Raw genomic sequence first — 51,370 nt, 5'->3', positions numbered from 1 at the left:
AGATAAATCTAAATACCAGTTAGGAACTTTTGTTTTTCTTGAACTTAGTTTATCTTCAGCTCTCTTATTCATTGTAAAAGGACTTAGTCCAGGCGGACAACTTAATCCTTTCTGGCTACAACTATACGCTAAATCTATTTTCCATTCATCTATCAATAGTTCTAGAGCCCCAAGGGAAGTAACGGCATCAACTAAAAACAAGCAGTTATTTTTTCTACATACATCACCAATTCCATTAAGAGGTTGTAAAACACCACTAGACGTTTCAGCGTGAACAATTGCAAATATAGCTGGTTTTTTAGTCTCTATTTCATACTTAATTTCTTCATAAGAAAAGGATTCACCCCAAGGTTTTTCCATAACAGATACATCTGCTTTATATCTAGTTGCCATATCAACAAGTCTGTCTCCAAAATATCCTTTTTTAGCGATAAGAATTTTTTCTCCTTCCTCTATAAAATTAGCTATTGAAGCTTCCATAGCTGCACTACCAGTACCACTCATTGGAAGAGTCATACGATTATTACACTGCCAGGTATATCTTAGAAGTTGTTGAACATCAGACATCAATGAAATGTATGCTTCATCTAAGTGACCAATTGGATTTAAGGAAAGAGCATTTAGAACTTCTGGATGTGCGTTTGAAGGACCTGGACCTAATAAAAGCCTAGAGGGAACATAAGTCTTTGAGAAATGAGATAAATTCTCTTTATTTAAAGCTGTAATAAGTTTTGCTTCTGTCAAAGCATTACATTCAATTACCTTTAAATTAAACTAATATGGTCGCTTAAGCGATATTTATTTAAAGAAATTAATTCAATTTAAATAATTAAGTAAATAATTATTAAAGTTATGACTTGAAACACTGAAAGAAGACGTCTAGTGTTGAAAAAAGTGACGGTTGATACATAATAAGAATCATCAAGTTATTAATTTCATAGAAGGTATCTCAATAGTTATGTCTAAGTCTCCACAAGATGTTTTAAGTCAAATTAAAGATGAAGGAATTGAACTCATCGATTTAAAATTCACAGACATCCATGGTAAATGGCAACATTTAACTCTTACATCAGACATGATAGAAGAGGATTCATTTACAGAAGGTCTAGCATTTGATGGTTCATCAATAAGAGGTTGGAAAGCAATTAATGCCTCTGATATGTCAATGGTGCCCGATGCAAGTACAGCTTGGATAGATCCTTTTTATAAACATAAAACCCTAAGTATGATTTGCTCTATTCAAGAGCCTAGAAGCGGAGAGCCTTATGATAGGTGTCCAAGAGCTTTAGCCCAAAAGGCATTAAAATATTTAGATTCAACTGGTATAGCAGATACTGCATTTTTTGGACCAGAACCAGAATTCTTTTTATTTGATGATGTTAGATATGACTCTAAAGAAGGAGGTTGTTTTTATAGTGTAGATACTATTGAAGCACCATGGAATACAGGGAGAATTGAAGAAGGGGGAAACTTAGGATACAAAATACAATATAAAGAAGGATATTTTCCAGTAGCTCCTAATGATACTGCGCAAGATATCAGATCTGAAATGCTTCTTCTTATGGGTGAATTAGGTATTCCCACAGAGAAGCATCACCATGAAGTTGCTGGTGCCGGCCAACACGAGCTAGGAATGAAATTTGATTCGCTAATAAATGCTGCTGATAACGTTATGACTTATAAATACGTTGTCAGAAATGTTGCAAAAAAATATGGAAAAACTGCAACATTTATGCCCAAGCCTGTTTTTAACGATAACGGTACCGGAATGCATGTTCACCAAAGTTTATGGAAAAGTGGACAGCCACTATTTTTTGGTGAAGGAGCATATGCAAATCTATCTCAAACAGCAAGATGGTACATCGGAGGCATACTTAAACATGCCCCTTCATTCCTAGCTTTTACTAACCCAACTACAAATAGTTATAAACGATTGGTTCCAGGATTCGAAGCACCTGTAAATCTAGTTTATTCTGAGGGTAATAGATCAGCTGCAGTAAGAATACCTTTAACAGGTCCAAGCCCTAAAGCTAAAAGATTAGAATTCAGATCAGGTGATGCATTAGCAAATCCTTACTTAGCCTTCTCTGTAATGATGCTTGCTGGTATTGATGGAATTCAAAATCAAATTGATCCCGGTGATGGAGTAGATGTAGATTTATTTGAGCTTCCAGCTGATGAACTTGCAAAAATAGACACAGTACCTTCATCGCTAAATGACTCACTTAATGCGCTAAAAGCAGATAAGGATTATCTATTAGCTGGTGGAGTATTTACTGAAGATTTTATTGATAACTTTATCGATATAAAATACGAAGAGGTACAACAACTAAGACAAAGGCCTCATCCACATGAATTCTTTATGTATTACGATGCATAATTAAAAGAATACATTAGTTTAAATTAATCAATTTGAGAAATATCACAAAATATTCTCAAATTGATTTTTTTTTTGTTGGAATATAGATATATAAATCGAAAAATGGCTAGGGAATCTATTTCAAAAATTGCATATAAAACGCTACAACAAAGTAAAAGCATTGCAGGTTTCGCTCACAAGCAGATAAGTTCAAGATTAATGAATTTTATTCTTCCCGATTCAAAGCTTGAAAGTTTTGATATAGATAAGGATCTTCTAATACAAATCCAAAATTCAATGGATATTTTAAGAGAAGAAGATTGGAATGATGCCGAAAAAAATATATATCCAAAAAAATTATTGTTTGACGAACCATGGCTTAGATACCTAACTCAATATCCTAAAATTTGGCTCGATATGCCAAATACATGGGATCGACGCAGAAAACAAAACTTTGATGATCTTCCAAAATCAATTGATAAAGATAATTATCCTCAATATTACTTGAGAAATTTTCATCATCAAACAGATGGGTATTTATCAGATTTTTCAGCTAGCATTTATGACCTCCAAGTAGAGATACTTTTCAATGGAAGTGCTGACTCAATGAGGAGAAGAATAATTAAGCCAATAAAAAAAGGACTCGAGACTTTTAGTGATAGAAAAAAAAGTTCTATAAAAATACTTGATGTCGCTACAGGATCAGGAAGGACATTAAAACAATTAAGAGCCGCATTTCCTAAAGAAAAAATTACAGGAATTGATTTATCTGATTCATACTTAAAAGAGGCAAGTAGATATATTTCAGATTTAGATGGGGATTTAATTCAATTAATAAAAGGTAATGCTGAGGAATTACCTTTTGAAAATGACAGTTTTCAATGCATTTCTTGTGTTTACTTATTTCATGAATTACCTAGAACAATCAGAGCTAAAGTATTAAATGAATTTTTTAGAGTTCTTGAACCTGGGGGGGTATTAGTTTTAGCTGATTCAATTCAAATAAGTGATTCACCTGACTTTACATCCGTGATGGAAAACTTCTATAAATCTTTTCATGAGCCTTTTTATTGTGATTACATAAAAGAGGATGTAGATTCTAAAATACAGGAAGTAGGGTTTAAAGATGTAAAATCAAATTCCTTTTTTATGACCAAAGTATGGTCTGCTGTAAAGTAAATAAAAACTTCTATGACCTATTGGGATAAAGATACTATTCAGCTTGTTCAAAGTCTTAATGACAAATTAAAAATTGATCATTCTAAATGGCACAAAGATAAGGGAAACAAATATAAACGATCTGCTGAACTAATTTCGGCAGGATTATGTCATTTAATTATTTCTTGCAATGAAAAGGAAACTATTGAGTATATAGAAGAAAGTATTAAATGGTTAAAAGAAATTAACGTAGATCAACCTTGCCCTAGTAAAAATCACCTTTTTAAAGCCAACTGAAGCCTATTACCTTTACTACTCCATCTAATGTCATCAAAACATTCATTAATAATATATAGGCCACGGCCATTTACACTACTTATTTTTTTTGGTAATTTGTAGTCTCTTTTTTTTATTTCTAAACCATTGCCTTGATCTTGAATTTGCCAAACACACCAATGAGGAGTAATTATTCTCCTTACTCTAATATTTTTTTTGGGATCTAATTTATTTCCATGTTTTACTGCGTTGACAAGAGCTTCATGTAAACCAAGTTTGATAACATAGCTTGATGGAGAATTTTTAACAGGTTCTAATAATTGATCGACAAATTCATTTAACTGTAATGATGATTCGAATTCGTAGTTTGACCAGTTAATCTTTGGTCTTTTAAAAAATCTTTTTAAAATATTTTTGCCCCGGAATAAGGACATAATAATATTTTGATACTTTCTTAATATTAACTTATTAAATACCTCAATTTAAAGAATATTATTATGTCTTTCTGCAATAGCTGGATGCCGTAGGATGGAGTCCATAAGTCTTACTCCTCTTAGTTGATTTATTAAAGGCATATGTCCATCAGGAGCATCCAATGACCAACGAAAAGATCCCGGATATCTAGTCCATAATCCCTCTTTTTTCCAACCTATTTTTGGCCACATTAGTTCATATTTTTTTCCTACTGATTTTAATATCTTTGCTTGAATTGAGAATCCAAATCTACCAGTAGAATAAATAGTCCATAATCTATCTATTGTTTCTAAATCCTTACCTGACATATTCTTAACTTCACTATAGAAAACATATCCACGTTTTTCAGCTAATTTTCCAGCTAATTTTCGTAAGTAGGAACTTGTTAATCTATCTGCCTCCTCAAATTTTTGCTCAACCAACATTAATTGCAAATCTTCATAATTAATATCAATATCTGAATATGTATTAAACCAATTATTGAATTTAGAGTTTTCAAAGAATTCAGGCTTAAATTTTTTTAATACTTGCAATATCCAACCAGCAGCCCAGTCATCTCCATCTCTATCAAAGATATCAAACAGTGAAGGTCCAATATTAAAAATATTTTCGACTTCAGATTCTATTTGACTTAATGAATTTATCCTTTTTCTTTGATTGGAATCTACAAATTTTTTTATCAGATCTAAGGTAGCATTACTATAGTTATCGTGTTCTTTGTTATTCATTTTAAAAAATCAATCTAAAAAATAAAAACTATCCATGTATTTCAAAAGAAAAGAACTAGAGAAATTTAGAAGTTTTAAAGGACCACTTATAGATGTTAGGAGCCCGAGTGAATATTATAAAGGACACCTGCCTAATTCTATTAACATTCCACTATTTGATAATGATGAGAGATCTATAATTGGTACGTTTTATAAAAAAGAAGGAAGAAAAAAAGCAGTAATAGAGGGATTAAAATTTTTTGAAAAAAAAATGGAATTACTTCTTGATAATTTGTTCATGAGTATTGAATCTTATAAAACTATTCCTAATAAAAATAATGAATTTATTATCAAAATATATTGCTCTAGAGGAGGAATGCGTTCACAAAGTATTGCATGGTTATTAGAAAAATTCAAATTAAATCCTATAACACTCGACGGAGGATACAAAATATATAGAAGATGGGTATTAGATACTTTCTCAAAAAAATTTAATATAGTGGTTATTGGCGGAAAAACAGGAACAGGAAAGACAAGATTATTATCATTACTAGAGAAAAATAAATATCAAACTATTGATCTTGAAGGATTTGCTTGTCATAGAGGTAGTACATTTGGAGGTTTAGGAATGAAAGAACAACCTTCAAATGAACAATTTGAAAATATAATTGCAGAAAAATTAAATTCTTTTACATGTTCTAATAATATTTTTGTAGAAGCTGAAAGTGCAAATATAGGTAAATGCAAAATTCCTCATGAATTCTTCAATCAGATGAAACATTCTAGGAGAATTGAAATTATAAGAAGTGAATCTAACAGGTTAGATGAGTTGATAGATACTTATAGTGTTTTTAAGAAAGAGGAACTCCAAGAATCTGTATTAAGGATAAAAAAAAGACTAGGACCGCAAAGAACAAAAATAGCTCTTGAATCAATTAATCATGAGAAATGGGACTTAGTTTGCAGAGCAGTTCTAGATTATTACGATAAGTGTTATGAATTTGAAAAGGTTGGCAAAACAAATATAAAGTTTTTAGATTTAACCGATAAGAAATATGATGAAAGGATTCTAGAGTTAATAAATAATGTTTTATAAAATAATTACAAACGAATGTAAAAAATATTTCCTAAGATAAAAAATTATTAACCGAATATTATGACAGCAAATAACACTGCAAAAATACAATTTTATGAGGGAACAGATGAACCAGTAGTGCCTGAAATAAGACTGACTAGAAGTAAAGATGGTACCACCGGCCAAGCATTATTTTTGTTCGAAAAACCTCAAGCATTATCTTCAATTACAGACGGAGAAATCACAGGTATGCGTATGATTGATTCCGAAGGTGAAATATTAACTAGGGAAGTTAAAGTAAAGTTTGTTGATGGAGAACCCATTTTCTTAGAAGCAGTTTATATTTGGAAGAACACATCAGACTTCGATAGATTTATGAGATTTGCAAATAGTTATGCCAAATCAAATGGATTAGGATATTCTGAAAAGAATTAGAATATTTTTAAAAATTGAGTAGTTCATCATATTTCAAGTTAGTAGTAATATTAATCACTTTGTTAATAATATGGACTTTAAGGGATTTTCTCCTACTAATAATTTGTTCTTTAGTAATTTCAAATATTGTATGTAATTTATGTAATCAAATGCAAAAGGGATTGAAAATTCCTCGATCACTTTCTTTGTTTCTTGTATTAACTGTTATATCAGTAATCGTATTTACTATTTTTATTCTTGTATTGCCTCCGTTCATAAAAGAATTCAATGAAATACTACTCGATATTCCAAATGGTTTATCAAAAATAAATATTTTGATTAATACAAATCTGAACAAACTTAATAATCTGTTTTATGGCGAAAAATCAGAAAACGTTATAGACATATTCAATCTTATAAATAATGTAGTTACCATTCCAGATGTCTCAACTATTGCAAAAGCTATACAAGAAAGCTTTAAGAATTTAATAAATATAGCGGGTAATCTGGGTTCAGGTCTCTTGAAATTAATATTCGTATTAGCTGTAAGTTTGATGATTTCTATTGAACCAAAACAATATAAAGAAAATATACTTCTATTAATACCAAAAAATTACCGTAACAAATTTAGAAATATTCTGGAAAAATGCAATATTGCATTAGCAAATTGGACCTTTTCTATGGTAATAAGCTCATTATCAGTAGGTTTATTATCATTAATAATTTTATCTATATTAGATGTCAAATATGTTGTCTCAAATGCTTTAATAGCAATGGTTCTTAATGTGATTCCAAATATAGGTCCAGTTATTAGTGGTATATTTCCTATCTCAATTGCACTACTAGATAATTTTTGGAAGCCATTGGCCGTATTAGGAGCATATGTAATCATTCAAAATATTGAAAGCTATATAATAATGCCATCTATAATGAAAAGAAAAGCGAACTTACTTCCTGGCCTAACATTAATTTCGCAATTTGGATTCACCTTCATTTTTGGTCCATTAGGCTTAATTCTATCTCTTCCATTAGCTGTAGTAATACAGGTTATAATCAAAGAATCAATTAAAGATATTTAAAAACTACTTATTTAATTTTTTATATAAATATGGATATGAAAAAAGTATAAAGAAAGCTAAGGGATGTTTACCAATAGCAAAATATAGTGAACTAAAAGTAAAATGATCAAATAATATTCTTAACTCAGTAGAAAGATCTATTAAAACCAAAGAAAATAAAATTATCAAATAGTAATTTAATTTCATAAAATATGAAGGTTAAGATCAGTCTTGCAGCAACAAAGATGGAGCCAATAAAATACTTGAATAACTTCCAACTATAATTCCTAAAGATAAGGACAAAGAGAACCAAAATAGTGAGTATGATCCAAACAAAATTATGCTTAATAAAGGGAAAAGAGTTGTAACACTGGTAAACGTTGTTCTCCTAAATGATTCGTTAACTGATAATTGAATAGTTTCGTTATAGCCTTCTTTATTTGATTTTAAATTCTCACGAATCCTATCAAATATAACAACAGTATCATTTACAGAATAACCGGCAATAGTTAACAATGACACAGCAAATAAACTATTTACCTCGACAGATAATATAATTCCCAACCAAGAGAATATACCAAAAACAATTACTAAATCATGGAATAAAGCTAATAGTGCAAATAATGCATACTTTTTGTCAAATCTAATTGTTATATATAAAGATATTGAAAATAAAGAAACTAACAAAGAAGTAACGCAATTAGTAAGTAATCTTTTCCCAAGCTTTGGACCTATTAATCTTGAATCCTTACTCTCATAATTTAGAGGCCCAACGATATTATCAAGATTATTAATAAGATTATTTGATTCTTCGATACTCAAATAAGGAGTTCTTATTGAAATTAATTTATTATTATTTTGGAATTGTAATTTAATATTATTTAAAACGTTTTTATTTGTAGAAATCTTTCTTAATTTTTCTAAAACTGAATCAGGGGAAAAATTAGAACAATCTTCTTCACAAACTCTCTCTATTCTTAGTTCATTTCCCCCAACAAAATCCATACCTAAATTTATAGGTTTCTTATAAGAAGTATTAAAAGTAGAATATAAAATACCTAAAAGACTCAACAATATAAGAACAGTTGATAAACCAATTATCTTTCTTTTATTTTTTATTAGTTCAAGATTATATTTCATGAGAAAATTAGAAAAAATTTAATTTGAAAAATTATTCCTGGGAAGATAGAGATTTTTTTGTCTTAAAGATTGATATGTTGTAAAAAATCGCAAAATAGTTTTTGAACAATTTAATGAGGTAAACAAGCTTATTAAGACTCCAATGCCTAATGTTGCCGCAAAACCTTTAACAAAATTTGTACCTAATAAAAACAATACAAAACAACTTAGAAGAGTTGTAATATGGCCATCAACTATGGATGAATTAGCTCTTTGAAAACCGCTATCAATAGATCTTGTAAGAGTATTACCATCATATAATTCTTCTCTAATTCTCTCAAATATTAGAATATTCGCATCAACAGCCATACCAACACTAAGTATAAGCCCAGATATTCCTGGTAAAGTCAAAGTTACAGGAATTAAAGAATATAGGGCTAAGTTAAAGAAACCATAAAGTACTAGAGAAAGAACTGAAACAAAGCCTAAAATTCTATAATTAAAAATCATAAATATACCAACAAAAATCAATCCAGTAATAGCTGCATAAAGACTTTTTAAAATATTATTGGATCCCAACAAAGCTCCTATGGTGTTAGTTTCTACTATTTCAATTGGCAATGGCAATGAACCTCCTTTAAGTTGAACTTCTAACTCTCTAGCATTTTCAGCAGTAAAATTACCACTTATTGTTGCTGATCCACCTGTAATCCCAGTATTAGCAAATTGATTACCAACACTGGCTTCACTTATTGATTCGCCATCTAGAATGATAGCCAATAGTTGATTAGTGCCAGCAATTGACTTTGTAATTTCTGCAAACTTTTCACCTCCTGAATTACTAAAAGTCAATAAAACTTCCCAATTACTATTTGTTTGTTCTTGTCTCCTTCCTGCGTTAATAAGATCCTTTCCAGATAAATCTGTTTTAACAAATAAATTTGTAATTTCTTTATCAATATACTTTTTAATTTCAATTAACTTTCCATATAAATCATTACTAGTAGATAAGTAATTTGATTCTTGCTCTATCTCTTTAAGCTCATCTTGAATGCTTTTTAAAAGATTATTATCATATTGACTTTTTTCTAAAGAGGAATATTGTTCAATTAATTCTTTAATACTCAATCTCTGTAGTTGCAGGTTTTTTAAATCTGTAAATGTTCCTTCTTTTTGAGTTCTAAATTCTAATAATGCAGTCTTACCTAAAACCCTTGAAGCAACTAATGGATTTTGTTCGCCAGGTAATTCTAAAATTAATTGATCACCACCCAAAGTTTGCAAGTTAGACTCAGAAACCCCTAAATTGTTTACACGTTTATCTATAACCGAATTAACTGCTTCAAGTTCATCCCTTGTTACCTTACCTTCGTCTTTAATAATTTGTAGTGTAAGTTGAGATCCACCTTTTAAATCCAATCCCAACTGTAAGGGATAATTTATTAATAGATAAACAGATAAAGTAAGTAGAAATATAATAAAGAAAAGCCAACCTTGCCTTCTTTTCATTGCCTATATACTCCCACTAATTAAATCTTCAACTTTTTCAACTATTTGATGTGGTTGGATTATTGTCAAATTCTCAAGATTTCCATTATACGGAGTTGGAATATCCTGACTTGATAATCTAATTGGTCGGGCATCAAGATCATCGAAACACTCTTCTGTTATCAAGGCAATTAATTCTGCACCAATACCTCCAGTCTTCATACATTCCTCAACAATAATTACTTTATTTGTTTTTCTTATTGATTTTGAGATAGTTTGCATATCAAATGGTTTTAAACTTATTAAATCGATTAACTCAACATCAATTCCGTTTTTTTCTAATTCTTCGACAGCTTTAAGGCAGTGATGTCTCATTCTTGAATAAGTCAATAAAGTAATATCTTTACCTTCTTTTACTACGTCAGCCTGATCTAAAGCGCAAGTATAATCTCCCTCAGGTAATTCTTCAGACAAATTGTATAGGAGAACATGTTCGAAAAATAGAACCGGATTATCATCTCTTATAGCTGCTTTCATTAAACCTTTAGCATTTGTAGGTGTACTGCATGCAACAATCTTTATACCGGGAACTGCATGAAAATATGCTTCAAGTCTTTGACTATGTTCAGCACCAAGTTGACGACCAACCCCTCCAGGTCCTCGAACTACTGATGGAATTTTATAATTTCCTCCGCTTGTATATCTAAGCATCCCCATATTATTAGATATCTGATTAAACGCTAAAAGCAAAAAACCCATATTCATTCCTTCTACTATTGGTCTTAGCCCAGTCATTGCTGCACCTACGGCCATTCCTGTAAAACTATTTTCCGCAATTGGAGTATCTAAGACTCTTAACTCTCCATATTTCTCATATAAATCCTTAGTAACCTTGTAAGATCCTCCATATTGACCAACATCTTCCCCCATAACGCAAACATTTACATCATTTGCCATTTCTTCATCAATTGCCTCTTTCAAAGCATTAAATAATAATGTTCCAGCCACAATTAATTACCTAATTAATCACATATATAATCCTACCACTTTGATTAATTTAACCTCCTTCAGCAAATGTTATAAGAAGTAATATTGACAAAATCATTCCTGGTGAAAGCAAAAGTATTAAAAGTCCCAAGTCATGTAAAGACATTCAAAGAAAGAGTTTTCTTAATGATATGCCCAATTCAACTTTTCTTCAGAAAAAAACTTCGAATAAATACAATAAAAAGTCCTATACCTATAAAAGCAAAAGAAAAAGTTAGCAAAAAAGATAATCCAATTATTAAGGTATTAATACTAGAAGAAATATTTTGGACTATTTCAGAAGAATTAGATGGTTTATGTATTGAAAAATAAATTGCAATTTTATTACTTAAAAAATAAAAAAAAATAAATAATAAAAGACTGGTTAATGATCCTACAATAAAATTTAATGGTCCTTTTTCGGGAATATTTTTTTCAATATTTTCATTACTATTATCTGCCACAATAAAATTTTGTGAAAAAAAATTTAAATAAATGTTATTCCCTTTTCAAGGAAAGTGCAAACCCATGAATCGTAACCATTATCCTTAAATAATTTATAATTTGCAGTTAATTCTTTTTTAGCAGTCTCTACATCTTTAAAAAGTGCAAAGCATGTGGGGCCTGACCCACTCATTGAAAATGACAGACTATTCTCTAACTTAGAAAGTAAATATAATGCCTGCTTTACAGAGTCATTTTCATTTTCAACAACTAACTGCAAATCATTTTTTATAGTTAAATGTTGATTATCAAAATTTAAGTTATTTAAACCATTATCTCTTAAATTTTTTCTTATGTTCTCAATCATTTCTCTACTAGTAAGATATTGATCACAAAATCTATTGCTATATTTTTTATAAGTTTCAGCAGTAGATACTGATACACTGGGATTTTTTAAAAGAATTACTCCATATTCAAATTTTGAATCTAATTTCTCCAGAATTTCGCCTCTTCCAAAACATAATTGGATACCTCCATTTATAAAAAAGGGAATATCAGATCCTAAAGTTGATGCTAATGAACATAATGTTTCTTGATCTAAGTTCAAATCCCATAATTTATTAAGACCAATTAATGTTGCTGCTGCATTACTGGAGCCACCAGCTAATCCTGCACCAATTGGAATATTTTTTCTTAAAAATATATTCGCACCTAAATCTATTTTTGAATTTTTCCTTAAAAGATTTGCAGATTTAACAATTAAGTTATCACTAGATAAGCTTAAATCATTACAATCAGAATCAAGCTTAACTAAACCTTCATTGTTTATTTGAAATTCTAAATAATCAGAAAGATCAATATTTTGCATAATCATTGCTAACTCATGGAATCCATCCTCTCTTTTACCAATAACCTCAAGGTGTAAATTTATTTTGGCAGGAGATTTTATAATAATTTTCGTGTTAGTTATATCTTGCATATACTTAAATTTTTAATTTTTTAATTTTAATACAATTTTCTGCAAGCTTTATCCATTGGTCAATTGAAATATCTTGTGGTCTTAAATTAAAACAAATTTTTGAATCTTCAGATAATTCATTTAACTCTTCATTTGAAAGTATTGAGTTAAGAGTATTTCTAAGCATTTTTCTTCTTGAATTAAATGAAATTCGAAGAAGTTTATCTATATATTTTTCTATACTAATATCTAATCTTAAATCATTTTTAATTGGTTCGAAAACTACTAAAGAAGAAAAAACTTTTGGAGGCGGACTAAAAGATGAAGGCGGTACATCACAAATTTTTTTTATTTTTGATAAGAGTTGCATCCTTACACTAAGCGCACCAGCGTTGGGGCTTCCTTCTTTTGACAAAATCCTATCTACAACGTCTTTCTGCATTAAAAAAATTATTTTATCGTAATTATAGTTTCTTATAATGCCCAATCTCCCTATAAAAATATCTAATATTGGGCCTGTTATATTATATGGAATATTTGCAATCACTTTTGTAATCTTTTTATTAATTGAATCTAAATTTACGGTAAGAATATCTCCCTGCTGAAGTGAAAACTTATCATTATTATTGAATTTATCATTCAATAAATTTATTAAATCTTTATCTAATTCAATCGCATGTAATTTTTTAATTTCTGAATCTAATAACTTAGATGTTAAAGCTCCTTTACCTGGACCAATTTCTAAAATAAAGTCATTTTCATTAAGAAAAGCAATTTCTTTGATTTTTTCTAATATTTTTTTATTTACCAACCAGTGCTGTCCAAACCTTTTTTTTTGATGATGGTTTTTAAAATTCATCTAAAAGATAAATAATATGTTTAAATTAAATATGAATTTATTTAATACTTTATATCATGAGCTTATCAAAAAAAAATTTAGATAAACTCAATAAATTAAAAAAAAATAAAAATTTAAATAACGAAAATAAAAATATAAGTAATTACGCAAATATATCTAACAATGATAATTTAATCTCTAATCCACTTAATTCAGAAGATCCCAATAAAATTTTTTATTCGTTAATTGATAATTCAGAATCTTTAGAAGAGACTTCTAGCGTTAATAATTCACTAAGAAAAAGTGAGCTTAATCAAATTAATAAGAATCCTAGAAAACCTAATTTTTCTAAAAAATTAACAAATGAAGAGGAACTATATGATGAATTTAATTATCTTCTTGATGAATAATTAGTTTTAATATTTACTTATGCTTCAGAGTAATAGATTAACAATTTATGCTATCGGCAAAATAAAAAAACTTTGGATTAGAGATGGAATTAATCAATACAAAAAAAGAATGCCTGAACTTATCATTAATGAGTTAAAGACTTTTAATTTAAATAATCTTAGATCTAATAACAATATTATTATCTGCCTAAGTGAAGAAGGGAAGCAGTTCAATTCAGTTGAACTATGTTCTTTTCTCTTAAGTTTTAAAAATAAAAAAATTAATTTCTTAATCGGTGACACCGATGGAATAAGTTCAGATATAAAAAATAATTCAGATCTTATACTAAGTTTGTCTCCTTTAACTTTTCCTCATGAATTAGCTAGATTAATTCTAATCGAGCAAATCTATAGAGCTGTTTCTATATCTAACAACTCCCCTTACCATCGCTCCTAAAAAGATTAAATTTAACCTAAAATTAATCTATAAAACTTTAATAACTAACTATTTTTTGAATTTTTATTATATAGTACATATATACTATTAATTTAAATCTTGGATTCCTTTGGTTCAGCTACTAGAAAATTTAGAATCCCCTTATTAAATGATTCGGTATCTGCAGGGTTTCCTTCTCCCGCAGATGACTATACGGAAGAAAATATTGATTTAAATGAACATTTAATATCTAATCCGTTTAGCACTTTTTTTCTTAGAGTTAAAGGTGACTCAATGATAAACGCAGGAATTAAAGATAAAGATTTAATAATAGTAGACAAGAGTTTAATCGCCAAGCCAGGGGATATTGTTATCGCAATGATAGACGGAGAATTTACAATAAAAAGATTATCTATAAAAAATGATGAATTATATTTAAAGGCAGAAAATCATAATTATCCTGATTTTAGCTTTAAAAACCATATTGATGTACAGATATGGGGGGTTGTTATTTACTCAATACATAGCTATTTATGAAAATCTCAAGTAATGTTGCTATAGCTCTTATAGATGCTAATAATTTTTATGCGTCATGTGAACAAAATATTAATCCGAATTTGAGAAATAAACCAGTAGTAATTTTATCTAATAATGATGGATGTATCATTGCGAGAAGTCCTGAAGCACGAGCTTTAAAAATTAAAATGGGAACTCCTTATTTTAAGATCAAAGAACAATTAAATAAATTAGATGTAGCAGTCTTAAGCTCAAACTACTCTCTTTACGGCGATATGAGCAGAAGACTAATGAATTTACTAAAAAACTACTGTGAAGAAATAGAAATTTATTCCATTGACGAAGCATTTGTCTCAATTTCTAGACCTAATGATAAAAATCTATATCCTTGGGCAAGAAATATAAGATCATTAATATATCAGAATCTAGGGATTACCATAACAGTAGGAATAGGAGAAAATAAAGTAAGAGCAAAAATTGCTAATAAATTAGCTAAAAATATTGATTATTCAGCTGGAATATTTGATTTAGCTAGAACTAGAAATGAGAATAATTATTTAAAAAGAATTAGTGTAGATAAGATATGGGGAGTCGGGAAACAAACCTCTAATTGGTTGCAAAGTAAAGGTATTAAGAATGCGAAAGAATTAAGAGATATGGAAGAAAATGAAATCATCAAGAAACTTGGCATAGTAGGAAAAAGATTGCAATTAGAACTGAAAGGTTATAAATGTCTGCCTATAGAAAAAAACAAGAAATCAAAAAAAGAAATTCAGGTAAGCAGAAGTTTCGGTACTCCTGTCACAAAATTGGAAGACTTAACTCAAGCACTAGCGGCTCACGCAATAAAAGCATCTGAAAAAATGAGAAGTCAGAATTTGCAATCATCTAATATTAGAGTATTTGCAAGAACCAGTAAATATTCAAGTCAAAATTATCAAAGAAGTGCTCATAGAAAACTTACAAATGCAACAGACGACACAAACAGCATTTTAAAAATAGTAGTTGAATTATCTAAAGAAATTTATAATCCCGAGCATAAATTTTCAAAGGCTGGTGTTTTAATGCAGGATTTAACTAATAGCGAATATTTACAGCAATCAGTTATCAATTACAAATCTCAGAAAGACCTAAAAAAATCAGCAATTCTCATGAGAACTATCGATTTATTAAATAAAAGATTTAATAACAATGCAATTACATGGGCTATTACGAAAACACCAAAAAGTTGGACGATGAATAAGAATTTCTTAAGTCGCTCATCTACAACTGATATAGAACGGATCCCAACTATAGTAAAGTAAAAAAATAAAATGGAATTTATTATATTTTTAAGCAAATTAGATAAAGAGATTCTTGACTTATTAATAAAAGCAAACTATGAAGTTGAAGAAAATAAAATTGAATGTCTCTTAAATAAAGAAATAAAAGGCCTACATAATTTTGTAGAAAATAAAATAATAATATGTACTGAAAATGCAAAAAAGAAAACAAATTACAGAAATGAAACACAGCGAGTAAATAAAGACAACTTCAAAACAAAATTGGCAATAAGAAAAGCATTAAGACATGAAGCTACTCATGCTATACAAAAATGTAACAACAATAAAACAGTAGGGGATATAAAAAATTTAGAAGCTAAATTACATCAAAGTAAGAGGAGATCATTAGAGTTTTCTACTTCCAATTTTTCTGGAACTTATGCAAAAGAAGTGGAAGCTTATATTCTTGAAGACAAGCCCAAAAAGGTAAAAAATATGATTAAAAAATACTGCCTATAAATTTAAATAAAATATACTAGCTAGCAATAAAATTACCACAGCGTTGTTTATCTAAAAAACTTATATGTTGTCTTTCTAAGTAATATAATTCCTGAAATTTAATCGCATCTGAGTTTAAATCCTTAAAGAGATCATCTATCTCTTTATTAGTCTCTGAGGAACCTGAAGAAGGATTATCAATTAAAATAGAAATGCAATTTTCTAAAGTTTTTAATCTTTGTGATCCCCAAGATTCGATCAAGTGTCTACATCTTTTTAAAGAATTATATTTTTCAAGAAGTGATAAAGTTCCAAGTAAATTATCTTTAGGATTAGTCAGCAATGTTAAAAACAACTCATTTGGATTAACAAAATTATTAATTTTATTTGATGAATCAGGATTATAAAGAGCTAAGTGATCAGGAAGAAGTGAAATTAAGTCAATAGCAAAAAACTCTTTTTGAAGATTTTGACTATTAGATTCTTTTAATTCATTTAAATAATTTAAACCTAAATTATTTTGTTCAATTTTTGAAATAGCTTCCCATAAATTTTGAATATGATTGGTATTAAAACTATTAATTTCTCTTTTGAGAAATTCATCGCGAATAAATAAGCGAAGATCAGGGCAATGCAAATAATAAAAAATTATTTCTGATTCATTTTTCTCACGCCGAGAAATTTCATTTGGTTGTTCAAATTTTTTCGATCTGCCATGCCAACGAAATCCCTTAACTTGGTTTCTTAAATCTTGTTCAAACTGTATTGCTAACCTTGCTTGTCCCTTACTCAATCGTTCGGAAACTTTTTGTAAGTAATGAGTTCTTGTTGATGATTGAGGTAATTTGCTCAACAATTTTACCAATGAAGAAATAACACTCTGGAAATTTTCAGACTTAGTTAAATCTTTATCTTTAAAGATCTGATCAATCTCCCAATCAATCCAAAAGGATGAATTATCAATTTGGTTAATATAGTCTTCAGGAGTATGACTATTCAAAAATTCGTCAGCATCCTTAAAATCATTAACTTGAAGTATCTTAAGATTAATTTGATCATGGAGAGATAGGCTTTCGACTTCTTTTATTACCCTTTTTGTAGCTAATATCCCTGCATTATCAGAATCAAAATTCAAGATTATATTTTTATTATCTGTACATCTACATAGTTGAGAAATTTGATACTTATTTAATGCTGTGCCGAGGGAAGCTACAGAATTAGCAATACCTTTTGAATGAAGAGAAATAACATCAAAATATCCCTCAACAATAATAGCTTTGTCACTTTTTCTTATATTGCTAGATGCTTTTTCAAATGCAAACAACATTTTCCCTTTTTCAAATATCTCTGATTCTGGAGAATTAAGATATTTGGGTTCTTTTCCATCAAGAGATCTTCCACCAAAGGCAACTACACGTCCCTGCATATCATGTATTGGAACGATTAATCTATTTCTAAAACGATCATAAATCTTGTCAGAATTATCTTTAGAAATTGCAAGACCTGAAGCCAATATTAGATTTATAGGAAATTTTTCAACCTTTGAAAGATAGTTAAATAAATCATTCCATGAATTTGGAGCAAAACCTAATTCAAAGTCATCAATAATTTTATTACTCAAGTTTCTCTTGGATGTTAAATATTTCATAGCTTCAAAACCTAGAGAATTATTTAATTGAGACTTAAACCAATTTTTGGTGACTCTTAATATTTTATAAAGCTCTTCCTTTCGAGATAATTGTTTTTTATAAGCTTCTACTTGGGGACCCTCAAGATTTTCAACATTAACATTATTCTTTTTAGCAAGAGAAAGTACAACATCTGAAAAATTTGCACGAGTAAATTCCATTAAAAATTTAATAGAGTTACCACCAGCCCCACAAGAAAAACAATAATAGAATTGTTTACTTGGTGATACTGTCATAGATGGCTTAGTATCATCATGAAAAGGACAAATGCCAACGAATTCTTTGCCTTTCTTCTTAAGAACAATATGTTCAGATATAACGTCAACAATATCTGCTTTTTCCTTAACCTCTTGAATAGTTCTTGGGTGTATAGAATGAACCATTGAGATTTTTATCAACAAATAAATAATGATTTATTTGTTATAGGTCAAAATGAAATAAGAATCTACTTAATTTCACAAAAAAACTATTTTTTAAATGATAAATATCGAAAAATTAGAAAACCGATTTAATTCATTGAATAAGTTTAATTTAGTATTTGCCTCATTCTTCTTCAGTTTGATGACTTTGTGTGTAAAAAATATTGATAAAAGGATACCTATTTATGAATTAGTATTATTCAGATCATTGTTAAGTTTAATAATTACATTTTTTATAATTAATCTAAAAAAAATAAATCCATGGGGAAAAAACAGACCTTTACTCATTTTAAGAGGTGTTTTAGGAACTTTAGCTTTAGTTTGTATTTTTTATGCAATAAGAAATATGCCTCTTAGTATATCTACCGTCATTCAGTACACATATCCTATTTTTATATCTATATTTGCTGGCATTTTTATAAATGAAAAAATAACTCGAAACATAATTTTTGCTTTAATTATTGGCTGGATTGGAATATTAGTAATATTAAATCCAAGTCAATTATCAAATATAAACGTTGAAATTGAAAATGTTTCAATTTTAATAGCATTTCTTGGAGCAATCTGTACCGCATTGGCTTACGTTACAGTTAAAAAACTTTCATTTACTGAAGATGTTTATGTAATTATTGAATATTTTCCACTTGTTTCTTTTATAACTTTATTACCAATTGTATTATTGAACTGGGTTACCCCAAATTGGAATGAATTAGTTTGGATAATAGGTATTGGCTTATTTACTCAATTAGGACAGACTTTCTTAACTGTAGGATTAAAAAATTTACCTGCTTCTGAAGCATCAACAATTAACTATTTACAAGTTTTATTCGGTTCAATTTGGGGGATTTTGTTTTTTAGTGAAATAATAAACATAAATTTTTTATTTGGTGCATCACTAGTTTTATTAGGAACTATTATAACTACTACCAAAATAATCAAAAGGACATAGAATATCAGTAGAGTAAAAAAAAACGGTGAAATTTTACTATTTAGCTTTATTATTTTGTTTTTCTCCTATTGTTCAAGTTAAAGCAACAACACCAAAGTCAGTAACTTGTACAAGAACTGAATATAGAGAAGAGTATATTCCTGGAACGAAATCAAACCCAGGCTACGTAAAAAGTTATGAAGTTGACGTTGTAATACCTTGTGGAGGTCAAAGTAAAGCCGAAAAAATAGATGACAATGACTGTAGTGAAGGCTCTGTTATTGGAGGTATTCTTGGTGCTGGAATAGCACTATCCTCCTCCAGGGGTAAAGACAGATTTTGGGCCGTACCTGCTGGTGGGACTGCAGGAGCGCTAATTGGATGTCAGGTGGATGGTGGTTAATTGATTAGTTGGATAAATGGGGATTTGGTTGATTTATGGCAAACTAATCAAAAGTTTTTTGTTTTAATAAATTGTCAAGGATTAGGATATGAAATACAAATACTAGAATCTTTTTTTCTCAAATTAAAAACAAATCAGATATCTAATAAAAAAATCACTCTTTGGTTAAAACATATAAAGAAAGAAGATTCAGATTTATTATTTGGCTTTACATCAAAGAATCAAAAGAATTTCTTTATTGAAATTTTAAGTATCAGAGGTGTTGGATCTCAAATCGGTATGGGGATATTAAATAAATTTTCCATTACTGAAGTTATCAATGCAATAAAGTCACAAAACAAAAAGTTAATTTGTACGGTACCTGGCGTAGGACAAAAAATGTGTGATCGGTTAATTTTAGAATTAAATAATAAATTTAAAAATGAAATAAAATTTGAAGATAAAAAAGGGAAAGATGAATTTGAGATTAAGGATCCTGAAACTAATCAAATGATCGAGGACCTTCAGTTAACCCTTCAATCATTAAATTACAAAAGTAAAGAAATCAAGAATATTTTGCCAATTATTTTTAAAGAAATAGATCTCCTTGCTAAAAAAGAAAATAATTTATCATTTGAAAATTTATTGAAATTAGCTATGAATCATCTAGATAAGGATAGTAGTAATTTAGCTAGATGACGTAGTATCATAGTATATAAAGAATTAAATTTTTATGTCATTAGATACAGCTGAAAAACAGAAGCTAATTGAGACTCATCAAGTACATCCAACTGATACAGGTTCAGCTGAAGTTCAAGTAGCACTGCTTTCAAAAAAAATATCGAAATTAAGTGACCACCTCCAAGGAAATATTCATGATTTTGCTTCAAGGCAAGGATTATTAAAAATGATTGGTAAAAGGAAAAGATTACTATCTTTCATTAAAGACAAAAACGTTCAGAAATATCAAGAACTAGTAAAGAAAATTGGAATCAGAGGATGATTTCAATTAATGAAAAAAAAGCAATCTAAAAAAAAGACTCAATCTAAAAAGAAAAAAAATTACTCTGAGAAAACTGCGTTTGCTAATCTAGAAAAAGCTTCTAATACTGAAACTAGACCAAAGATATCATCAAGTGGGATACCTAAGTACGTTGCCGATAGAATGGCAAGAAGAATATTTTTTACAGCAGGAATTCCCACAATACTAGGGATGTCGGTTTTTGTTGTTAGCTACATTATAGTTACAAGAAATATTGCTGAAATACCTCCTTCATCAACAATTGCAATTTCAGCATTGTTTTTTTTGTTAGGACTAGCAGGATTGAGTTTTGGAATATTATCAGCTAGTTGGGATAAAGAGCCTGGATCTTTTTTTGGTATTGAAAATATTCCAATGAACATACAACGTGCTAAAGCAGCCTTCAAACCTGCAACTCAAAATTTCGAGGATAAAAGTTAATCTAGGAAACTAAAGATTTCAAATTAACTTGAAATGATTTTTCTTCTAATAATTTGCATACTCCTTGAATATCTCCAATACAGAATTGATCACCAAATTTAACGTAGGTAACACTGTTTTTATTTCTTACTGCAGCTAAAACAGGAATCTTGATTCCACATCTATCTTTATCAGGTTTAAATTTAGTTAAACAGTTTCTTAATGTATTTTGTACTCTTACATCTGATGCTTGAGAACTTTCAAGATTAATAATAAGCAATTTAAGATTATCTATTTCTCTACAGTCATCAATTATTAATTGAGTCTTATCACTTTTTTTGTCTATTGTTCCCCACAACAATAATCTAGTATCAGTCAAAAGAAATTCTGATAATCTGACATAGGTTTTTGGAAAAACTATTGCTTCGCAACTTCCAGAAAGATCTTCAAGCTGAACTATAGCCATCCTATCTCCTTTTCTCGTTGTAATTTGCTTCAAATCAGGGATCATTCCAACTAATGAGACTTTGGTTCTATCTTTTGTTTCTTCTAACTGTGAAATGCTTATAGGTGATATAAGTTTTGCTGGCTTAGTTAAGTGCTTTAGAGGATGGTCAGATAAGTAAAAGCCTAATAGCTGCTTTTCTAACTTTAATTTCTCAATGAGTGAATAATCATCAACCTTAGCTAATTGTGAATCTGAAAAAGCAACATTAGAAAATTCTTCTTTAGAGTCAAATAGATTTCCTTGCCCTGATAATCTATCACGATTTCTTGAAGAGGCCCACTCAACAACATGTTCAAGATCTGACAATAACTGAGCTCTATTATTATCATTTGAAAACTCATCTAATGCCCCACAATGAATTAGAGATTCAAGACTTCTTTTGTTAAGAACATTAGAAGGTAAACGGTCACACAAATCTGATAAAGACTTAAAGGTTCCAAAACTATTTCGGTTTTCAATTATATTTCTTATTGCAGAATCTCCTAAATTCTTAATTGCAGATAACCCGAATAAAATCTGATTATCCTTAATAGTGAAATCAACACCAGAAAAATTAATGCTCGGTGAAATAACTTCTATTCCCATGGAATAACAATTAGAAATATATCTTTGCATCTTGTCGCTAGAGCCAGAATTAACGCTTAAAAGGGCTGCCATATATGCAACAGGAAAATGGGCTTTCAAAAATGCAGTTTGATAAGTTACGGCACCATAAGCAGTTGAATGGCTTTTGTTAAAACAATATTCAGCGAATAAAACCATTTGATCAAAAAGATCATTTGCTAATTTTTCATTAACACCTTTCTTCATGGAGCCGTCTACAAAAATATTCCTATGCTTTACCATTTCAGAAACTTTCTTTTTCCCCATTGCTCTTCTAAGTAAATCGGCATCACCTAGAGAATAACCGGCTAGGTCTTGAGCAATTTTCATGATTTGTTCTTGGTAAACCATAATTCCATAGGTTTCTGTAAGAATTGACTTAATAAAAGGATGAGGAAAATCAATCTTTTCGTTTCCATTTTTCCGATTGATGAATTTAGGTATAAGGCCTGCATCAAGAGGACCGGGTCTATAAAGAGCCAGTATTGAAGAAATATCCTCTAGAGAGTTAGGTTTGAAATCCTTAACGACCTGCTTCATGCCGGATGATTCAAGTTGAAAAATACCTTCAAGATCACCTCTCCCAATAAGCTCAAAGGTTTTACCATCATTTTGTGGTAATTCATCAATATTTATTTTTTTTCCAGTAGATTGATTAATAAGAGAAACTGTCTTTTCAATCATCGTAAGATTCTTAAGACCCAAGAAATCCATTTTCAATAATCCAAGTGATTCGATATCGTCCATAGAATATTGGGTTATTATCTGTCCTTCATTATTTCTTTGAAGAGGTACAAGTTCGTCAAGAGGATCTGATGCAATAACAACTCCAGCAGCATGAACTCCATATGTTTTATTAGTTCCTTCAATTCTTAAAGCCAAATCAACCCATTTTTTCACCCTATTATCATTAATATATTTGTCTCTAAACTCTTGGCTAGGAGAATTCTTATCAATCATTTCATTTAATTTATGAGGTTTCCCTCTTACAACCGGTATTAACTTAGCCAATTTATCCGCCTCTCCATATGGTATGTCTAGAACCCTTGCAACATCTTTTAAAACTGCCTTAGAGGTCATCTTATTGAAAGTAATTATTTGAGCAACTTTATCCTCTCCATAACGATTAGTAACATAATCAATAACTTCATTTCTCCGATCAATGCAAAAGTCGGTATCAATATCTGGCATTGACTTTCTTGCTGGATTTAAAAATCTCTCAAACAACAATCCATGCTCAACAGGATCTATATTTGTAATTTGAAGAGCATAAGCTACTAGTGAGCCTGCTGCAGAACCTCTACCAGGTCCAACAGGGATAGAGTTATCTCTAGCAAATTTGATATAGTCCCAAACAACTAAAAAATAATCTGGGAAGCCCATATCTTTAATAATTTTTAATTCGGAAGATAGTCTTTTTTTATAGTTCTCATCAACTTCTGTAAGATCATTTTTTTTAAGTCTTTTTAAAAGGCCTTTATTAGATAATTGTGTAAGGAAAGAAAATGAATCTGTATCTTCGTTAAGAGGGAATTTTGGCATTCTATAATTACCAAACAAATCAAATACTTCAACTTTTTGAGAAATTTCTACTGTATTGTTCACTGCCTCAATAATTGATTCTTCATCAATATGATCTTTAAAAAGTTCAAGCATTTCATTTTCACTTTTAATATATTCTGTACCGGTATATCTCAATCTTTTTTCATCACTTATTAGTTTTCCTGTTAATACACAAAGCAAAGCGTCATGTGCTTCAACATCCATACTTGATAAGTAGTGGGCGTCGTTGGTAGCGATGACTTTTATTTGGTGTTTCTTCCCAATTTTTATTAATTCAACGTTAACAATTCTATCCTCAATAGAGCCATGATCTTGTATTTCTAGATAAAAGTCATCTGCAAATAAATTTTTATACCAAAGAGCTATATCCTCTGCTACGTCTAATCTACCTTTTAAGATAGCCTGAGGTATCTCTCCACCAAGACAAGCTGTAGAAACAATTAGACCATTACTGTATTTGCTTAAAAGTGATTTATCAATACATGGTCTAGAAAAAATGCCTCGGCCTCTCATCCCATTTAGGTGACTAATTGTTGTCAACTTCACTAAATTCTTATAACCAGTAAAATTTTTTGCTAGAACCACCAAATGATATCTTTTTTCTTTTTTAGGTTGAGGATCATCAATAGAACCATTAATCACGTACATTTCATTACCAATAATTGGTTTTATACCTTTCTCTTTACACTTCTTGACCAAATCAAGAACACCATACATAACTCCATGATCAGTAAGAGCTATCGATTCCATTCCAAGATCACAAGCTCTATCTACAATTTTTGAAATTTGACTGGCACCATCAAGTAAGCTGTAGTCACTGTGATTATGAAGCGGAACGAAAGCCATATTCAAATAATTTATATATATAAGATAGAGAAAATTTCTAAAAGATCTATACTTTGTGATTACAAATTAATTATTAATACAAATTTAAAATAAAGGTCTGTTCTTAATTACCTGAGCATCAATTTCAAAGATATTTGCGGAATTCAATATTCTATCTTCTTGTAATACATTGCCTATTAATTGCATTCCAATAGGTAATCCTTTAGTATCAAAACCACAAGGGATACTGATTGCTGGGAGGCCTGCTAAATTAGCAGGAACAGTTAATAAATCAGACAAATACATTGAAAGTGGATCATTGACAAAATCTCCCTTCAAAAAAGCAGTGGTTGGGCAAGTTGGAGTTAATAAAACATCTACTTTCTTAAAAGCATTATCAAAATCTTTTCTTATGAGTGTCCTAACTTTTTGTGCCTTCTTGTAATAGGCATCACTGTATCCAGCTGACAAAGCATAAGTACCTATTAAAATTCTTCTTTGTACCTCATCTCCAAAACCTTCAGCTCTACTTTTGGAAGTCATATCTATAAGATTTGAACCTTCATTCGATCTGTAACCATATTTAACACCATCATATCTAGCTAAATTTGCGGAGGCTTCAGATGGTGCAATTACATAATATGTCGCAATTCCATCGTTAAATCTAGGACATTCAACTTCTATAATTTCAGCCCCTAAAGCTTGAAATCTATCAACTCCAGAAAGAACAGATTCCTTTACTTCTGGATTAAGCCCTGGGTGTTCAAAACATTCTTTAATGATTCCAATTTTTAAACCCTTTATAGATTTATTTAAGTCAGTCAAATAATTTGGTACTGGCTTATCAAGACATGTTGAGTCATAGGGGTCTTTACCAGATATGGAATAAAGAATTTCAGCCGCATCTGAGACAGTATTTGTAATTGGGCCAATTTGATCAAGAGAGCTAGCAAATGCTACAAGTCCCCATCTGCTAACTCTGCCATAAGTGGGTTTAAGACCTACGACACCACAAAAAGAAGCTGGTTGCCTTATTGATCCTCCTGTATCAGAACCTATAGCCGCTGCACAAAATCCAGCGGCAACTGAAGCAGCACTACCGCCTGAACTGCCTCCTGGCACTCTATTAATATCCCAAGGATTTGAAGTGACACCAAATACAGAAGTTTCCGTTGAACTACCCATTGCAAATTCGTCTAAATTTGTTTTCCCTAAACAAATTGCCCCTGAAGTCCATAATTTACTCGAAGCGGTGGATTCGTAAGGCGCAACAAAGCTTTTAAGCATTTTACTTGCACAAGTTGTTGCAACTCCTTTGGTGCAAATATTATCCTTTATCGCTATTGGCATCCCCGCGAGAGGAGGAAGTTTTTCTTTATTTTGAATTAATTTATCAATCTTTTCTGCTTGCGAGATAGCATTATCTTTTGTAGTACAAATATACGAATTAATTTCAGGATCTTTATGATCGATTTTGGCAAAGATATCATTAACTAATTCCTTAACAGAAGCATTATTGCTAGTAATTTCTTTTCTTAAAGAATTAAAATTCATTTCTTAATTTATTTCTTAAAATCAAAGTCATCAAATAGTTAATGGTTCTTCTTTTTTGCAACGTACTATATTGTGCTTAATATTTTTGGACCCTTCATCAGAAAGTTCTTTAATAAAAGAAGACATATTTTCTTTTAAACTACGTTTAGTAATAAATGGGCCAAACCAGTAGGTAATACTTGGTTGATCTGTCTCGATTTTAGCCCACCAAGCTAAACCAAGTTTGTTTCCAAAGTTTCTAATCAATTTTTTTGGGCTGTTAAACCCTAAATTCTTGTTAAATTCTATACAATTTTGTAGCGAAAATTCAATATATTTTTATTAATCATATAAATGTATTGAAACAACCACATTTTAGTGGTGCTTAAAACAGTGATTAATCACAATAAAATTATTTACTTGTCAAGTGAAATAAGGATATGGCGGCCGCTACAGAGGCATTCAAACTTGAAGTCTTACCTTTAAGAGAAATTCTTAATATAAAATCGCATTTTTTTTGAGTAAGCAAAGAAATACCTTTATCTTCAGAGCCTACTACAACTACCAAAGGTGCTCTTTCTTGAAAATTTGAGATAGCTATTTGACCATCTCCTGATAAGCCAGCGACAAGAAAACCATTTTTCTTAAGTTCTTCAAGTGATCTATTTAGGTTAACAACTCTACTTACATGAAGGTGTTCTAAGGCTCCTGCAGCTACCTTGGCGACTGTTCCAGTCAATCCTGCAGACCTTCTCTGAGGAATAATTACACCTTTGCAATCAAATGCTTCCGCTGATCTTATAATCGCACCCACATTATGAGGATCAGTTATACCGTCTAATGCGACTATTATAGGATTTGGACAATTTTTTTTAGAAAAATCGATTAATTGTTCTAGGGATATTGTTTTAGAGCATGCTAACTGCAAAGCGACACCTTGATGTGAAGCACCATATGTCAATTGCGAAAGCCTGTTCCAAGAAACTTCTTCAATAAGAACTCCTTTTGATTTAAGATCCTTAAGCAAGATATAGAATTTGTCCGAAGAAAAAATTTCCGAAGTACACCAAATCCTATTAATCGCACTATCACTTCTTAGAGCCTCATATACCGAATGTTTACCCCATATCCAATCATCAAAATTTCTCTTATTAGTAAACTCCTGATGCATATCAGAATTTTTATTAGGAAACTCTGTATTAGTTTTATATCTTGGATTTCTCCTTTTCAAAGAAGAAAAAGTATTATTTTCATCATTTTTTTTTAATTTTTCAACTTTCTTATTTTTAACTGAATTGTTCAAAAATCTATCATTTTTTTCTGAACGATGTGTATTTTTAGAGTAATAAGCAAAATCTGAATTTTTTTTGTACTCTTTATTATTTTTTCCGTGAAATTTATTTGAGGAGTTTTTCATAGATTCAATCCATTTTTAATTCTAAATATTCAAAAAGTGTTGATAATCTTTGAGGATCTTTTAAAAATAGCCAGCCAATAAGAGTTTCAAAACCAGTTGCTCTAGAGTATATGGTGGGGTCTGAAGATTTTGGATATCTCTTTGTTTTATTTCTAGCACGCCTAATTAGATCCATTTCATTTGAATTTAATAAATGTTCAATATGACTTAATGAATTTGACTGGGATTTTGCTTTTACTTCGTTTACTACAGATAAATGGAGGTCTTTAGATTTTAAAGGGAAATGAACATACCTTAGTCTTTGGTGGAGCTCCCATACCGAATCTCCAAGCCAAGCAAGTTGGATAACACCTATATCCTCGGGAGATCCATATGGAACCATGTTTTGAATCCAATAGTTCAATTCTTTAAATAATTTAATGCATCTTCAAGGCTTGACTTCAAGTTAAGAAAATCCCCTAAACGAACAAGTTTAATTGTTTGGGCCACTCTCGAATTGCCAACGACAGTGAACCCAAGTTTCGACTTTTTGCATTCTTTTGCAGTTTGAACAAGTGCTCCAAGACCCGAGGAATCTAAAAAATCAATTTTTGTAAGATCAATAACGAATGGAAGGTCATTTTTTAAATTATTAGTAACGAAAGTCTTAAATTGTTTTTCTGAGAAAGCATCAAGTTGGCCTTTAAAAGTAAAAACAATAATGTTTGTATTAACCTCAATGTTTCCTCTTAAAGAAACGGTTAACTTCTGGAAATCTTCTATGATCTAATACCTCCAAAAATTAATATATCAAATGTAATTATCAAATCAAAAGAAAACAATATGTCAACATCTTTCTAACATTAGAGAAACAAATTTTTTAAATAAATAATCTGAATCATGTGGGCCAGGTCCTGCTTCTGGATGATATTGCACACTAAATATAGGCTTATTATAAACCTCTAAGCCAGCTACAGTATTATCGTTAAGGTTATAGTGGGTAATTCTAACTATGTCCTTTGATAGTGAATTTGGATCAATAGCAAAACCATGATTCTGACTAGTTATCTCAATTTTATTATTTTCACCACAAGGATGATTTAAACCACGATGTCCAAAAGGTAATTTATAAGTTGAACCTCCTAATGCTAATCCAAATATTTGGTGGCCAAGGCAAATACCAAACATAGGTATTTCACCATATTCTATAAGTGATTTTGCTAAGTCTATACCTTCAGAAACAGAAGAAGGGTCGCCTGGACCATTTGAGAAAAATATACCATCTGGCTTATTAGAAAGAACATCATTTAGAGAAGACCTTGAAGGTAAAACCAAAACTTCACAACCATGGGATACAAGTCTATTTAGAATTGAATTTTTAATTCCAAAATCAATTGCTACTATTTTTAACTTTTTAGAAGATTCATCATATCTTTTTCTTAAATCAAAAATTGTTTGCGTATGACTTTTCCATAAATATTCTTGCTTTGTTGAAACAACTTTTGATAAATTTAATCCCTCCATCTTGGGCGTATCACAAATTATCTTTAAACAACTTTCATCAGTTTTATCAAGAGAGGTAATAACTCCATTCATCGCGCCACTAGATCTTAAAATTTTAACAAGAGCCCTTGTATCAATTCCATATAGACCTATAATATTTTTTTCAACTAACCATTGATTAAAATTCTTTTTAGATCTCCAATTGCTGTTATTAGATGAAAAATTTCTAACAATTATACCTTTAACATTAATCTTAGATTCTGAATCTTCAAAATTAATACCAGTATTTCCAATCTCTGGATAAGTAAATGTTAATATTTGCCCATAATAACTTGGATCAGTAATAACTTCCTGATATCCGGTCATTCCTGTATTAAAAACTATTTCACCAATGGCTGTACCAGAGGCGCCAAAAAAGAATCCTGGGAATACAACTCCATTACTTAAAACCAATTTCGCGTTTTTCTTATACGGATTGATCATCAATTTGAAATTAATTAATTTGAATGTAAATAATTTTTTAAAAGTAAAAACTTTTTCCAAGGTTCTCCTTGATTTATCGAAAATAAAGCTTTATTAAATCCTTCATTTAAATCATCCTCAATGCCTGCGGCCCAAAGCACTAAAGCAGAGTTCAAGGCAACTACATCAATGTGAGATTTTTGTCCTGAACCATTTAAGACAGACTGTAATATTTCCTCGTTAGAATCAGGATGAGAAACCACAAGCTTTTCGTTAGATATATTCTCATGGTTAAAGTCAGAAATATTTATTTCTGAAAACCGTAAATCACCATTCTCAACAAATACTAATTTATTTTCTCCTTGAAGCGAAGCTTCATCAAGTCCACCAGACCCATGAACGACTATTGCTCTATTCATACCCATTTTCAAAAGAGCTGTCCCCATAGGTTTTAAAAGATCCTCAGAGGCAACACCCAAAACTTGTGCATTGGGTCTTAAAGGATTTACCAATGGTCCAAGTTGATTAAATACTGTCCTTATGCCAAGAGTCTTTCTTAATGGAGCAAGTTTTATTAAAGATTTATGCCAAACAGGTGCGAACAAAAAAGTTATCCCAATTTCACTTACTGCTTTGATTACTTTTTCTAATGAACAATTTAAATTCAAACCAAGATTCAACAAAACATCAGCAGAGCCAACTTTGCCACTAGCACTTTTATTTCCGTGTTTTGCAATTTTTACCCCACAAGATGCAGCTACAAATGCAACTGCAGTTGAAATATTGAATGTATTAGCTCCATCACCCCCTGTTCCACAAGTATCTACCATATACAAATTTGGTCTTGCTACTGGCAATTCGCAAACATTTAAGAGTTCCTGAGCCATAGAACTTAGTTCGACACCTGTAGAACTCTTTGCTCTCAAAGCACTCAAAAAAGCTCCAGTTTCAACATCTGAAATTTCATCATTAAGCCATCTTTGCATTAAAGATCGAGAAGTTAATTCATCAAGGTCCCTTCCCTCCAACAAATTATTTAGGATTTCAGCGTTTGATAGATTATAAGACATTTTTTATGGAAGAAAAATTATGCGGATAAAATTCAATTTGAGGTATCAAAACCTGAGCCAACTAAACCCTTATTCGTATTAGAAGGCCTAAAGCTTTTTGACCAAATAGTTTTTGTTTTTGAAAAAAGTTCATTTTTAGAGATCCTCCAAAAATTTAAAATTTTTTCAATATCGGCTTTAATTTCAATTTCTCCGGGGAAATTGGTATAACGATTTATTAATCTAGCTAAATTTATATAATCAAGATCTTCAGGTGTTTTTTTAGTGATAAGGGAATCTATAATGTTCTTGTCTGTTTCATGTAATGGATGAGTTTGCTCGTTACCCATAAATTAAATACTGAATCATTTATAAAATTAGCTCACATATTCAAAAATGAAACATTATCTTAATCATATCGGCAAAATAAAATGAAAAATTTCAAGATAAAAGTTATATCAAAATACCTAAGACCTTACAAAAAAGAATTCTTATATGGAGCTTTAGCTCTCTTATTAGTAAATATACTAAGTGTTGTAATACCCTTAGAAGTAAAAAATATAATTGACCAATTACAAAATGGGTTTTCTTCTGATTTTGTTATTTCTAAATCTTTATGGTTAATATTTTTAGCAACTTGTATGGGTTTAATAAGATTATTTTCAAGACAGATTGTCTTCGGCATAGGTAGAAAAGTAGAGGTAAATCTTCGACAAAAACTTTTTGACCATTTACTTATTCAAGATCCAGAATGGATTCAAAAAAAAGGTAGCGGAGACATTATTAGTAGAGCTACAAGCGATGTTGAAAACATAAGAAGACTTTTAGGTTTTACAGTTTTAAGCTTGTGCAACATTGTCTTAGCTTATTCATTCACTATTCCTTCAATGTTTTCGATTAATAAAACATTAACAATATCAGCGTTAATGATATTTCCCTTAATCCTTGGAATTGTAAGTCTATTTGGCGGCAGAATGGTTAAACAAAGAAAAGCTCAACAAGAATCATTATCAAAACTTAGTGATCTAATACAAGAAGATCTATCAGGTATAAGCGCAATTAAAATTTATGCCCAAGAGAATGCTGAGAAAAAAGAATTTAACATACATAATAATGACTATCGAAATTCAGCGATAAAACTTGCAAGAACAGCAAGTACCCTATTCCCTTTGTTACAAGGAATTTCCTCAATTTCATTATTAATTTTATTATCATTAGGAACTTTTCAATTAGAGAGTGGATTTATTTCGATAGGGGGTTTAGTAGCTTTAATTCTTTACGTAGAAAGACTTGTCTTCCCAACGGCTTTACTAGGTTTTACCTTAAATACTTTTCAACTTGGTCAAGTAAGTTTAGATCGTGTGGAAGAAATCTTTCAGAACAATCCGAATATTGTAGATAGAGTAGAAACTAAATTTTTAAAAAGAAAGGTTAAAGGTTTTTTAGAAGCAAAAAATTTAACAATCAAGTATCCAGGGTCAAAATTTAATTCATTAAATAGACTCAATTTTAAAATTTATCCTGGAGAACTTATTGCAATAGTTGGCCCAGTAGGTTGTGGGAAGACTACACTAGCAAAGTCACTAGGACGGACTATTGAAATTCCAGATAATCAATTATTTTTAGATGAAATTGATGTAAAAACATTAAAATTAAGCGATCTTAGAAAAAATATTTCAATCGTTCCTCAAGAGGCATTCTTATTTACTTCTACAATCTCAGAAAACCTAAGTTTTGGAGAACCCAAAGCTTCTAAATATTTAGTTAAAGAAAGTGCTACAAAAGCTGGATTAATTGATGATATCAATAGTTTTCCGCAAAGGTTTAAAACTATTGTTGGTGAAAGAGGTATTACATTAAGTGGTGGCCAAAGGCAAAGAACAGCACTAGGAAGAGCACTACTTGTTAATTCTCCTATTGTTGTTCTTGATGATGCTTTAGCAAGCGTAGATAATAAAACAGCAGCAAAAATAATAGATGAAATGAGTGCAAGAAGTAATAAAACAATCATAATGATTAGTCACCAACTATCTGTTGCCGCAACCTGCGATAGGGTTTTAGTAATGGATAAAGGAGAAATAGTACAAGAAGGAGCTCATAAAGAATTAGTAAAAGTGAATGGGCTCTATAAACAACTTTGGGAAAGAGAACTAGCTACCAGAATTGTTAAGAGCTAAAAGTAATTTTTCTACTTATAATAAATAGATTTAAATTATGTTTAAATTTCTAAAAAAAATTATGAATAATAAGGAAGTAAATTTAACTGATGATGCTTATTCATTACATAGAATATTAAAAACAGATATCCAAAAAGATCCTAATTTAGAAGAAGATGAAATAATTTTTGGATGTGGTTGTTTCTGGGGATCTGAAAAATGTTTTTGGAAACTTCCTGGAGTTGTCACAACTTCTGTAGGTTATGCAGGAGGTGAAAAAAATTATCCAACTTATTATGAAGTATGTTCCGGCTTAACTGGTCATTCAGAAGTTGTAAGAGTTATATGGGATAAAAGGGAAATTGATATAAGTGATTTATTAAAAATGTTTTGGGAATGTCATGACCCTACTCAAAAAAACAGGCAAGGTAACGATATGGGAACACAATATAGATCTGCAATATATTACAAAAATGAAAATAATATAAAAATTATATTAGCCAGTAAGGAACAATATCAAATGGAACTTAGCAAAAAAAATCTTGGTTTAATTGAAACGGAAATAAAAATGATTGATTCATATTATTATGCAGAACAATACCATCAACAATATCTAGCATCAGCTGGAAGCAGGCAGTATTGCTCCGCTTCACCTACAAAAGTTAAGTTAGGAGTTTTCACTGGAAGCAACTATAAATTAGAAGACCATGTATGGGAAAACTTTAATTGGGAAGTTGACAAATGTGTATTGAGATCTGATAACAATCCTATAAAGAATAACATTTAAATCAATCTAATCTTTATAGTAAAGACACGGGGCGTAGCGCAGTTTGGTAGCGCACCACTTTGGGGTAGTGGGGGTCGTGGGTTCAAATCCCGCCGTTCCGATTATTTATCGTCTTCATTTATAAGAGATTTGTATAGTTTATATGAACTTATGCCTACTGCTATGAATGTAAAAGAAGAAAAAAAAGCTAAAACCAATATAGTAAAATTTGAAACTTCCACTTCACCTAATTGGAATGATATAAAAATGTTCATTAGAAAGAATTTTTTAAAACACTAACACAATTGCAAAATTTTTTTTTTCATCTAATTATAAATTCAAAAGAATTACAACACCAAAAATTACTCGATAGATGATAAATATTTTCAACCCATTTGAAGAAAAATACTTTAATAAGAAATCTATTGCTAATAAAGAAGAGAAAAATGTCGTAACAAGTCCAACAAAAAGAGGGAAAAACCCTAATGAAAAAAAATCATTAAAAGAAGAAACAAACTCAACAATCGCAGCAAGAGAAATAGCTGGCATCCCTAAAAGAAAAGAAAATTTCGCAGCATCGCTTCTTTCCCATCCTGATATTAAAGCGCTAGAAATAGTGACCCCAGATCTTGAAACACCAGGAAAAATTGCAAATGCTTGAAAGAAACCTATCAAAAAACTATTTGAATAATTATGGTTTCTAATATTAATAGAACCTCTTTTCGAACTGTCTGCCAAGTACATAAAAAAAGCCATTAGAAATGAGACCAATGCTATTGATAAATTTGAACGAAGAACGTTTTCAAAAAAAGAAGGGATAAATATTTTTACACTCCCACCAAGCAAAACAATTGGTATAGTACCAATCAAAATAGACCTTAATAATCTTTCATGTAACAGATATTCAAGAAATTTTTTGGAAGATTGACTTCTAAAATTAAAAATATCATTCCTAAAATACCAAGCTATCGCTAGAACACTTCCAAGTTGAATAGTAGCGGACAAAGATGCTCCAGGATCATCAATACCTAAAAAAAGGGATATAACTTTTAAATGAGCTGTACTACTTACAGGGATAAATTCTGTCAATCCTTGAATTAATCCATATAAAACAAATTTTAAATATTCCAAAAATTATTAAATTACCTAATTAATTAATAGCAATTTACATTTAAAAATTAAAAGCTAGTATGTAAAAATGAAAAAAAATTCTTTTTTAATATTATTTTTTCTTTTTTCCTTAATCATTTCTGGTTCTGCGAAAGCTAGCTATTGGTTAATAATTGGAACTTACAGACAAGGTCCCGGAGGAAGGCCAGAAGTTAGTGGAATAACAAGTCCTTCCTTGCATTCTATTCCTATGAAAGATTTAGATACCTGTAATAAGGCAGGTGAGAAAATTACTAATGAAATATACAAACCTGTTTGGCAATTTGATAGTAGATGGACCTGTGTATTTAGAGGTGATTAGTAACAAAGTTACCTTTTAACATCGTGAGCACAACCATCTCCTTTATAGTTTTCACTCTCGTAAAAATCATTTTTTGTCCCGAAATAAACTGTTAATAAAACGAAAGGTAAGCTTAATATAAATAAAATAGTTGTTAGATCCATAATGTTAACTTATTCAAGAAGGCTATGATAAATTGAAATTACAATTTGTCGATAAACTCATATTTAATAATCTGTAGGTCCTTTAATACCAAGATAAAAGAAGGCTCCTAAACCCAATAAAAGTAAGACTCCAGCGATAGCTGCAGAAGGAACAAACCCTCCTATTGCAAAGGAAGAAAAATAATACATCTATAAAACTAAAACTAGTTTGATAATATCAATAAAAACTAGGTATTTGTAAAAAATTTTGACTCGAAGACAATTAGATATTGTCTGTTCTATGCCACTAAAGGCGAATCTTCGCTATCAGCAGAAATTCTTATTCTCTCTTCCAACTTAGGGCCATATAATTCATTTCCCCAAATTTCAACTCTTGAATCGTTTGGGGCCATAAAAGTAAGAATGTCAGTTGGGAATAAAACTCTCTCTAAGAAAAAATTCGATGGACCAATACATCTCAAGACAACCATTCTACAGCCTTCATTTTTGTAAGAAAACTCAACCATCCTTTAACAGAAAATATCCTCAATTAAACACTAATAAGAGCTGAAAAAAATGTATAAAAAATTACTGAAAAAGAAGAAATTTAGAAAATTCTACAAATTCAATCCAGCCTCAACTAAATTTCTTTCTTGATCAATTAATAAAAGCGCGTAGGATTTTATAACATCAAAACTTTTATGAGGAATTGAGACATTAAGCATTCTCAAAAAATTAGATAATTTTTCATCTTTAAGGGCGTTACCTTTCTGTAAAAACATTTCTTTTTCCTGATTTGTTTTCCATTTATTCATATATTCAATCTTCAAAGGCTTTAAGTGCCAAATATTATCTATCAAATTCCAAATATCTAAATATTCCTTTAGGTTATTTTGAATTTTTAATACGTAAGAGGATTCATGAAGACTCAAATTTGCTGTATTTATGAGTCGATCACTTGTGTCAATAGGATAAGGTTTTATTCCCAAAAACCATCCCTCAAGAATTAATAAATCAGGATTATCTAATCTCCAATGAGATCTATCTCCTAAACCATTTCTTAAAGATTTATCGAAAACTGGTACATTTAATTCTCCATTTATCTTCCAATTTAATAATTTTTCATGCATTAATTTTACTGAGTGACTTCCAGGAAACCCTCTTGAAACATTCCAAGGGTTATTCTTAATTGCTAATTTCATTTCATTTGAAGGGAGATAAAAGTCATCAATTGAAATAACCGCAATTTTGAAGTTTAATTTTAAAGATATAGCTTCGAGCCATTTACCTAGTGTTGTTTTACCTGTACCTGGTAAAGCTGAGATTCCAATAATTTTTCTGTCAGAAAAATTATTTTGAAATTTATAAGCCTGAGATAAAAGAGGTAAAGCCAAACCCCAAATCCAATCATCATTTACTTTATTAATCCAATATTGATCAATTGAAAGAATGTTTCTTTTACTTTCCCAAAAATTGAACCAATCATCCAAGGATTGCCAACCAATATCAATAATTAATTTTTCAAATTTATCAAGAGGAAAATTAATATCTAAATCTTTCATCTTTCTAACTTAGTTCTCGCTTATTTATCAATTTATTTATTTCATTTTTCCAACCATATCCATTTGGTTCAGAAGCTAAAATAAATTCCAAATCTTTTAATTGATCAAGTAAATTTAAGTTAGGTCCATCTATTCCAGGAATAACGATTTTAATATCTGAGTTTAAAAGTAGTGGCAAATCATTTGGAGAATCGCCTAAGCCTATAATTTCAATATTTTGAACGTTAGAATATGATTTAAGAGCATTTATTGCTTTACCTTTATTCGATTTAGTAGATAATAAGTGACTCATTCTATTGCCCTTAAAAATATCAACATTTAATTTTTTACAACAGATATTAATTTTCTCTTCTAAATAACTTGGCGGATTTAAGAAAGGCATGCTCCAGTGTCTATCACGCATTAAATTCAATGAGTTACCTTCTAAACCTGTAAGCTGAGTGGCTTCTTGATCAGTGAGACTATTAAGAGGAGTAAGTTTGTAATCAATTTCATTAGAAATAAAATTTAAGATTTCTTCAAGAGTTTCGTATTTTATCCCAAGAATAATTTCTCCATTTACTCTTTGAAGAGATTCACCATATATTGCCGCACCATTCTCAACAATATAAGGATCAGTTAAGTTCAGTTCCTTTCTAATAACTTTTACTTCAGATGCGGTTTTGCTTGTACAAAGAATTACGGGTATAGATAATCTTTGTAATTTTTTTATAGTTTCTTTAGCAGGTGATAAATCATATGAGTGATCCATTAAAGTACCATCTACATCACTTACTACCCAAATAGAAGAATTTTCTATCATTTTATAAAGCACTAAGCCAAATTACTTGAAAAGGATCAAGACTAATATTTTTGCAATTGTATTTAGTGGATGTTAAAAAATCATGGGTATTGAAATCATTATCAATTATTTTTGGTAGATCATTATCATTCAATTGATAATTAATTTTATTTTCAGTCATATTATGGATTGCAAAAACAGACTCAGGACCTTTACCTCTTTTAATTACAACAATATCACTCCTACCTTTAGACAAACATTTCATTTGTGAACAAGGGTGAAATTGCTTTAAATTTGATCTGACATCCATAGCATTGCAAAGATATTTTAAGTTTTTATTAGCATTTGATTCAGGATTATTTAAAACAGCTAAAAGATTTTCTGATTTAAACTTTTCTCTATTAAGGTCTCTCCTTTGACCTGTCATAGAAAAACTTTTGATATCATTTTCTGAAGCTAGTAATGCTGGCAAATAAAATGCAGGGACCCCTTTCAGAGCCATTACTAATAATTGACTCAAAATAAATCTCTCATATTGAAATCTTTTAGCATCTCTACTGGAGTCTTCCATTGCGCTCCACCAACTAATATTCAATTCATAGGGTTTATCATCACCATTTGATAAGCGTCTATGACTTACTAAACCTCCCCTTTTTTCACAATTAATTAATAAATCTTTAATTCTCTGCTCATTCATTAAACCCTCAAGAGCTCTTAAACCAACTCCATCATGTGATGCAGTGAAATTAAATAATGTAGTATCGTCAGGTAATATTGGCCAATCAAATATCCATGAGTTTAAGATATCAGCTCTTGAAGTAATAATTGCCTCTAGGAGAAGAGGGGGCAATGGGAAATTATATGCCATATGAGCTTCATCATCAGGAATCAGATAAGATAGATTTTCCTTCTGAGGAACATTAGTTTCTGTTATTAAAACTCCATCATTAAGAAGATTATTTAAAAGAACTCTTAAGAGTTTCACAATTGAATGTGCTTTAGGTAAATGCAAGCAAGTTGTTCCTGATTCCTTCCAAATAAAACCTACAGCATCAAGCCTAAACCATTTAATTCCATTAGATAAATAAGTAATAATCAAATTTAAGAACTCAAGAGTCATTTTTGGATTATGCCAATTTAAATCAATTTGATCTGGACCAAAAGTTGTCCAAACTTGTTTAGGACCATCTTCAGTATTTATTTGAGAAAACAAAGAGGAACTTCTAGGCCTAACTACATTTGACCAGTCAAGATTTTGTTTCGGTGAAAAAACATTTGATATTCCCGGTTCTTGCGATTTAATAAATTGTTGAACCCATGGGTGAGATGATGAGACATGGTTTAGTACTAAATCAGCCATCAAATCATGATTTTTAGAAATACTTTTGAGATCATCCCAAGCACCAAATTTTTCTTCTAAAGAATCATAACTTGAGACTGCAAAACCTCCATCACTTGTAGATTTTAAAAAAGGAAGAATATGTACAACTTTAGAAAGACTGCCAAAATGTTTACTTAACAACTCATTAAGAGTTATTAATGTTGCTTCACCATTTTTATAAATACTATCTGCATAAGTTATCAAAACCGAATGAGATTCATTCCACCTTTCATTATCTCTTATTTCTTCATAAGCAGATTTCTCTGAGAAATCATCTAAAATCTGTAATAATTGGTTTGAAATAAAATTAATTTCTTCTGTAGTATTATTTGAATAAATTGTTTTTAACAATTTATCAATCTTTAATCTATCTAATTTTTTCTCTGAATCAATTTGCTTCACTTTGAAAAAATTAACGAAGTATTAATACTATTCTGCACATCAATTAGAAAATGGACTTTCAACAGGGTTTAATCACAACAATACATGAATATGGAGTTACAAGAAATTTACTTAAAGAATTAAACAAAAGACTTAAAAAAAGATCAACTAGTATTCTAATACCCTGCTTATATGAAGAATTTGAGCGTCCTGCATTAAAAGACATAAGAGAAGTTTTAAAAGACCTTACAGGCTTAAATGAATTAGTTATTGCTCTTTCTGCAAAAACTGTTGAACAAGTTAAATCAGCAAAATCATTTTTTGACTCAATGCCATTTCCAGTTCATGTTCAATGGACTAATTCTCCCTCTGTAATAGAACTATTAAAAAGTCAAGAAAAAAATGGGTTAGAACTTTTAGGAACTCCAGGTAAAGGATGGGCTGTATGGCAAGGCATAGGAGTTGCGACGAGAAAATCAGAAGTTGTGGCTCTTTTTGATGCTGATATAAGAACTTTTAGTCCTTTATACCCTTCAAGAATGATACTTCCACTTCTGGATGAATCATATGGAATATCATATGTTAAGGCCTTTTACAGCAGATTATCCTTAGAGACCAATCAATTGCAAGGTAGAGCCACAAGATTATTTGTGGGTCCCTTATTGGCAAGTCTTGAGCAGTTAGTAGGGAAGGGTCCCTTTTTACAATATCTTCAATCATTTAGATATCCATTAGCAGGTGAGTTTGCTTTCACTAAAGACCTTGCTATGAATTTACGAATTCCTTGTGACTGGGGATTAGAGATAGGTTTATTATCAGAGGTTTATAGAAACGTAAGAACCTCCAAAATAGCCCAAGTTGACCTAGGATTGTTTGATCATAAACATAAGAATATTGGTGATTCTTCTAAAGAAGGATTGCAAAAAATGTGTACAGAAATACTTTCTAGTGTTTTAAGAGGTCTCATGGAGCATCAAGCAGAGACTTTAACAAGTACTCAACTAGCAACCTTAGAAGTTCTCTACAAAAGAGTTGGGGAAGATAGGGTAAAACAATTTGGATTAGATTCAGCAGTTAATCAACTTCCATACGATAGGCATGAAGAAGAGCTGTCAGTGCAAAAATTTGCGAAACTATTGAGACCTGCTACAGAAGATTACTTAGCTTGCCCTACGACACAGCAGTTACCAAGTTGGTCAAGGGTTCTATCATGTGAGAACAAACTTCAAGAAGATTTGGCAATTGCTGGGTCACAAGATATAAAGACAACTGAAAAAGAATTAATTAAAAACTTCTAAAGTAAAAAGTACCTTTGAGCCATTGGGACTTCATCAAGAGGTTCACAAGTAAGAAGTTCCCCATCAGAAAAAACTTCATAAGTTTGAGGATCAACTGAAATATTTGGTAGTTCATTATTAAGTTTAAAGTGTGATTTATTGATATTTCTGGTATTTTCAACGGCAATACATTTTTTGTGTAAACCTAATTTATTTGGAATATTTTGATCAATTGAATTTTTACTTAAAAAGGTAAAAGAACTCTTAATTAGAGATTGGCCGAAACTTGCAAACATAGGTCGACCATGTACAGGCCCTGGAGTAGGAATTGAAGCATTTGCATCACCCATTTGGGACCAAACTATAGATCCTCCTTTAACAACTAGTTCAGGCTTTACCGCAAAAAATGAAGGTTTCCACAATACTAAGTCTGCAATTTTTCCCTTTTCTATAGATCCAACATATTTATTAATACCATGGGCTATTGCAGGGTTAATTGTAACTTTAGAGATATATCGCTTTACTCTGTAATTATCGTTCCTATCAGAATCCTTTGATAGAGGTCCTCTTTGAACTTTCATTTTATGGGCAGTTTGAAAAGTTCTTGTTATTACTTCACCAACTCTTCCCATAGCTTGAGAGTCACTAGCGATAATTGAGAAGGCGCCCATATCATGTAGGATGTCCTCTGCAGCAATAGTCTCTCTTCTTATCCTTGATTCCGCGAATGCAATATCTTCTGGAATTTTAGAATCTAAATGATGACATACCATTAACATGTCAAGATGTTCTTCAAGTGTGTTTCTCGTATAAGGTCTTGTTGGATTAGTACTACTTGGGAGAACATTTTTTTCTCCACAAATTTTTATAATGTCTGGGGCATGGCCTCCACCTGCTCCTTCGGTATGAAAAGTATGAATTGTTCTTCCTGCAATAGCATTGATGGTATCTTCAACAAAGCCTGCCTCATTTAAAGTATCAGTATGAATACAAACTTGAACATCAAGGTTATCTGCAACATTTAAACAAGAATTTATCGTAGATGGAGTCGTTCCCCAATCCTCATGAAGCTTCAATCCACATGCTCCAGCTTCGACTTGATCAATAAGATTTCTTTCATTCGTTGAATTTCCTTTACCAAAAAAACCTAAATTCATAGGAAATGCTTCTGCAGATTGAAGCATCCTAGAAATATGAAAACGACCCGGTGTGCAGGTAGTGGCGTTAGTCCCAGTCGCAGGTCCAGTTCCACCTCCCAACATAGTTGTAATTCCTGAAGCAAGGGCTGTTTCAATTTGTTGGGGACATATAAAGTGTATATGAGTATCTATTGATCCTGCAGTAAGAATATGGCCTTCTCCAGCTATTACTTCTGTTGAGGCGCCAATAACAATATTAACGTTATCTTGGATATCAGGATTACCCGCTTTACCGATTTCAAAAATCATACCGTCTTTTAATCCTATATCCGCCTTAATTATTCCCCACCAATCCACAATCAAAGCATTGGTTATTACGGTATCTACAGCCCCTTCTCCTCTTGTTACTTGAGATTGTCCCATCCCATCTCGAATAACTTTGCCACCTCCGAATTTAACTTCATCTCCGTAAGTAGTTAGATCTTTTTCTACTTCTATAAATAATTCGGTATCCGCAAGCCTTACTCTATCCCCAGCAGTGGGTCCGTAAGTTTGAGCATAAGTTTTTCTGTCGATTTTATAAGACATAATTTTAATTATCTAAAGAACCATTAACTAATGAATTAAAACCATATGCATTTCTTAAACCTGAAAATGGCACTAATTTGACATCTGTTGTATCACCCGGTTCAAATCTAATTGCTGTTCCTGCAGGAATGTCAAGACGCATACCATGTGTTATTTCTCGATCAAAATTTAAAGCCTTATTAGCTTCATAAAAATGATAATGAGAACCAACTTGCACAGGTCTATCTCCAGAATTAGAAACCGTTACTGTTTTAACTTGCTTACTAAGATTTAGTTCGATTTCACCTTGTTCAGGAATTATTTCGCCAGGAATTAAATTACTCATAACTAATTAATCGGATTGTGAATAGTAACTAATTTAGTCCCATCGGGAAAAACCGCTTCTATTTGAACTTCATCAACCATTTCAGGAATGCCCTCCATAACTTGTGATTTTGAAAGCCAAGTACTTCCCTCTGACATTAATTGACTTACACTTTTGCCGTCTCGTGCTCCTTCAAGAACTTGAAAACTTAAAAAAGCTATCGTTTCAGGATAATTAAGCTTAAGACCTCGACTAAGCCTTCTTTCAGCTAAGAGTGCCGCTGAAAAAATCAATAATTTATCCTTTTCTTGAGGTGAAAGATGCATAATAAAAAATTAATCTATAAATTCTTAAAAAAGGTTCTTTCTGAACATAATTAATAATTCATAGAATCTTGTAAAGGCCATACACCTTGATATTTTGGCTTACAAAATCCACAAACAGACCTAATTTGTTTCCAAATACAAAAAAAACATTTTCTAGCATCTTGAGAAGAACTGCCTAGGAATCTTACGGAGATTCCATTTTCAAGGATTCCAATAGATAAATTATTATTAGTTTCATTGAAAATCTTTTTTATATTTCCCACAAGATTATTTATTTTTGACTTGGAAAAATCTTTCTCGCAAATCCAAATTAAGGATCCAAAAACGGGCATGTAATCCATACCTGACTTGGCCACAAAACTTGCCTTAGATAATTCAATCTGATCAACATATTCCCAATCATCAAGTAAATCATTATTTCTCATAATTTCTAATTTAGACCTGAAAACTCCACTTTCAATAGATTCCCCGGAAGATGATCTTCCAAGTCTTATTAAATCAGTAAATAAAAAACTTGAAGTTTCTGAAATAGATACTTTAAAAATTTGCTCATATAAACCATTTGCAAAGATGATTGTTTCTTGGGGAAGATACTCTAAATGAGAATTGTCAAGAATGTTTATGAGATTCTTTTGCTTTGAAAAACTTCCTTTTGGATTGATTTTAGATCTTCCAACTGATCCATATACTTTCTGAGCTGAAGAAGTAGTCAACAAAACCTTAGAGTTTTTTTCAAGATTTACCTCAAAATCGAGTAAATCACCTCCTACCAATCCCCCTGCAGTATGTAGAACAGGCAAAATGCATCTGCCCTCTTGATCATGAGTAGACTTCAATAACTTATAAGGAGAAGTTGATTTAGATTTAAAGATTGTTTTATCAACATTTCCTAAACTTGCTTTATTATTGAAAAAATTTAAGAAACAATTACCTTCCCATGAAGTTTTAATCATAAATTGTTTTCTTTAATTACTAAATTAAAGTAACCAAAAATTTTGATAATGAGAATGAATAAACAAATTGTTGTAACTGATTGGATTAAGGAAAAACCAAAATTAGGTTCATTTTTAAAACTTACCTTAAGTTCAGATGAAAGAAGAATCTTAAGAGGCAAAAGATTAACTGATTGTGATCAAGAAATAATTTTACAATTACCTAGAAATGGCAAATTAAAAGATGGAGATATTCTTTCAACTAATGAGCCCAATTTTTATGTAGAGATAATTGCCAAAACAGAAGATTTAATTGAAATAAGTTCAAATTCTAAAATTGAGCTTATTAAAACTGCTTATCATCTTGGAAATAGGCATGTGGAAGTAGAAATAGAAGAGGGCATTCTTCTAACAAAAAGTGATTATGTTATAAAAAATATGCTTCTTAATTTTAAAGTAGATGTAAAAAATACGCAAAAGAAGTTCTTTCCGGAAAGAGGTGCCCATAGTCATGAGTAAAAGTCACTTATTAAAATATTTATTAATTAGTCCTAACTTACCAGTTGGAGGATTTTGTTATTCTGAGGGAATGGAGAGTTATCTTCATAATAAAAATTTAACAGATTCAAATTCGGTAAAAGAATTAATCATAAGTGAACTAAAAATTGGTCAGATAAGACTAGATGCAAAACTTTTACTAGACTTTTTTGATATTTTCAATGAGATAAACGACCGCAAAAATTTAAAAGGTAATTTGCAAAAGTTAATTAGTTTGGATAAATGGATCCTCTCATCAAAGGACTCTCTTGAAATGAGAGAACAACAAATTCAAATGGCAAACTCTCTCATTGATTTAACCAAAGAATTTGGATTTGAATATCCATATGAAAATAATAAAAAAAGCTCCTGGTCATTAGCGTGGAGTTGGGCTTGTTATTGTTTTGAAATTACCAAGTTAGAAATGGTTGAGAACTTTTTATATGCGTGGAGTGCAAACCAACTTAGTGCTGCAATAAGAATTATTCCCATTGGGTCAACAAAAGCACAACTAATTCAGAGAGACTTATTAGCAATAATTTCAAAAGTTTCTAAAGAAATTATGGACAAAGAAATTGATGACATCTATTTTGGCAATGTAGGTTTAGCTATGGCACAACAAAATCATAATGACCTTTATACAAAACTTTTTAGAAATTAATTTATGAGCAGCAAATTGAGAGTAGGTGTTGCTGGGCCTGTAGGTTCAGGTAAAACTGCATTAGTAGAGACTCTATGCTTGAGCTTGAAAAAAAATTATGAGATAGCAGTTGTCACCAATGATATCTACACCAAAGAAGATGCTAACTTTCTAATAAATAAAAATGTTTTAGAGGAAGGAAGGATTATTGGCGTAGAAACAGGAGGTTGTCCTCATACCGCGATAAGAGAGGATTGTTCATTAAATAAAAATGCAGTTTTAGAGTTAGAAAATAAATATAATCCTTTAGATTTTGTTTTTGTAGAAAGTGGAGGTGATAACTTAGCATCTAGTTTTAGTCCAGAACTTGTAGATTTATCAATATATGTAATTGATGTATCTGCCGGAGACAAAATCCCTAGAAAAGGGGGACCAGGAATAACAAGGTCGGATTTATTATTAATCAATAAAATTGACTTAGCAGATAAAGTTGGCGCAGATTTAAATATTATGAAAAGTGATGCAGAATTTATGAGAAAAGGGAAACCTTGGTTTTTTACCAACCTAAGTAGCGGCATAGGAGTTGAAGAAATAATTCAATTTTTAGAATCACATATACCCAACAATCGAAACTAGAAAAATGTTCATTACTAATATATTGGATTCAACAAAAAGTTACGACTGATACAAAACGAATCCTCACTCGTTAATAACTTTTACTTTATCCCCCTAATGAGGGTCAATTACCTAATTTATCCTAATTCATGAGAATTTCAAGGCGTATTTTGGCAGGTTTAGCTACTGCCTCACTTGCGGTCACAGCAACTTCGTGTGGTGGAGGCGGAACCTCCGGAAGTTTCGATGACACAGTAACCGTTGGTATTTTGCATTCGTTATCCGGAACAATGGCTATCTCTGAATCAACTCTTGTTGATACAGAAAAAATGGCTATTGAAGAGATAAATGCTGCTGGTGGTGTTACAGTTGGCGGCAAAAGCTACAAAATTGAATACATAGTTGAAGATGGTGCATCTGATTGGCCAACTTTTGCTGAAAAATCAAAGAAACTTATAGACCAAGACGGAGTTCCTGTCGTATTTGGTGGATGGACATCTGCAAGTAGAAAGGCAATGTTACCTGTCTACGAATCAAAAGATGCGTTCCTCTACTACCCAATTCAATATGAAGCTCAAGAATGTTCTAACAACATTTTCTATACAGGAGCCACACCAAACCAACAATCGGAACCCGCTACAGATTTCATGTATAAGCGTTCTCCCGCAGCTGGTGGAGATTTCTTCCTTGTAGGTTCTGATTATGTTTTCCCTAGAACTTCAAACACAATCACAAAAGCTCAGGTAAAACAGTTAGGAGGTAAAGTTGTTGGAGAAGATTATCTTCCATTAGGAAATACTGAAGTTGCTCCAATTATCTCAAAAATCAAAAAAGCGCTGCCTGACGGTGGAATAATCATTAATACTCTTAATGGTGACCAAAACGTTGCATTCTTCAAACAGATTCAAGACGCAGGTATTACACCTTCAAGTGGGTACTACGTAATGAACTATTCAATTGCTGAAGAAGAGATTAGTACAATCGGGCCTGAGTTCCTTGAAGGTCACTACGGAGCTTGGAACTATATGATGTCAATTGATACTCCTGCATCTAAGAAATTTGCTGCAAGTTTCAAGAAAAGATGGGGAGCAGATCGTGTTGTAGCTGATCCTCAAGAATCTGCTTATAACATGGTTTACTTATGGAAACAGGCTGTAGAAGATGCTGGGACATTCGACGACAACGCAGTAAGGGAAGCCCTTGTTGGACAAAAATTTGATGCTCCACAAGGTCCTGTTGAAGTTATGCCTAATCACCACTTATCTCAAACAGTGAGAATTGGAGAGATTAATGCAGAGGGTGGATTTACAATCCTTGAAGAGACAGGAGTTGTTCTTCCTCAAGCATGGAACCAAAAGCATCCAAGTTCAAAAGGATTTGCTTGCGATTGGACAGATCCTTCAAAAGGAGAAAAGTATAAGCTTTAATCTATTTAAAACCTATACTTCAAAATAAAGGGAGGTTAACGCCTCCTTTTATTTTATATAATCAAATATTTTCATTTTCTAAATTGGAGTTACTTCTCGATAGCCTTTTTAATGGTGTTGCAATCGGATCTGTACTACTTGTTGCTGCATTAGGTCTAGCAATTGTTTTTGGTCTTATGGGTGTAATAAATCTTGCCCATGGAGAACTTATGATGCTTGGAGCTTACACAACATACGTAACACAATTAATTTTCAAATTACCTATATTAAAACCTTTCTACAATTCGTACATAATAGTTTCTATTTTCCTTGCTTTTATTGTTAGTGGAGTAGTAGGAATTCTCCTTGAAAAAACAATCATAAGAAAGCTTTATGGAAGTCCACTTGAAACACTTCTCGCAACTTGGGGTGTAAGCTTAATTCTTCAACAATTTGTCAGAAGCGTACCTTTAGCTTATGGGACCGGTCTAGTTATAAGTCTGTTAATTGGTTTATTCTTACCAACAACATTCCCTTCAAAAATAAAAGAATCAATAAATTTCAAATATTTTAAATTTAGTTCTTGGATATTTGCTGCTTTAGCTGGGGTCCTGACAGGTAGCGTAATCTCTTCCTCTGTAAGCAAACTTAGTAGAGCAAGCGCTCGAAATGTTGATGTAACAGCACCCTCATGGATGAGAGGTCAAGTTGAAATTATTGGCACTGCATTTCCTAAAACAAGATTAATGATAATTGTCATTACTCTGATCTCTGTAATAGCAATAACATTATTTCTTAATCAAAGTGCTTGGGGAATGCGTATAAGAGCAGTTACTCAGAACCGACAAATGAGTGATTGTCTTGGTATTTCTACTGAAAAAGTGGATATAATTACTTTTGGAATTGGATCTGGCTTAGCGGGAGTTGCTGGGGTAGCGGTATCTCTTTTAGGTTCTGTAGGACCAAATGTTGGCGGAAACTATATAGTTGGTTGTTTTATGGTTGTAGTGCTGGGAGGAGTAGGAAATTTATTAGGAACAGTACTTGCTTCATTTGGGATAGGAATAATGACTGATTTAATTGGAGCTGGAAGGCTCTTATCAATATGGCCAGATATGCCTTTACCTTTATCAAACACAATTAACTTTTTTGCAACCACTAGTATGGCAAGAGTAATGATATTTGCACTAATTGTTATATTCCTACAATTTAAACCAACAGGTTTATTTCCTCAAAAAGGAAGGATGGTTGAGAACTAATGTCCTTAAGTAAAATTAAATTTGACAAAAAAATAGTATTATCATTTTGGATAATATTAATAGCTTTAATTATTGCGGCACCAACTATACTCCCTGTATTTAGACTAAACCTTTTAGGTAGATACTTATCCCTATCCATAGTTGCACTTGGTGTTGATCTTATCTGGGGATATACAGGTTTACTAAGTCTTGGACAAGGTATATTTTTTGCACTAGGTGGATATTGTGCAGCAATGTATTTGCAAATAACCAGCTCCTCTGAATTTCCAAATAATATTCCTGAATTTTTTGCTTTATATGGTGTTGAAAAATTACCTTTTTTCTGGGAACCGTTTAGATCTCCTGTTTTTACCTTCTTCGCTATCTGGATAATTCCAGCATTGGTTGCTGGTTTAATTGGATTTCTCGTTTTCAGGAATAGAATCAAAGGGGTTTATTTTTCTATACTTACTCAAGCTTCTCTTCTTGTATTCTTTAACTTTTTTAATGGACAACAAAAACTTATAAATGGAACAAATGGATTAAAAACAGATGTAACACAACTATTTGGTCAGATGGTTGGGTCTGAGTCTATGCAAAGAATATTCTTTTGGATAACCGCCATACTAGTAATAGCAGCATGGTTTTTTGCAAAGTGGGTAGTTAAAGGAAGATTTGGAAATATCCTGATAGGAATACGAGATGATGAACCAAGAGTTAGGTTTACAGGATACAACCCAGTTATATTCAAGACGATAATATTTTCTATTGCTGGAGGTCTCGCAGGAATTTCGGGAGCTTTATATACAGTTCAGTCTGGAATAGTATCCCCTCAATTTATGACGGTTCCCTTTTCTATAGAAATGGTTATATGGGTTGCTGTGGGAGGAAGAGGAACTTTATTGGGAGCAATACTAGGAGCAGTTTTCATCAACTATGCAAAAAGTCTAGTAAGTGAAGCTTTACCTGCTAGCTGGATGTTTATTCAAGGAGGGTTATTTATCTTAGTTGTAACAGCTCTGCCAGAAGGAGTTTTAGGATGGATTCAAGGAGATGGTCCTAGGAATCTTCTTCAAAGATTTGGTTTGAAAAGAAAGATTGAAACCTATCCAAGCTTAGAAGTTAACAATAAGGAGGGGAATAATGAATAATAAAGATCTTCTAAATTTAATTGATATTACTGTTAGTTTCGAGGGTTTTTTAGCCCTCAACAAACTTAATTTAAATTTGAAGAAAGGAGAATTAAGAGCTGTAATAGGACCCAATGGCGCAGGTAAAACAACATTTCTTGATGTAATAACTGGAAAGGTTAAGCCAACAAAAGGAGAAGTGATTTTTAAAGGGAAATCCTTAGTAGGTAGAAAGGAGCATAAAATAGCCAGACTTGGAGTTGGAAGAAAGTTCCAAAGTCCAAGAATCTTTGAAAATCTAACAGTTAAAGAAAATCTTGAAATATCGGTTACAACTCCTAAAAGTCCCTTAAACCTTATAAATAAAAGTATTAAGAATGAGCAGCTTAATGAGATTGATCGTCTTATGAAGATTGTTAATTTAGCTCAAAAAGTTGATTCTAAAGCTGGATCTTTATCTCATGGCCAAAAACAATGGCTCGAGATAGCCATGTTAGTAGGACAGAAGCCAGATTTAATGTTGGTAGATGAACCTGTTGCTGGTTTAACTGATGAAGAAACAGATCTTACTGCTGATTTATTAAAATCTTTATCAGGCGAAAATACAGTAGTGGTAATAGATCACGATATGGAATTTATAAGAAGACTTGATAGTAATGTTTCCGTATTAAATCAGGGCACAGTATTATGTGAGGGAACAATGGAAACCATACAAAAAGACAAAAAAGTAATTGATGTTTATTTAGGAAGACCTGAGGACTAGTTATGGAAAATTTACTCGAGATAAAATCGTTAAATACTTATTATGGCGAGAGCCATATTCTTAGAGATGTAGATTTAAACGTTAAATCAGGAGAAATGGTTTGTTTGATTGGAAGAAATGGAGTTGGCAAAACAACTTTATTGAAATCACTAATTGGTTTGTTAAAACAAAAAAAAGGAGATATTTATTTAATTGGTGAAAATATCAATAGAAAAGCACCTCATCAGAGGGCCAGGAAAGGAATGGCTTACGTTCCTCAAGGGAGAGAAATTATTCCATACCTATCAGTTGAAGAGAATCTTATGTTAGGGATGGAGTCTCTACCAGGTGGATTATCTAAGAACAAGAAAATAGATCCATTTATCTATGATCTCTTCCCAATACTTAAAGATTTTCTTCAAAGGAAAGGAGGAGATCTTAGTGGAGGACAACAACAGCAATTAGCTATTGCAAGAGCATTGCTAGGCAAACCTCAACTTCTATTGCTTGACGAACCAACGGAAGGTATTCAGCCAAATATAGTTTTAGACATTGAAAATGCAATTAACCAGATAATTAGAGATACAGGAATTGGTGTTTTATTAGTTGAACAACATTTGCATTTTGTAAGACAAGCCAATAGATATTATGCGATGCAACGCGGAGGTATTGTTGCCAGTGGAAATACTAGTGAGTTGAGTCAAGCGGTTATTGATAAATTCTTGAGTGTTTAAAAGATTATAATTTTAAATTAATAAAAATAAGTATTCATTTTTCGCATCTTATAAGGTCTATGCTGTTTGGATGCTCATTTATATACTTATTAAATTCCATTGCTAGTGTTCTAGCCTCGTAAGCGTCAGAAGCATAAAAACAATTTTCCAATCTTATATTTTGAAAATCGCGATAATGCACTGTATATGGCTTCAACATATTATTTTTGTTCATTTTAATTTGCTAAAAAGCAATTAAGTTATATCTCAACCATGCATATGTTCCTAAAATTAAAGCACTACTTTTGTTGTTATCAAAATATATTCACATAGATTATGTATTTAAAAATACCTAATGAAGAAAAAAA

Annotated in this window: 60 protein-coding genes and 1 tRNA gene; 29 read left to right on the top strand and 32 right to left on the bottom strand. The window is 31.1% G+C overall.

The window, feature by feature from the left end; translation table 11 throughout:
- On the bottom strand, positions 1 to 744 hold a 744-nt coding region (locus HA152_RS04705), incomplete at its 3' end, for a pyridoxal-phosphate-dependent aminotransferase family protein (protein ID WP_209134079.1).
- 214 nt (positions 745 to 958) lie between these two features.
- Between HA152_RS04705 and glnA the strand changes: the two genes are divergently transcribed.
- The 3 genes from glnA (at position 959) to HA152_RS04690 (ending at position 3,814) form a co-directional block, all read left to right on the top strand.
- The gene (gene glnA, locus HA152_RS04700) at positions 959 to 2,380 is read left to right on the top strand and encodes a type I glutamate--ammonia ligase (protein WP_209134077.1); all 1,422 of its coding nucleotides are present in this window, start codon (positions 959 to 961) and stop codon (positions 2,378 to 2,380) included.
- 102 nt (positions 2,381 to 2,482) lie between these two features.
- Positions 2,483 to 3,538: a class I SAM-dependent methyltransferase gene (locus HA152_RS04695; protein ID WP_209134074.1), complete on the top strand. Its 1,056-nt coding sequence runs from the start codon at positions 2,483 to 2,485 to the stop codon at positions 3,536 to 3,538.
- Between the two features lie 12 nt (positions 3,539 to 3,550).
- Positions 3,551 to 3,814 carry a DUF6439 family protein gene (locus HA152_RS04690; RefSeq protein WP_032518874.1) on the top strand — a complete coding sequence of 88 codons (264 nt, stop codon included), beginning with the start codon at positions 3,551 to 3,553 and terminating at the stop codon, positions 3,812 to 3,814.
- On the opposite strand, the gene HA152_RS04685 is transcribed toward HA152_RS04690, so the two are convergent.
- Together HA152_RS04685 and HA152_RS04680 are read right to left on the bottom strand one after the other, a co-directional pair.
- Positions 3,793 to 4,227: an ATP-binding protein gene (locus HA152_RS04685; RefSeq protein WP_209134071.1), complete on the bottom strand. Its 435-nt coding sequence runs from the start codon at positions 4,225 to 4,227 to the stop codon at positions 3,793 to 3,795. The genes HA152_RS04690 and HA152_RS04685 overlap by 22 nt on opposite strands.
- A 48-nt stretch (positions 4,228 to 4,275) precedes the next feature.
- Positions 4,276 to 4,995, bottom strand: a complete 720-nt coding sequence (locus HA152_RS04680; protein ID WP_209134068.1) for a GUN4 domain-containing protein — start codon at positions 4,993 to 4,995, stop codon at positions 4,276 to 4,278.
- A 34-nt stretch (positions 4,996 to 5,029) separates the two neighbouring features.
- Here HA152_RS04680 and mnmH point away from each other — a divergent pair, with 34 nt between their 5' ends.
- From mnmH to HA152_RS04665, 3 genes are read left to right on the top strand one after another with little or no spacing between them, the layout of a single operon-like run.
- On the top strand, positions 5,030 to 6,070 hold the full coding sequence (gene mnmH, locus HA152_RS04675) for a tRNA 2-selenouridine(34) synthase MnmH (protein WP_209134065.1): 1,041 nt from the start codon (positions 5,030 to 5,032) through the stop codon (positions 6,068 to 6,070).
- 60 nt (positions 6,071 to 6,130) lie between these two features.
- Positions 6,131 to 6,484: a photosystem II reaction center protein Psb28 gene (gene psb28, locus HA152_RS04670; RefSeq protein ID WP_209134062.1), complete on the top strand. Its 354-nt coding sequence runs from the start codon at positions 6,131 to 6,133 to the stop codon at positions 6,482 to 6,484.
- Between the two features lie 14 nt (positions 6,485 to 6,498).
- Positions 6,499 to 7,542, top strand: coding sequence for an AI-2E family transporter (locus HA152_RS04665; RefSeq protein ID WP_209134059.1), 1,044 nt, complete (start codon positions 6,499 to 6,501; stop codon positions 7,540 to 7,542).
- 204 nt (positions 7,543 to 7,746) lie between these two features.
- On the opposite strand, the gene secF is transcribed toward HA152_RS04665, so the two are convergent.
- The 6 genes from secF to rsmA all read right to left on the bottom strand — a co-directional run bounded on the left by secF (position 7,747) and on the right by rsmA (position 13,415).
- Complete coding sequence (secF, locus tag HA152_RS04660; protein ID WP_209134057.1) at positions 7,747 to 8,661, bottom strand: protein translocase subunit SecF; 915 nt, start codon at positions 8,659 to 8,661, stop codon at positions 7,747 to 7,749.
- A gap of 18 nt (positions 8,662 to 8,679) precedes the next feature.
- Positions 8,680 to 10,149 carry a protein translocase subunit SecD gene (gene secD, locus HA152_RS04655; RefSeq protein ID WP_209134055.1) on the bottom strand — a complete coding sequence of 490 codons (1,470 nt, stop codon included), beginning with the start codon at positions 10,147 to 10,149 and terminating at the stop codon, positions 8,680 to 8,682.
- A 3-nt stretch (positions 10,150 to 10,152) separates the two neighbouring features.
- Positions 10,153 to 11,136, bottom strand: coding sequence for a pyruvate dehydrogenase complex E1 component subunit beta (locus tag HA152_RS04650; protein ID WP_209134053.1), 984 nt, complete (start codon positions 11,134 to 11,136; stop codon positions 10,153 to 10,155).
- A 179-nt stretch (positions 11,137 to 11,315) separates the two neighbouring features.
- Positions 11,316 to 11,618, bottom strand: coding sequence for a DUF3082 domain-containing protein (locus HA152_RS04645; protein ID WP_209134051.1), 303 nt, complete (start codon positions 11,616 to 11,618; stop codon positions 11,316 to 11,318).
- A gap of 23 nt (positions 11,619 to 11,641) precedes the next feature.
- A complete protein-coding gene (gene ispE, locus HA152_RS04640; protein WP_209134049.1) occupies positions 11,642 to 12,577 on the bottom strand; it encodes a 4-(cytidine 5'-diphospho)-2-C-methyl-D-erythritol kinase in 936 nt (311 codons plus the stop codon).
- 4 nt (positions 12,578 to 12,581) lie between these two features.
- Positions 12,582 to 13,415, bottom strand: coding sequence for a 16S rRNA (adenine(1518)-N(6)/adenine(1519)-N(6))-dimethyltransferase RsmA (gene rsmA, locus HA152_RS04635; RefSeq protein ID WP_209134047.1), 834 nt, complete (start codon positions 13,413 to 13,415; stop codon positions 12,582 to 12,584).
- 56 nt (positions 13,416 to 13,471) lie between these two features.
- On the opposite strand from rsmA, the gene HA152_RS04630 reads away from it, so the two are divergent.
- From HA152_RS04630 to HA152_RS04610, 5 genes are all read left to right on the top strand, one after another.
- Positions 13,472 to 13,804: a hypothetical protein gene (locus tag HA152_RS04630; RefSeq protein ID WP_209134045.1), complete on the top strand. Its 333-nt coding sequence runs from the start codon at positions 13,472 to 13,474 to the stop codon at positions 13,802 to 13,804.
- A 19-nt stretch (positions 13,805 to 13,823) separates the two neighbouring features.
- Positions 13,824 to 14,240 (top strand): 23S rRNA (pseudouridine(1915)-N(3))-methyltransferase RlmH, encoded by a 417-nt coding sequence (locus tag HA152_RS04625; RefSeq protein WP_209134043.1) that lies wholly within the window; start codon positions 13,824 to 13,826, stop codon positions 14,238 to 14,240.
- Positions 14,241 to 14,339: 99 nt separating this feature from the next.
- Positions 14,340 to 14,756 (top strand): LexA family protein, encoded by a 417-nt coding sequence (locus HA152_RS04620; protein WP_209134041.1) that lies wholly within the window; start codon positions 14,340 to 14,342, stop codon positions 14,754 to 14,756.
- Positions 14,753 to 16,039, top strand: coding sequence for a Y-family DNA polymerase (locus HA152_RS04615; protein ID WP_209134039.1), 1,287 nt, complete (start codon positions 14,753 to 14,755; stop codon positions 16,037 to 16,039). The genes HA152_RS04620 and HA152_RS04615 overlap by 4 nt, the downstream gene beginning before the upstream one ends.
- A gap of 9 nt (positions 16,040 to 16,048) precedes the next feature.
- Entirely contained in the window at positions 16,049 to 16,516 is a 468-nt protein-coding gene (locus HA152_RS04610; RefSeq protein ID WP_209134037.1) for a serine hydroxymethyltransferase, read from the top strand.
- A gap of 16 nt (positions 16,517 to 16,532) precedes the next feature.
- On the opposite strand, the gene dnaG is transcribed toward HA152_RS04610, so the two are convergent.
- On the bottom strand, positions 16,533 to 18,566 hold the full coding sequence (gene dnaG, locus HA152_RS04605; RefSeq protein ID WP_209134034.1) for a DNA primase: 2,034 nt from the start codon (positions 18,564 to 18,566) through the stop codon (positions 16,533 to 16,535).
- 94 nt (positions 18,567 to 18,660) lie between these two features.
- Between dnaG and HA152_RS04600 the strand changes: the two genes are divergently transcribed.
- From HA152_RS04600 to HA152_RS04580, 5 genes are read left to right on the top strand one after another with little or no spacing between them, the layout of a single operon-like run.
- Positions 18,661 to 19,551, top strand: a complete 891-nt coding sequence (locus tag HA152_RS04600) for a DMT family transporter (protein ID WP_209134032.1) — start codon at positions 18,661 to 18,663, stop codon at positions 19,549 to 19,551.
- A 25-nt stretch (positions 19,552 to 19,576) separates the two neighbouring features.
- Positions 19,577 to 19,933 (top strand): glycine zipper 2TM domain-containing protein, encoded by a 357-nt coding sequence (locus tag HA152_RS04595; RefSeq protein WP_209134030.1) that lies wholly within the window; start codon positions 19,577 to 19,579, stop codon positions 19,931 to 19,933.
- A complete protein-coding gene (gene ruvA, locus HA152_RS04590) occupies positions 19,934 to 20,611 on the top strand; it encodes a Holliday junction branch migration protein RuvA (RefSeq protein WP_209134028.1) in 678 nt (225 codons plus the stop codon). It begins immediately after the preceding gene.
- 34 nt (positions 20,612 to 20,645) lie between these two features.
- On the top strand, positions 20,646 to 20,915 hold the full coding sequence (gene rpsO / locus HA152_RS04585; RefSeq protein ID WP_209134026.1) for a 30S ribosomal protein S15: 270 nt from the start codon (positions 20,646 to 20,648) through the stop codon (positions 20,913 to 20,915).
- A gap of 9 nt (positions 20,916 to 20,924) precedes the next feature.
- Positions 20,925 to 21,374 (top strand): PAM68 family protein, encoded by a 450-nt coding sequence (locus HA152_RS04580; RefSeq protein WP_209134024.1) that lies wholly within the window; start codon positions 20,925 to 20,927, stop codon positions 21,372 to 21,374.
- A 1-nt stretch (position 21,375) separates the two neighbouring features.
- Here the strand turns inward: HA152_RS04580 and HA152_RS04575 are convergent, their stop codons facing one another.
- The 9 genes from HA152_RS04575 to HA152_RS04535 all read right to left on the bottom strand — a co-directional run bounded on the left by HA152_RS04575 (position 21,376) and on the right by HA152_RS04535 (position 31,145).
- Positions 21,376 to 24,873 carry a DNA polymerase III subunit alpha gene (locus tag HA152_RS04575; RefSeq protein WP_209134022.1) on the bottom strand — a complete coding sequence of 1,166 codons (3,498 nt, stop codon included), beginning with the start codon at positions 24,871 to 24,873 and terminating at the stop codon, positions 21,376 to 21,378.
- Positions 24,874 to 24,957: 84 nt separating this feature from the next.
- Positions 24,958 to 26,406 carry an Asp-tRNA(Asn)/Glu-tRNA(Gln) amidotransferase subunit GatA gene (gene gatA, locus HA152_RS04570; RefSeq protein ID WP_209134020.1) on the bottom strand — a complete coding sequence of 483 codons (1,449 nt, stop codon included), beginning with the start codon at positions 26,404 to 26,406 and terminating at the stop codon, positions 24,958 to 24,960.
- Between the two features lie 30 nt (positions 26,407 to 26,436).
- Entirely contained in the window at positions 26,437 to 26,652 is a 216-nt protein-coding gene (locus HA152_RS04565) for a DUF1816 domain-containing protein (protein WP_209134018.1), read from the bottom strand.
- Between the two features lie 145 nt (positions 26,653 to 26,797).
- Positions 26,798 to 27,802 carry a 23S rRNA (guanosine(2251)-2'-O)-methyltransferase RlmB gene (gene rlmB, locus HA152_RS04560; RefSeq protein ID WP_209134016.1) on the bottom strand — a complete coding sequence of 335 codons (1,005 nt, stop codon included), beginning with the start codon at positions 27,800 to 27,802 and terminating at the stop codon, positions 26,798 to 26,800.
- A 4-nt stretch (positions 27,803 to 27,806) separates the two neighbouring features.
- The gene (locus tag HA152_RS04555; RefSeq protein WP_209134014.1) at positions 27,807 to 28,205 is read right to left on the bottom strand and encodes a Mini-ribonuclease 3; all 399 of its coding nucleotides are present in this window, start codon (positions 28,203 to 28,205) and stop codon (positions 27,807 to 27,809) included.
- Positions 28,202 to 28,501, bottom strand: a complete 300-nt coding sequence (locus tag HA152_RS04550; RefSeq protein WP_308789022.1) for an STAS domain-containing protein — start codon at positions 28,499 to 28,501, stop codon at positions 28,202 to 28,204. Before HA152_RS04550 ends, HA152_RS04555 begins: the two co-directional genes overlap by 4 nt.
- A gap of 126 nt (positions 28,502 to 28,627) precedes the next feature.
- Positions 28,628 to 29,767, bottom strand: a complete 1,140-nt coding sequence (carA, locus tag HA152_RS04545; RefSeq protein WP_209134012.1) for a glutamine-hydrolyzing carbamoyl-phosphate synthase small subunit — start codon at positions 29,765 to 29,767, stop codon at positions 28,628 to 28,630.
- A 14-nt stretch (positions 29,768 to 29,781) separates the two neighbouring features.
- Positions 29,782 to 30,816 carry an anthranilate phosphoribosyltransferase gene (gene trpD, locus HA152_RS04540; protein ID WP_209134010.1) on the bottom strand — a complete coding sequence of 345 codons (1,035 nt, stop codon included), beginning with the start codon at positions 30,814 to 30,816 and terminating at the stop codon, positions 29,782 to 29,784.
- A 32-nt stretch (positions 30,817 to 30,848) separates the two neighbouring features.
- Positions 30,849 to 31,145, bottom strand: coding sequence for a DUF3288 family protein (locus HA152_RS04535; RefSeq protein WP_209134008.1), 297 nt, complete (start codon positions 31,143 to 31,145; stop codon positions 30,849 to 30,851).
- Between the two features lie 81 nt (positions 31,146 to 31,226).
- On the opposite strand from HA152_RS04535, the gene HA152_RS04530 reads away from it, so the two are divergent.
- The 3 genes from HA152_RS04530 to HA152_RS04520 all read left to right on the top strand — a co-directional run bounded on the left by HA152_RS04530 (position 31,227) and on the right by HA152_RS04520 (position 33,839).
- The gene (locus tag HA152_RS04530) at positions 31,227 to 32,972 is read left to right on the top strand and encodes an ABC transporter ATP-binding protein (protein WP_209134006.1); all 1,746 of its coding nucleotides are present in this window, start codon (positions 31,227 to 31,229) and stop codon (positions 32,970 to 32,972) included.
- Positions 32,973 to 33,009: 37 nt separating this feature from the next.
- Positions 33,010 to 33,738, top strand: a complete 729-nt coding sequence (msrA, locus tag HA152_RS04525; protein WP_209134004.1) for a peptide-methionine (S)-S-oxide reductase MsrA — start codon at positions 33,010 to 33,012, stop codon at positions 33,736 to 33,738.
- Between the two features lie 27 nt (positions 33,739 to 33,765).
- Positions 33,766 to 33,839: transfer RNA gene (locus HA152_RS04520), tRNA-Pro, on the top strand.
- On the opposite strand, the gene HA152_RS04515 is transcribed toward HA152_RS04520, so the two are convergent.
- A complete protein-coding gene (locus tag HA152_RS04515) occupies positions 33,840 to 33,992 on the bottom strand; it encodes a hypothetical protein (protein ID WP_209134002.1) in 153 nt (50 codons plus the stop codon).
- A gap of 55 nt (positions 33,993 to 34,047) precedes the next feature.
- Positions 34,048 to 34,848 carry an undecaprenyl-diphosphate phosphatase gene (locus HA152_RS04510; RefSeq protein WP_209134000.1) on the bottom strand — a complete coding sequence of 267 codons (801 nt, stop codon included), beginning with the start codon at positions 34,846 to 34,848 and terminating at the stop codon, positions 34,048 to 34,050.
- A gap of 67 nt (positions 34,849 to 34,915) precedes the next feature.
- On the opposite strand from HA152_RS04510, the gene HA152_RS04505 reads away from it, so the two are divergent.
- Positions 34,916 to 35,188 (top strand): hypothetical protein, encoded by a 273-nt coding sequence (locus HA152_RS04505; RefSeq protein ID WP_209133998.1) that lies wholly within the window; start codon positions 34,916 to 34,918, stop codon positions 35,186 to 35,188.
- A gap of 8 nt (positions 35,189 to 35,196) precedes the next feature.
- Here the strand turns inward: HA152_RS04505 and HA152_RS10050 are convergent, their stop codons facing one another.
- The 6 genes from HA152_RS10050 to HA152_RS04485 form a co-directional block, all read right to left on the bottom strand.
- Positions 35,197 to 35,331, bottom strand: a complete 135-nt coding sequence (locus tag HA152_RS10050) for a hypothetical protein (protein ID WP_011818343.1) — start codon at positions 35,329 to 35,331, stop codon at positions 35,197 to 35,199.
- A gap of 63 nt (positions 35,332 to 35,394) precedes the next feature.
- On the bottom strand, positions 35,395 to 35,520 hold the full coding sequence (locus HA152_RS10045) for a hypothetical protein (protein ID WP_257470646.1): 126 nt from the start codon (positions 35,518 to 35,520) through the stop codon (positions 35,395 to 35,397).
- A gap of 89 nt (positions 35,521 to 35,609) precedes the next feature.
- The gene (locus tag HA152_RS04500; protein WP_209133996.1) at positions 35,610 to 35,837 is read right to left on the bottom strand and encodes a DUF1830 domain-containing protein; all 228 of its coding nucleotides are present in this window, start codon (positions 35,835 to 35,837) and stop codon (positions 35,610 to 35,612) included.
- 90 nt (positions 35,838 to 35,927) lie between these two features.
- Positions 35,928 to 36,872, bottom strand: coding sequence for a kinase (locus HA152_RS04495; protein WP_209133994.1), 945 nt, complete (start codon positions 36,870 to 36,872; stop codon positions 35,928 to 35,930).
- Between the two features lie 4 nt (positions 36,873 to 36,876).
- Positions 36,877 to 37,674 carry a mannosyl-3-phosphoglycerate phosphatase-related protein YedP gene (gene yedP, locus HA152_RS04490; RefSeq protein WP_209133992.1) on the bottom strand — a complete coding sequence of 266 codons (798 nt, stop codon included), beginning with the start codon at positions 37,672 to 37,674 and terminating at the stop codon, positions 36,877 to 36,879.
- 1 nt (position 37,675) lies between these two features.
- A complete protein-coding gene (locus tag HA152_RS04485; protein ID WP_209133990.1) occupies positions 37,676 to 39,436 on the bottom strand; it encodes a sugar phosphorylase in 1,761 nt (586 codons plus the stop codon).
- Positions 39,437 to 39,486: 50 nt separating this feature from the next.
- Here HA152_RS04485 and HA152_RS04480 point away from each other — a divergent pair, with 50 nt between their 5' ends.
- Positions 39,487 to 40,713, top strand: a complete 1,227-nt coding sequence (locus HA152_RS04480; protein WP_209133988.1) for a glycosyl transferase — start codon at positions 39,487 to 39,489, stop codon at positions 40,711 to 40,713.
- Here the strand turns inward: HA152_RS04480 and ureC are convergent.
- The 4 genes from ureC to HA152_RS04460 are packed head-to-tail and all read right to left on the bottom strand — an operon-like array spanning position 40,710 to position 44,002.
- On the bottom strand, positions 40,710 to 42,419 hold the full coding sequence (ureC, locus tag HA152_RS04475; protein ID WP_209133986.1) for an urease subunit alpha: 1,710 nt from the start codon (positions 42,417 to 42,419) through the stop codon (positions 40,710 to 40,712). The genes HA152_RS04480 and ureC overlap by 4 nt on opposite strands.
- Before the next feature lie 4 nt (positions 42,420 to 42,423).
- Positions 42,424 to 42,744, bottom strand: a complete 321-nt coding sequence (locus HA152_RS04470) for an urease subunit beta (protein ID WP_209133984.1) — start codon at positions 42,742 to 42,744, stop codon at positions 42,424 to 42,426.
- A gap of 2 nt (positions 42,745 to 42,746) precedes the next feature.
- Positions 42,747 to 43,049: an urease subunit gamma gene (locus HA152_RS04465; RefSeq protein ID WP_209133971.1), complete on the bottom strand. Its 303-nt coding sequence runs from the start codon at positions 43,047 to 43,049 to the stop codon at positions 42,747 to 42,749.
- A 50-nt stretch (positions 43,050 to 43,099) separates the two neighbouring features.
- Entirely contained in the window at positions 43,100 to 44,002 is a 903-nt protein-coding gene (locus HA152_RS04460) for an urease accessory protein UreD (protein ID WP_209133969.1), read from the bottom strand.
- Positions 44,003 to 44,050: 48 nt separating this feature from the next.
- On the opposite strand from HA152_RS04460, the gene ureE reads away from it, so the two are divergent.
- The 8 genes from ureE (at position 44,051) to urtE (ending at position 51,023) form a co-directional block, all read left to right on the top strand.
- Entirely contained in the window at positions 44,051 to 44,500 is a 450-nt protein-coding gene (ureE, locus tag HA152_RS04455) for an urease accessory protein UreE (RefSeq protein ID WP_209133967.1), read from the top strand.
- Complete coding sequence (locus HA152_RS04450; protein WP_209133965.1) at positions 44,493 to 45,179, top strand: urease accessory protein UreF; 687 nt, start codon at positions 44,493 to 44,495, stop codon at positions 45,177 to 45,179. The genes ureE and HA152_RS04450 overlap by 8 nt, the downstream gene beginning before the upstream one ends.
- A gap of 3 nt (positions 45,180 to 45,182) precedes the next feature.
- Positions 45,183 to 45,794 (top strand): urease accessory protein UreG, encoded by a 612-nt coding sequence (gene ureG / locus HA152_RS04445; protein WP_209133963.1) that lies wholly within the window; start codon positions 45,183 to 45,185, stop codon positions 45,792 to 45,794.
- Between the two features lie 128 nt (positions 45,795 to 45,922).
- The gene (gene urtA / locus HA152_RS04440; RefSeq protein ID WP_025928348.1) at positions 45,923 to 47,200 is read left to right on the top strand and encodes an urea ABC transporter substrate-binding protein; all 1,278 of its coding nucleotides are present in this window, start codon (positions 45,923 to 45,925) and stop codon (positions 47,198 to 47,200) included.
- Between the two features lie 83 nt (positions 47,201 to 47,283).
- On the top strand, positions 47,284 to 48,438 hold the full coding sequence (gene urtB / locus HA152_RS04435) for an urea ABC transporter permease subunit UrtB (RefSeq protein WP_209133961.1): 1,155 nt from the start codon (positions 47,284 to 47,286) through the stop codon (positions 48,436 to 48,438).
- A complete protein-coding gene (gene urtC, locus HA152_RS04430; protein WP_209133959.1) occupies positions 48,438 to 49,568 on the top strand; it encodes an urea ABC transporter permease subunit UrtC in 1,131 nt (376 codons plus the stop codon). The genes urtB and urtC overlap by 1 nt, the downstream gene beginning before the upstream one ends.
- Positions 49,561 to 50,310 carry an urea ABC transporter ATP-binding protein UrtD gene (urtD, locus tag HA152_RS04425; protein ID WP_209133957.1) on the top strand — a complete coding sequence of 250 codons (750 nt, stop codon included), beginning with the start codon at positions 49,561 to 49,563 and terminating at the stop codon, positions 50,308 to 50,310. The genes urtC and urtD overlap by 8 nt, the downstream gene beginning before the upstream one ends.
- A gap of 2 nt (positions 50,311 to 50,312) precedes the next feature.
- The gene (gene urtE, locus HA152_RS04420; RefSeq protein WP_025894429.1) at positions 50,313 to 51,023 is read left to right on the top strand and encodes an urea ABC transporter ATP-binding subunit UrtE; all 711 of its coding nucleotides are present in this window, start codon (positions 50,313 to 50,315) and stop codon (positions 51,021 to 51,023) included.
- A gap of 34 nt (positions 51,024 to 51,057) precedes the next feature.
- Here the strand turns inward: urtE and HA152_RS09970 are convergent, their stop codons facing one another.
- The gene (locus HA152_RS09970; RefSeq protein ID WP_075440696.1) at positions 51,058 to 51,237 is read right to left on the bottom strand and encodes a hypothetical protein; all 180 of its coding nucleotides are present in this window, start codon (positions 51,235 to 51,237) and stop codon (positions 51,058 to 51,060) included.
- Positions 51,238 to 51,370 lie beyond the last annotated feature (133 nt).

Origin of the sequence: Prochlorococcus marinus XMU1412, from assembly GCF_017696315.1 — a bacterium.
In the GTDB taxonomy this organism is placed as follows: Bacteria; Cyanobacteriota; Cyanobacteriia; order PCC-6307; family Cyanobiaceae; genus Prochlorococcus_A; species Prochlorococcus_A marinus_AF.
Note: the sequence above shows the minus strand (reverse complement) of the source record. Positions and strands in the feature narration are given on the sequence as shown.

What these genes read in the sequence shown, in the direction of transcription:
- glnA (WP_209134077.1), top strand. Translation starts at nt 959, where the DNA reads ATGTCTAAGTCTCCACAAGATGTTTTAAGTCAAATTAAAGATGAAGGA.
- HA152_RS04695 (WP_209134074.1), top strand. Translation starts at nt 2,483, where the DNA reads ATGGCTAGGGAATCTATTTCAAAAATTGCATATAAAACGCTACAACAA.
- HA152_RS04690 (WP_032518874.1), top strand. Translation starts at nt 3,551, where the DNA reads ATGACCTATTGGGATAAAGATACTATTCAGCTTGTTCAAAGTCTTAAT.
- HA152_RS04685 (WP_209134071.1), bottom strand. Translation starts at nt 4,227, where the DNA reads ATGTCCTTATTCCGGGGCAAAAATATTTTAAAAAGATTTTTTAAAAGA.
- HA152_RS04680 (WP_209134068.1), bottom strand. Translation starts at nt 4,995, where the DNA reads ATGAATAACAAAGAACACGATAACTATAGTAATGCTACCTTAGATCTG.
- mnmH (WP_209134065.1), top strand. Translation starts at nt 5,030, where the DNA reads ATGTATTTCAAAAGAAAAGAACTAGAGAAATTTAGAAGTTTTAAAGGA.
- psb28 (WP_209134062.1), top strand. Translation starts at nt 6,131, where the DNA reads ATGACAGCAAATAACACTGCAAAAATACAATTTTATGAGGGAACAGAT.
- secF (WP_209134057.1), bottom strand. Translation starts at nt 8,661, where the DNA reads ATGAAATATAATCTTGAACTAATAAAAAATAAAAGAAAGATAATTGGT.
- secD (WP_209134055.1), bottom strand. Translation starts at nt 10,149, where the DNA reads ATGAAAAGAAGGCAAGGTTGGCTTTTCTTTATTATATTTCTACTTACT.
- ispE (WP_209134049.1), bottom strand. Translation starts at nt 12,577, where the DNA reads ATGCAAGATATAACTAACACGAAAATTATTATAAAATCTCCTGCCAAA.
- rsmA (WP_209134047.1), bottom strand. Translation starts at nt 13,415, where the DNA reads ATGAATTTTAAAAACCATCATCAAAAAAAAAGGTTTGGACAGCACTGG.
- HA152_RS04630 (WP_209134045.1), top strand. Translation starts at nt 13,472, where the DNA reads ATGAGCTTATCAAAAAAAAATTTAGATAAACTCAATAAATTAAAAAAA.
- HA152_RS04625 (WP_209134043.1), top strand. Translation starts at nt 13,824, where the DNA reads ATGCTTCAGAGTAATAGATTAACAATTTATGCTATCGGCAAAATAAAA.
- HA152_RS04615 (WP_209134039.1), top strand. Translation starts at nt 14,753, where the DNA reads ATGAAAATCTCAAGTAATGTTGCTATAGCTCTTATAGATGCTAATAAT.
- HA152_RS04610 (WP_209134037.1), top strand. Translation starts at nt 16,049, where the DNA reads ATGGAATTTATTATATTTTTAAGCAAATTAGATAAAGAGATTCTTGAC.
- dnaG (WP_209134034.1), bottom strand. Translation starts at nt 18,566, where the DNA reads ATGGTTCATTCTATACACCCAAGAACTATTCAAGAGGTTAAGGAAAAA.
- HA152_RS04600 (WP_209134032.1), top strand. Translation starts at nt 18,661, where the DNA reads ATGATAAATATCGAAAAATTAGAAAACCGATTTAATTCATTGAATAAG.
- rpsO (WP_209134026.1), top strand. Translation starts at nt 20,646, where the DNA reads ATGTCATTAGATACAGCTGAAAAACAGAAGCTAATTGAGACTCATCAA.
- HA152_RS04580 (WP_209134024.1), top strand. Translation starts at nt 20,925, where the DNA reads ATGAAAAAAAAGCAATCTAAAAAAAAGACTCAATCTAAAAAGAAAAAA.
- HA152_RS04575 (WP_209134022.1), bottom strand. Translation starts at nt 24,873, where the DNA reads ATGGCTTTCGTTCCGCTTCATAATCACAGTGACTACAGCTTACTTGAT.
- gatA (WP_209134020.1), bottom strand. Translation starts at nt 26,406, where the DNA reads ATGAATTTTAATTCTTTAAGAAAAGAAATTACTAGCAATAATGCTTCT.
- rlmB (WP_209134016.1), bottom strand. Translation starts at nt 27,802, where the DNA reads ATGAAAAACTCCTCAAATAAATTTCACGGAAAAAATAATAAAGAGTAC.
- carA (WP_209134012.1), bottom strand. Translation starts at nt 29,767, where the DNA reads ATGATCAATCCGTATAAGAAAAACGCGAAATTGGTTTTAAGTAATGGA.
- trpD (WP_209134010.1), bottom strand. Translation starts at nt 30,816, where the DNA reads ATGTCTTATAATCTATCAAACGCTGAAATCCTAAATAATTTGTTGGAG.
- HA152_RS04535 (WP_209134008.1), bottom strand. Translation starts at nt 31,145, where the DNA reads ATGGGTAACGAGCAAACTCATCCATTACATGAAACAGACAAGAACATT.
- HA152_RS04530 (WP_209134006.1), top strand. Translation starts at nt 31,227, where the DNA reads ATGAAAAATTTCAAGATAAAAGTTATATCAAAATACCTAAGACCTTAC.
- msrA (WP_209134004.1), top strand. Translation starts at nt 33,010, where the DNA reads ATGTTTAAATTTCTAAAAAAAATTATGAATAATAAGGAAGTAAATTTA.
- HA152_RS04515 (WP_209134002.1), bottom strand. Translation starts at nt 33,992, where the DNA reads ATGAACATTTTTATATCATTCCAATTAGGTGAAGTGGAAGTTTCAAAT.
- HA152_RS04505 (WP_209133998.1), top strand. Translation starts at nt 34,916, where the DNA reads ATGAAAAAAAATTCTTTTTTAATATTATTTTTTCTTTTTTCCTTAATC.
- HA152_RS10050 (WP_011818343.1), bottom strand. Translation starts at nt 35,331, where the DNA reads ATGGATCTAACAACTATTTTATTTATATTAAGCTTACCTTTCGTTTTA.
- HA152_RS10045 (WP_257470646.1), bottom strand. Translation starts at nt 35,520, where the DNA reads ATGTATTATTTTTCTTCCTTTGCAATAGGAGGGTTTGTTCCTTCTGCA.
- HA152_RS04500 (WP_209133996.1), bottom strand. Translation starts at nt 35,837, where the DNA reads ATGGTTGAGTTTTCTTACAAAAATGAAGGCTGTAGAATGGTTGTCTTG.
- HA152_RS04495 (WP_209133994.1), bottom strand. Translation starts at nt 36,872, where the DNA reads ATGAAAGATTTAGATATTAATTTTCCTCTTGATAAATTTGAAAAATTA.
- yedP (WP_209133992.1), bottom strand. Translation starts at nt 37,674, where the DNA reads ATGATAGAAAATTCTTCTATTTGGGTAGTAAGTGATGTAGATGGTACT.
- HA152_RS04480 (WP_209133988.1), top strand. Translation starts at nt 39,487, where the DNA reads ATGGACTTTCAACAGGGTTTAATCACAACAATACATGAATATGGAGTT.
- ureC (WP_209133986.1), bottom strand. Translation starts at nt 42,419, where the DNA reads ATGTCTTATAAAATCGACAGAAAAACTTATGCTCAAACTTACGGACCC.
- HA152_RS04470 (WP_209133984.1), bottom strand. Translation starts at nt 42,744, where the DNA reads ATGAGTAATTTAATTCCTGGCGAAATAATTCCTGAACAAGGTGAAATC.
- HA152_RS04465 (WP_209133971.1), bottom strand. Translation starts at nt 43,049, where the DNA reads ATGCATCTTTCACCTCAAGAAAAGGATAAATTATTGATTTTTTCAGCG.
- HA152_RS04460 (WP_209133969.1), bottom strand. Translation starts at nt 44,002, where the DNA reads ATGATTAAAACTTCATGGGAAGGTAATTGTTTCTTAAATTTTTTCAAT.
- ureE (WP_209133967.1), top strand. Translation starts at nt 44,051, where the DNA reads ATGAGAATGAATAAACAAATTGTTGTAACTGATTGGATTAAGGAAAAA.
- HA152_RS04450 (WP_209133965.1), top strand. Translation starts at nt 44,493, where the DNA reads ATGAGTAAAAGTCACTTATTAAAATATTTATTAATTAGTCCTAACTTA.
- ureG (WP_209133963.1), top strand. Translation starts at nt 45,183, where the DNA reads ATGAGCAGCAAATTGAGAGTAGGTGTTGCTGGGCCTGTAGGTTCAGGT.
- urtA (WP_025928348.1), top strand. Translation starts at nt 45,923, where the DNA reads ATGAGAATTTCAAGGCGTATTTTGGCAGGTTTAGCTACTGCCTCACTT.
- urtC (WP_209133959.1), top strand. Translation starts at nt 48,438, where the DNA reads ATGTCCTTAAGTAAAATTAAATTTGACAAAAAAATAGTATTATCATTT.
- urtD (WP_209133957.1), top strand. Translation starts at nt 49,561, where the DNA reads ATGAATAATAAAGATCTTCTAAATTTAATTGATATTACTGTTAGTTTC.
- urtE (WP_025894429.1), top strand. Translation starts at nt 50,313, where the DNA reads ATGGAAAATTTACTCGAGATAAAATCGTTAAATACTTATTATGGCGAG.
- HA152_RS09970 (WP_075440696.1), bottom strand. Translation starts at nt 51,237, where the DNA reads ATGAACAAAAATAATATGTTGAAGCCATATACAGTGCATTATCGCGAT.